Consider the following 55,621-nt stretch of genomic DNA (forward strand, 5'->3'; position numbering starts at 1 on the left):
GAGCTTTCTGATGGACTGCTTCTACGACGCCGTGCCCTATCGTCGCAAGAAGCGCGTGCATTTCCACGCCTTCATGCAGCAGATCCACGAGGCGCTGAAAAAGCACAAGAACGAAGCCGATCCGCTGGCGCAGGTGGCCGACGAGATCGCGCGGGCGACCCGCCTGCTGTGCTTCGACGAGTTCCACGTATCCGACATCGCCGACGCGATGATTCTCGGCCGTCTGGTCGAGGCGCTGTTCGAGCGCGGCGTCGTGTTCGTCGCGACCTCCAACTATCCACCGGACGGGCTGTACCCGAACGGCCTGCAGCGGCAGAACTTCCTGCCCACCATCGAACTGCTGAAGAAGCGGCTAGAAGTGTTCGAGCTCGACGCCGGTATCGACTACCGCCTGCGCTCGCTCGAACGGATGGACATCTTCATGGTGCCGGGAGGCCAGGACGCCGATGCCAAGCTGGCCGATGACTTCCGCCAGATCTGCGGTGAACCCTGCCCGCCGGGGCCGCTCGAAATCCTCGGCCGCACGCTGAAGACGCGCGACCGCTCGCTCGGCGCCGCCTGGTTCGACTTCGACGACATCTGTGGCGGTCCGCGTTCGCAGAACGACTACCTCGAACTGGCGCGCCGCTATCACTCCATCCTGATTTCCAACGTGCCGAAGATGGGCCGCGACCAAGCCAACGAGGCACGCCGCTTCACCTGGCTGGTGGACGTGCTGTACGACTTCCGCGTGAAGCTCATCGTGTCGGCCGAGGTCGAGGCGCAGGATCTCTACACCGACGGCCCGCACGCCAACGAATTCACCCGCACGGTGAGCCGCCTGATCGAAATGCGCACGCGCGAGTACCTGGCGTCGGCGCACCGCGTCGACTTCGCCGGCAGCATGTCCACCGTCGCCGCCTGATTCGCTGTCGCGGTCCTGGTCGCAAGGCCGACAGACCGCGTCACCCCCTGTAGGAGCGGTCTTCTGACCGCGACAGGGCCTGCGACCGAACACCGTCTCTCGCCAAGCTGCCCAGTCCCCGCCTTGTCCTCATGACCGGAGCTTTCCCGGCCGGCGGACGTCTACACTTGCATACAGATTCCTTGCCGCAGGTGCCCGATGTTCATTCCCGCCTTGTTTCGCCCGCTGTGCCGGCCTCTTCTTCTGCTTTGCCTGCTGTGGCCGCTGACCGCCGCGGCCCAGGTCAAGCTCGACATCATTCCGCTGAAGCACCGCACACCCGACCAGGTGATGCCGGCGCTGCGCCCTCTGGTTGGTGACGAGGCCGCACTGTCCGGCGCCAACAACCGCATCTTCATCCGCGCAGATGCAGCAACGCGCGCGGCGGTGAAGCAGGCCATCGACGCTCTCGACACGCCTCTGCGCAGCCTGATGATTTCGGTACGACAGGACAACGATGATTCAATCGGCCGCGACGGCGTTGCCATATCCGGCGACATCCGCGCTGGCAACGCCGGTGTCCGCGCGCCCGATGGTGGCCGAGAGGGAACCGTGATCGAGGGCCGTAGCGGCGACAGCCGGGTGCAGACGCGGGTGTGGTCCACTCGTGGCGACGCGGCAGACCGCCTGTCGCAGCGCGTGCAGGTGGTCGAAGGCGGCGCCGCCTTCATCCAGGCCGGCAGTTCGACGCCGATTCCTTTCACGCAGATGGTGGTGGGGCCACGCGGCGCGGTGGTCAGCCAGGGCACGCAGTACCGCGACATTTCGAGCGGCTTCTACGCGATGCCCCGCGTCAATGGCGAGCAGGTGACGCTCGACATCTCGCCGCAGAAGGAATCGTTGTCCGAAACCCAGTACGGCGAGGTGCGCTCGGCGCGGCTGGTGAGCACGGTGCGCGGCCGGCTCGGCGAATGGATGGAACTGGGCAGTTCCGGCCACGACGAACAGGTGAGCGAGCGCGGCGTGACCCGCTACGGCACACGCGACGCGCAGTCGCAGCGGCGCATCTGGGTGAAGGTCGATGTCGTGCAATGACCTTCATGAATTTCCCTAGCCGCGCTTCAATCCGCCGGCGACGCGGGCGGCGGGGCGGGTGGTGATACTGGAGGTGCGTTGGATGACGACGCACATTCTTAAACCGACTGTCAGGAGAAAACCATGAGCTGGGAAACCCCGAAGGCAACCGACCTGCGTTTTGGCTTTGAAATCACGATGTACGTCGCCAACCGCTAAGGTTGCGATCGCCCGGCAGGTTCGCCCTGCCGGGCATCCCGTCTTTCCGGCCCCGCTGCGGCGTGGGCCCTGAATCAACCGACGCCCGGCACGGCCGTCGGCACAAGAAATCAGGCCCTCGATGGCCTCTGGAGGAGAAGCATGCGACTGCACGTACTCGGTTCCGGCGCGGGCGGCGGTTTTCCGCAGTGGAACTGCAACTGCCCCAACTGCGACGGTCTGCGCCGCGGCACCATCAAGGCGCGCGCACGCACCCAGTCGTCGATCACGGTCAGTGGCGACAACGAGAACTGGGTGCTGTTCAACGCTTCGCCCGACATCCTGACCCAGTTCCAGCAGTTTCCCGAGCTGCAGCCGGCGCGCGCGCTGCGCGACACGGCAGTCAGGGCCATCGTGCTGATCGACGGCCAGATCGACCACACGACCGGCCTCTACATGCTGCGCGAGCATCGCCAGCCGCACCAGATCTGGTCGACGGCGCCGGTGCGTCAGGACCTGACCGAAGGCAATCCGCTGTTCAAGCTGCTCGGCCACTACTGCGGCATCGAGTGGAACGAGCTCGGCATCGACGACACCGAATTCACCATCGCTGGCGCGCCTGGCCTGAAGTTTCGCGCGCACGCGCTGCGCAGCAATGCACCGCCTTACTCGCCGCGCCGTGACAAGCCGGTGCCCGGCGACAACGTCGGCGTCACCATCGAGGACGCGAAGAGCGGGAAGAAGATCTACTACGCCCCCGGCCTGGTCGAGATCGAACCGCAGGTGTGGGCGGCGATGCAGGCGGCCGACGTGGTGCTGGTCGATGGCACCTGCTGGAGCGACGACGAAATGATCGCGCTCGGCGCGTCGAAGAAGCGCTCGCGCGACATGGGCCATCTGGCGCAGAGCGGCCCGGGCGGCATGATCGAGTGGCTGGACAAGCTGCCGGCTACGACACGCAAGATCCTCATCCACATCAACAACACCAACCCGATCCTGAACGAGGACAGCCCGCAGCGCCGCGAGCTGGACGCACACGGCATCGAAGTTTCGTACGACGGAATGGACATCACGCTATGAGCACGCAACAGCCCTGGAACCACGAGGAATTCGAAGCCAAGCTGCGCGACAAGGGCGCCGCCTATCACATCTTCCATCCGTTCAACGTGATGCTCAATTCCGGCAAGGCGACGCCGGAACAGATCCGCGGCTGGGTGGCCAACCGCTTCTACTACCAGATCGCGATCCCGGTGAAGGACGCGGCCATCATGTCGAACACGCCGGACCGCGAAATCCGTCGTCAGTGGATACAGCGCATCCTCGATCACGACGGCTACGAGATCACCGGGCCGGACGGCGCGGTGGTGCGCGACGAGGGTGGCATCGAGGCGTGGATCAAGCTGGGCATCGCCACCGGCCTGACGCGCGAGGAAATCGTCGACCTGCGCCACGTCGTGCCCGGCGTGCGCTTCGCGGTCGACGCCTACATCAATTTCGCCCGTCAGCGCCCGTGGCAGGAAGCAGTGTGTTCGTCGCTGACCGAACTGTTCGCGCCGAAGATCCACAAGGAGCGCCTCGCCAACTGGCCCGAGCACTACCCGTGGATCGAGTCGACCGGTCTGCAGTACTTCCGCAACCGCGTGTCGCAGGCACGCCGCGACGTCGAGCAGGGTCTGGCGGTGACGCTGAACTACTTCAACACGCGCGAAATGCAGGAACGCGCGCTGAACATCCTGCAGTTCAAGCTCGACGTGCTGTGGGCGATGAACGACGCGATGGCCAACGCCTACGGCGTGAACAAGTGAGTGCCGCGATGACCGTGACGACCGCGTCGGTACCGAAGATAGGCCGCCACTTCCGCATCCAGTGGGAAGAGGCGCAGAAGGCCTACGTGCTGCTGTATCCGGAGGGCATGGTGAAGCTGAACCAGAGCGCGGGCGAAATCCTCAAGCGCTGTTCCGGCGAGGCCAGCGTGGCCGACATCACCGCCGATCTGGAGAAGACCTTCAATGCGCAGGGCCTGCAACAGGACGTGATCAACTTCGTCGAGCTGGCGCTGCAACAGAAGTGGGTGGAAACGACATGACCGATCTCGCCGAAGCGAAAGCCGCTCAGGAAGCGGCGACGATAGGCCCGCCGCTGTGGCTGCTGGCCGAGGTGACCTATCGTTGCCCGCTGCACTGCGTCTACTGCTACAACCCGGTCGACTTCGCCAAGCATGAAGACGAACTGACGACCGAGGAGTGGTTCAAGGTGCTGCGCGAAGCGCGCGCGCTCGGTTCGGTGCAGTGCGGCTTCTCCGGCGGCGAGCCCATGCTGCGTGACGACCTCGAACTGCTGGTGGCCGAGGCGCACCGGCTGGGCTACTACACCAACCTGCTCACCTCGGGCGTGGGCCTGAACGAGAAGCGCATCGACGCGCTGAAGGAAGCGGGGCTGGACCACATCCAGCTGTCCTTCCAGGATTCGACCCGCGAAATGAACGACTTCCTGTCGTCAACCCGCACCTTCGACCTGAAGCGCCGGGCTGCCGATTTGATCAAGTCGCGCGGCTACCCGATGGTGATGAACTGCACCATCCACCGCCACAACATCGACCACATCGAAGCCATCCTGCAGCTCGCGGACGACATCGACGCCGAGTACGTCGAACTGGCCAACACGCAGTACTACGGCTGGGCGCAGGTAAACCGCGACCAGCTGCTGCCGTCGCGCGAACAGCTGGAGCGCGCGGAGCGCATCACCAACGAATGGCGCGAGAAGCACGGCAACAAGATGAAGCTGTTCTTCGTCGTGCCCGACTACTACGAGAACCGCCCGAAGAAGTGCATGAACGGCTGGGGCAACATCTTCCTGACCATCACGCCGGACGGTAAGGCGCTGCCCTGTCACACTGCGCGCATGCTGCCGGGGCTGGAATTTCCGGACGTGCGCGAGATGGGCATCCGCGAGGTGTGGTACGAGTCGGAAGGATTCAACCGCTACCGCGGTACCGGCTGGATGAAGGAGCCCTGTTCCAGCTGCCCGGAAAAGGAAAAGGATTACGGCGGCTGCCGCTGCCAGGCCTACATGATCGCCAACGACCCGGCCGCTGCCGACCCGGTGTGCGACAAGTCGCCCTTCCACCACAAGATCGTCGCCGCGGTGGAGCAGGCGCAGATTCCGGGCAATCCGCAGCAGGTGAAGCCGCTGATCTACCGCGGCCCGAAGGAATCGCTGCAGCTCGACAGACCGTTCTGATCCCGCGCCGACGCAGGTCGCCGCTCTGGGCGCATCCATCCGGATGCGCCTTTTTTCATTCCGGCGCCCGGGCGGCGTCGCGTCAGTCGCGGGACAGGCGGTAGGGCTGGAAGCGGAAGGGGGCGGGCGCAGCGCTGTCCACGTCCACCCGTGTCCAGCCCAGCCACGGCGATCCGTGCGATTCAAGCCGCGTCACGTGCTCGAAGCGCTCGCCGGTGGCCGGATCGACCAGGGGTTTATCGACCCGGTAGGTATGCGTATCGCCGTGTATCAGCAGCAGCGGTCGCCGGTCATGTTTCGCCCAGGCCACCAGCCGGTCGAGGAACCAGGCGTGGCGCACTGACATCCCGCCGCGCCCGTGCGCAGCAAAACCCGGATGGGCGTGGAAGGCGATCACCGTCGCACGAACGGTCTGCGGATCGGCCAGCGCCGCGGCCTCGTCCAGCCAGTCGAGTACATGGCGGCGCAGCGCCTGCGCGGCGGCGTTGTCGGGCAGGGGGCTGCCCGGCAGGTTCACTCCGACGAACAGCACGCCGTGACCTATCCAGCGGGTGTTCTCCGGTGCCGCGGCCTGTCGCTGCAGCGGAAACGGGGTAGGTGCGGTGAAGAAGCGCTGGCGCAGCGCTGCCAGCCGCTCGAACGGATCATGGCCGCCGGCCGACGCGCGGGCGCAGTCCAGCCAGTCGTTGTCGCCGGGCAGCAGCACCAAGGGGTGGCGCGAATGCGCCAGCAGCGCCTGCCGGTCGGCGTAGAGCGCGTCGTCGCAGGGCTGGTTGCCGCTCTTCAGGTCACCGATGTGCAAGGAGAAGGCGAGCGGCTGACGTGACTGCTCGGCCAGCAGGTCAACCGCCAGTTCGCGCTCGACCCGGCTGTACGGCATGTCGCCCCAGACGGCGAAGGACAGCCGGTCGTCCGCCTGCGCAACAAGCGTCACTGCCGCGAGCAGCAGCAGAGAACGCTTCAGCCGCCTGAACACGCGCTGGACGGCGCGCCCTCCGGGCAAACGGTGACGATCTTCCTCGGAGTGCGGAAAAAAAGCGGGTCGGAACATCAAGGCGTGAGGCGAAACCGCCGTAAGTGACAGAGATGCCGTACTGAGCGGCAATGCCCACCATACGTCACTTTCGGCACGATGCAGAACTTCTTCACCTCCGGCACCGACGACGCTGCGCTGATCCTGCCGATGACGCACGATCCGGCGCTGGTTGCGCTGTCGCTGCTGGTGGCAGTCCTCACCTCGCTCGTTGCCCTTCATACGGTCAGTCAATCGGAGCAGACACCTGATCAGCGCATGGCGTGGCTGATCAAGCTCGGCTGCAGCCTGGCGCTGGGCGGCGGCGTGTGGGCCATGCATTTCATCGGGATGCTGGCGCTGGACCTGTGCGTGACCGTGCGCTACGACCCGTGGATCACGCTCGCCTCCATGCTGCCCAGCCTGCTCGCCGCGCTGGCAACCATACAGCTGATGACGCGCCCCTCGCTGACGCCGCGCGAACTGCTGGCGGGCGGCGTGCTGATGGGCGGTGGCATCGGCCTGATGCACTACACCGGAATGCAGGCCATGCACATGGAAGCACAGCTTCGCTACGACCCCTTCATGTTCGGGGTGTCGATCGCGGTGGCGGTGGTGCTGGCGACGCTGGCGCTGTGGGTGAAGTTCTTCGTGCCCATTTCCGATCGCCGGCTTCGCCTGGCGGTCAGTGGAACGGTGATGGGACTGGCGATCGCCGGCATGCACTACGCAGGCATGGCGGCCGCCCGCTTCACCGGCGTCGCCGAAAGTGCGCCGCATGTCGACACCCTGGTGCTCAGCATTCTCGTCGTGATCGGCACCATCGGTCTGACCGGTTTCGCGATGGGCACCAATGCGCTGCTGCGCTACCGGCAGCTGGTCGATCAGCTCAGCGCGAGCGAGGCGCGCATGCGCGCGCTGCTCGCCACGCCGGTCGACGGCGTCGTCATGCTCGACGCGGAAGGCATCGTGAAGACGATGAACCCCACCGCCGAACAGATGTTCGGCTGGCGCGAGTCGGAAATGCGCGGGCGCGACTTCGGTCTGCTGCTGGCGCCTGACGAGAGTGCAACGTACGCGGCCTATCTGGCCGAGTTCAGGCGCACGAGAGTGCCTGCGCTCGCCGGACGCAGGCGTGAAATCACTGGCCGTCGTCGCGACGGCAGCGAACTGCCGATGCACGTTTCAATCGGCCACGCCAGCCTGCGTGAGGGCGACGTGTTCGTCTGCTACATCGCCGACATTTCCAGCTTCAAGGAAATGGCTCGTGCGGTGCGCGAAAGCGAAGCACAGTTGCGCTCGCTGATCGGCAACATTCCGGGCGTGGCCTATCGCTGCCTGATGGATGCGCAATGGACCATGCTCTTCATGAGCGACGCTACGCAAACCCTGACCGGCTATCCGAGCACCGATTTTGTCGGCGAGAACGCCATCCGCAACTTCAACGACATCACGCATCCGGACGACGTCGCACACACCTGGAAGGTGGTCGAGGCGTCGATCCGCGAACACCGGCCCTTCATCGTCGAGTACCGTATCGCCCACGCCGACGGGTCCATCCGCTGGATGTGGGAGCACGGCTCCGCGGTGCGCAACGAGGACGGCGACATCAAGTGGATAGATGGCGTCATTCTTGACATCACCGAGCGGCGCGAGATCGAGCAGGAATTGCGCGCGGCGAAGGAGCGCGCCGAACAGGCCGCCGCCTCCAAGTCGGCCTTCCTCGCCAACATGAGCCACGAAATACGCACGCCGATGAACGCCATCATCGGCTTCACCGACGTGCTGCTCGGCAGGGAACTGCCGGCCGAGCACCGGCGTCCGCTGGAAATCGTCGGCAACTCCGCGCGGTCGCTGCTGCGCCTGCTGAACGACATCCTCGATACCGCCCGGCTCGAACGAGGTGCCGTCGAACTCGAAGTGCTCGATTTCGACCTGCCCGAACTGCTGAGCCAGCTGGTGATGACGCTGAACGTGCAGGCGGCCGACAAGGGGTTGGCGCTGCGCGTCGATATCGACCGTGCGGTCGGTCGCTACTACCGCGGCGACTCGCTGCGCATCCGCCAGGTACTGACCAATCTGATCGGCAACGCGGTGAAGTTCACCGAGCGCGGCGAAGTCGTGGTGACCGTGCGGGCGCATCCGGACGGCGTGCATTTCGCGGTCAGCGATACCGGCATCGGTATCGCGCCGGAACGGCTCGATGCCATCTTCGAACCCTTCACCCAGGCCGATGCGTCGATGAGCCGCCGCTTCGGCGGTACCGGTCTCGGTACGTCGATCTGCAGGCAGCTGGTCGAACTGATGGGTGGCCGGATCGGCGCCCGCAGCACGCCGGGAGAGGGCAGCACCTTCCACTTCACGCTGCCGTTGGGGCCCGGCAGCGCGCCGGTCGTCGCGTTGCCGTCGCCGATGGCACTGCCGCCGATGCGGGTGCTGGTGGTCGATGACGTCGACCAGAACGTCGAACTGCTGGCGTCCCTGCTGGCGCGCGACGGACACGAGGTGACGCCATGCACCGAGGCGACCGAATCGGTGGTTCGGGCCGGCGCCGAACGTTTCGATCTCGTCCTGATGGACCTCCACATGCCCGGCATGAGCGGCCTCGACGCCACGCGTGCCATCCGCGCCGCCGAGCTGCGTACCGGCCGACCGCCGGTGCCGGTGATCGCGCTGACCGCCAGCGTGCTCGACGAGGATCGCGAGGCTGCGCGCGCGGCAGGCATGAACGGGTTCGCGACCAAGCCGATCGATCTCGAAGCACTGCTGGTCGAGATCGCACGCGTGCTCGGCATACAGACCGCAAGCACGAAGGCCGGCGCCGATGACCGCGCCGATGACCCGGTGATCGACATGAAGCGCGCGCTTGCGCTGTGGCGAACCCGTGAGCGTGTCGAACGGGGCATGCAGCGGCTGCTCGACGAGAACGCCGGACTGACGCAGGAACTGGATCGTCTCGCCGCGCTGTCGGCGCGTGACGGGCTGCGTGCGCTGGCGCACCGCGTGCGGGGCGTGGCGGCCAATCTGGGGGCCGTGCAACTGGCTGCCACGCTGGCCGGCCTGGAAGACGCCGCGACAACGGAAGCGCCGCTGGCACTGACGGCGCGCATCGCCGAAGTCGGGGGCGCGCTGTCGGCCTTGCGCAGCGAAGTCGCCGGTTGGCAGGGTTCGGTCGAGCGGCCGGTGGCGAAAGAGGCGGCAGCACGTTGCGACACGCAGGCCGTCCTGCATCACGCCGACATGCTGCTGAAGGCGCTGGAGCGGGGCGAGTTCGACGACCTCACGCTGGCGCGCCTGCTGGCCGCGGTCGGCGGCCATTCCGCAAGCACGCTGCTCGGTCCGCTTGCCGAAGCGATCGAGAACTTCGACGGAGCGCTCGCCATGACGCATCTGCGCACCTTGATCGCCCGCATGCAGGCGATGGACGCCACTCGGCTGCTCGAGGCGGAGGCGTGAATGGACAGGCTTGAACAACTGATGAACGACGCACCCAGCGACGCTGGCGACGCACGCAAGACCGTGCTCTGCGTCGACGACGAGCCATCGAATCTGCAGGTTCTAAAACAGATACTGCAGGGTGATTACCGTCTGCTGTTCGCGCGCGACGGCCGGCGGGCGATCGAACTGGCGCAGATCGAGCGGCCCGACCTCATCCTGCTCGACGTGATGATGCCGGACATGGACGGTTACGAGGTCTGCCGCACGCTGAAGGCGGACGAGCGACTGGCGCGCATGCCGGTCATCTTCGTCACCGCGCTGAGCGATGTCGAGGACGAGGCGCGCGGCCTGGAGCTCGGCGCCGTCGACTACATCTGCAAGCCGGTCAGTCCTGCCATCGTGCGTGCACGCGTACGCACCCATCTGTCGCTGGTCAGCGTGAGCGAACTGATCGAGACACGCCTGCAGGTGATACAGCGTCTGGGACTGGCCGCCGAGTACAAGGACAACGAGACCGGTCTGCACGTCATCAGGATGAGCCATTACGCATGCATTCTTGCGCGCGCCGCCGGCTGGAGCGAGCAGCGCGCTCAGGAACTGCTGCATGCGGCACCGATGCACGACATCGGCAAGATCGGCATTCCCGACCACATTCTGCGCAAGCCGGGCAAGTTCGACGACGCCGAGTGGGAAATCATGAAGAGCCACGTCGATATCGGCGTGCGCATCATCGGCGAGCACGACAGCGGCCTGCTCGCCGTGGCCCGGCGCATCGTCAGCGGGCACCACGAGAAATGGGACGGTTCGGGCTATCCGCAGGGCCTGCGCGAGACCGCGATCCCGATCGAGGCGCGCATCGTTGCGGTCGCCGACGTGTTCGATGCGCTGACCTCGGAGCGGCCCTACAAGAAGGCATGGTCGGTCGAGGATGCCTGTGCGCTGCTGATCGAACAGAAGGGGCGTCACTTCGAGCCGCTGCTGGTCGATCTCTTCCTTGATTGCCTGCCGCAGGTGCTGGAAATCAAGCAGCGCTGGCCCGAACGAGTAGCGGACGCCGCTTGAGCGCGTTCAGCGCCTGAAGCGCCGCTTCACGTCGAGCACGCAGCCCGATCTGTCCTTGTTGCCGAGCGTGCTGCAGGCCGCCAGTTCCGCCTCGTAGGCCGCCGCCTCGTCAGGCTGCAGTGGCGTCATCGCCTCGCCCGGGAAAAGCTTGCGCGCCTGATCGAGCGTCGCTTCGTACTGCATCCTGCTGCGCGCAAGACAGTCGTCCCTGAGTTCGGCTACGACGCGCTCGCACTCGTGGTCAGTGCGTGAGCGCTCGATGTCGGCGCGCCGCAGTGCGTCCGCATAGCCCCGGCGATCGGCGGCCAAGGCACTTGTGGAAAAGCCGGCGAGCAGCGAGCACAGCAGTAGCGGCAGAGCGTGGCGGAAGCAGGACACGAACATCGTCCGTCAGAAGGTCGGATGACGGATTCTATTCATCCCGCGCGCGCTTACCGTGGCGGAATGCTCTCTGCCGATGTCTGATTTGTGTCCATGCGTTAAGTCGCGGCACAGCTGCCGGACCCTAGCTGCGCAGCATTACCTCGCCGAACAGCCGCACCCGGTCGCCGACGCGCAGATTGCCCAGGTTCGGACGTACGACGGTACGCAGTTCGCCGCTCTCCAGCATGATGCTGATGCTGTAGCGCCCGGGCGGTGCTGCGCCATCCTGCTTCGGCGTATCGGCCGAGTGCGGCTCCAGCGGCTGCTCGACCAACGGCCACAACATGTCGATACGGACGATCTCGCCATACGGGCTTTCGACGCCGTAGGACCATGGCGTGGCCGCCGCGATCATCGCCGCCTCGGCGGTACGGCTGTCGGCGACCGCGGCGGTGTCGGACGGGCGCGTGCACGCTCCGAGCAGCAGTCCCGACAGCACGGCGAGGGTGATCTGCGCGGCGTGCATGGCGCTGTGCGTCTTACTTGCGCGCTTCGTCCAGCGTGTCCTTGGCCTTGTCGCCGGCGTTCTCGATCTTGTCGCCAGCCTGCTCGACCGCGTTGTCGAGTGCCTTGCCGGCGCGTTCGGCCGGTCCTTCCTGCTCGCAGGCGGCCAGCGCAACTGCAAAGACGGCGACGAGGGTGGCAGCTACGGTGCGATGGATGTTCATGTCGGGCTCCCTGTTGTGATGGTCGGCGCACGTGCGCCGCCCCAGCATCTTCTGCATCCGGCACTGAAAGTTCCGTCGGTGCGCCGCGCTGCAGCGTGTCGGGGCTGTCCTACATGCTGTCTGCCGGCGGCCGCGCGAACAGCGCCTGACCCATCCGGATACGCTCGCCGTTGCGGACCTGCGGCGCCAGCGCTGCGTGCGCCGGCAGCAGCACGATGATGGTCGAACCGTGCTCGAACCAGCCCATTTCCTCGCCCCGGCTGACGGTCGAATCGCAGCGCAGCCGGTGCGGCCCGGCGTAGCGTGCGTGCAGCGTCAGGTCGATGCAGTGCAGGCGCAGGCTGGCGACCAGGATGGCGGCCACCGGCACCATGACCAGCGGCGTGCCGTCGCGCATCCGTGCCGTCAGCACTCCCCGCTCGTTGCGGCAGTAGAGCCGCTCGACGCGATCGAGCGCCGGCGGATTCACGTTCCAGGTATCGCCCGGAAAGTAGTGCACCTGCTCGACGCGGCAATCCGTCGGCGCGTGGAAGCGGTGGTACATCGAAGCCGTGATGCGCAGTGTCACGTAGTGCCCGTTGTGCAGCTGCGCCGCCAGTGATTCGTCGCCCAGCAGCTCGCCCAGCGAGTAGCGCATGCCCTTGGCCTGCAGCAGCGTGTCGCCGTCGATGCGACCGAGCGCGCCGACGATGGCGTCGCAGGGACTTACCAGCACTTCGGGCCGTGGGTCGATCGGCCGGGCGCCGTCGCGCAGTTCGCGGACGAAGGCGTCGTGCAGGCTGGCGAAGCGCGTCTTCTTCGCCTCCGACAGATCGACGTCGCCGAAGGCCTTCCACAGCGCAATCGACGCGTCGCGCACCAGCGGCTGTTCGATCCGACTGAAACGCCCGAACCATCGCGTCAGTGCCGCGCGCGGGATGCGGTTGGTCAGCGCGAAGTTCAGTGCGTCGTTGGCCAGCAGGCGCTGGAACAGGGTGCGCGCAGTCACGGTTGCGTAACCTCGCGCTGATACATGTGCAACATATGAACGAGTCCCTTCCTCTCTATGTGGCCGGCGCTGCAGCGCTGGCGGCGCTGTTGCCGCGGCTGCACCGCCGGCTCCAGCTTTCGCGGGCCAAGCACCGCTCGCTCGCCGGACATTCGAAAATGTCGCGGCGGGTGGCGAAGCTGCTGCCCTTCTATGAATTCGACGAAACGGGTTTCTACGTCGCTGACGGCGCGCCGGACGACGTGGCGGCCCGCCGTCGCAACGGCTTCGAGGCACTGGCCGCGCTGTACGCGCAGCGTTTCGCGCGTACCCGGGCGCTGACCGACGACACGCAGTCCATGGTGTCGGACATGCAGTTCACCGGCAGCTACCGCGTGCCCTTCCAGTTCAGCCGCCATGTGCGCAGCCATCTGAAGGCCGGTTCCTTCGTCCAGTCGTCGGCCGGCGTCACGCTGACCGACCTCGACGGCAATGTGTTCTACGACCTCGCCGGTTCCTACGGCGTGAACGTGTTCGGCTACGACCTCTACAAGGGCTGCATGGCACGCGGCGCGGCGGCGGTCGAGGCGCTCGGTCCGGTACTCGGCGCCTACCATCCGCTGCTGACCGACAACGTGCGGCGCCTGTGCGCGATCTCGGGCATGGAAGAGGTGTCCTTTCACATGTCCGGTACCGAGGCCGTGATGCAGGCGGTACGGCTGGCGCGCTATCACACCGGCCGCAGCCACCTCGTGCGCTTCTGTGGCGCCTACCACGGCTGGTGGGGCGACGTGCAGCCGGGCGTCGGCAATCCGACCGCGGCCGAGCACACCTATACGCTGAAGGACATGCACGAGGACACGCTGCGCGTGCTGCGCAGCCGGCGCGACATCGCCTGCGTGCTGGTCAATCCGCTGCAGGCGCTGCACCCGAACGCCGGCGCGCCGGGCGACTCGTCGCTGGTCGATGGCGGCCGTCGCGCCGGCTACGACCGTGCGGCTTATACCGCCTGGCTGCAGCAGTTGCGCGAGGTGTGCACGGCGCGCGGCATCGTGCTCATTTTCGACGAGGTTTTCCTCGGCTTCAGGCTGGCCAAAGGCGGTGCGCAGGAGTACTTCGGCGTACGCGCCGATCTGGTCACCTACGGCAAGACGCTGGGCGGCGGCTATCCGGTCGGCGTCGTCTGCGGCCCGCACCGGTTGATGAAGCGCTACCGCGACGACCGGCCGGCCGACATCTGCTTCGCGCGGGGCACCTTCAATTCGCATCCGCACGTGATGGCGGCGATGAACGAATTCCTGAAGCTGCTCGACACACCCGGGATCGAGGCGATCTACCGCGATGCCGAGGCGGTCTGGAGCGCGCGCGCCGAGCGACTGAACGAGCGCCTGCGCAGCGAAGGACTGCCGGTGCGTGTAGTGCACATGCAGTCGATCTGGACGGTGACCTACACCGTGCCGTCGCGCTACAACTGGATGCTGCAGTACTACCTGCGCGCCGAGGGCCTGGCGCTGAGCTGGGTCGGCACCGGCCGCTTCATTTTCAGCCTGAACTACGGCGAGGCCGACTTCGACGCGGTCTGCGAGCGCTTCGTCGCGGCGGCGAAAAAGATGGAAGCCGACGGCTGGTGGTGGACGCCGCCCGGCGCCAGCAACAAGGGCATACGCCGGCGCATCCTGCGTGAAATGCTGACGCGGAAGCGCTGAACCGTCCCGGGACCGGCTCGCTCCCGGTCCGGTGCAACCTTGCAGGGCGCACGCGCTCCTGACCGCGCAGATGAAAACGGGGAAGAGCGTCGCCCTTCCCCGTATCCGATCGAACAGAACCTCCGCGCGCAATTCAGGCCTTCGCTGCGTGCTGCGCGTGCATCGGATCGATCAGTTCGCCGCGCAGCAGCGCAAGCGGTGCGCGGTGGTAGAGCTTCACGTCGTGGAAGGGATCGGTGGCGATCTTGGTCGCCCACACCAGACCGGTCTGCACGCCCTGCAGGTGGAACAGGTGCAGCGTGCGGAAGATGAGGCCGCCGATGCCGATGGCGATCCAGGTGACCGACATGTTGTACAGGAAGCCGCGCGCGTCGGTATGCGCCTCGAACAGCCCGAACAGCGTCGGGTCGATGTAGAGGGCCAGCGGCGACGACGCCCAGATTGCCATCAGCACCACCTTGCGACGCAGGTTGTAGCCGACCTTGATGTCTTCCTTGTGCTCGTGCGTCGCCTGATTGACGTGGTCGTAGCCCTTGGGCTCGAAGAAGAAGTGGCCGGCCTGGCGCGACACCATGGCCACGCCCCAGCTCAGCAGTGCGGCGATCACCGGGTCGACGAAGAGCATCACGTAGGCGCACAGGAAGCTCAGCGCGCTGAGCAGATGCAATGCCTGGTTGATGCGGCTGTGGTGGTAGTAGCGATGATCGTCCCAGCGCTGGGTGCGCAGTTCTTCGAAAAAGGAATGCATGTAAGTCCTCCTGTGAGTGTGGCAAGACTAGGAAGACAGGGTTACGGCCGGAATGCAGTTCGTCTAAGAATTGGTGACAGATTCGCAGTGCGTTGCGGAGGCATGGCGCGTAGTGAAAGCTTCACCGAAGCTTCACGAAAGCTGGCGGCGTCGCTGCCGATAGGCACTCGGGTCCATGAATACAACAGACAGACATGCACACCTCTTCCGACAAGCTGAACCAGACCGCGCTGCGCGCACTGATCGATGGCCGCGCGCTGGGCATGGTATTCCAGCCCATCGTCCGCCTCGATGACGCCGCAGTGGTGGCGCACGAAGCGCTGGTGCGCGGCCCCGAGGGCGGCGCGCTGCACCTGCCGGCGGTGCTGTTCGCCACGGCGCGTTCCATCGGCCTTGAAGCCGAACTCGAGATCGCCTGCGTCGAAGCGGCGGTACGCCAGTTCGATCCGGCGACGCCGGGCCAGCTCTATGTCAATTGCAGCGCCGGCACCATCCGTCATCTCGGCTCGGAGGGCTGCGTCGGGCTGCTGTCGCTGCTGGCCGGGCACGCGCTGTCGCCGTCGCGCCTGGTGCTGGAACTGACCGAGCACGAACGGGTGACCGACGTCGATTCGCTGCGCAGCAGCCAGGCGCGGCTGTCGGCGCTGGGCATCGTCGTTGCGCTGGACGACTTCGGCGACGGTCGTTCCAGCCTGCGTCTGTGGGCCGAACTGGCACCGCCACGGGTGAAGCTGGACCGCTATTTCACGCACGGCATCCATACCGACAGCCGGCGCGTCGAGGCGGTGCGAGCCGCCGTGCAGCTGGCGCGCTCCTTCGGTGCCGAACTGGTGGCCGAGGGCATCGAACACGAAGCCGAACTGGCGGTGCTGCGCGATCTCGGTGTGCATTTCGGCCAGGGCTATCTGCTCGGGCGGCCGCAGGGGCAGACGGTCAGTCACATGCAACCGGCGGTGATCGCGCTGATGCGGTCGCGGCAGATCGCGGTGCTGCCCGATACGCCGCATCGCGACATGAGCACCGGCACGGTGAGCCGGCTGGCGATCTCGGCGCCTGCGGTCGAGCCGGATACGCCCAATCTGACGGTGGTGCAGGTGTTTGCCGATCACCCCGAACTGCTGGCGCTGCCGGTGCTGGAGCAGGGCATCCCGGTCGGGCTGATCAACCGGCGCAGTTTCATGGACCTGTACACCCAGCCCTATCACAAGGAGGTGTACGGCAAGCGGCCCTGCGCACTGTTCATGAATCCGAATCCGCTACGGGTCGAGCGCAGCACGCCGCTGGAATCGATGAGCACCGTGCTGGCCGGCGAGGATCAGCGCTATCTGTACGACGGCTTCGTCGTCACCGAGCATGGCCGCTACGTCGGCGTGGCGACCGGCGAAAGCCTGGTGCGCGCGGTGACCGAAATGCGCATCGAAGCGGCGCGGCACGCCAATCCGCTCACCTTCCTGCCGGGCAACATTCCGATCACCGAGCATCTGCAAAGGCTGATGGCGGGCCGGGCGAATTACGCGGCGTCCTACTTCGACCTGAACAACTTCAAGCCTTTCAACGACCTCTACGGCTATTACCGCGGCGACGAAATGATCAAGCTCGCGGCGCGCAGCATCCAGCATGAGGCGGATCCGCTGCGCGATTTCGTCGGCCACGTCGGTGGCGACGACTTCATCGTGCTGTTCCAGAGCGAGGACTGGCAGGCGCGCTGCGAGCGCATCATCGCCCGCTTCAATGCAGAGGCGCGCGGCCTGTTCAATGCAGAGGAACTGGCCAGCGGTCACATGGAGGGTGAGGATCGCAAGGGCAACCGCACGCGCTTTCCGCTCACCACGCTATGTGCCGGCGTGGTGCTGGGGCAGGGCGGCGGCTTCCGTACTGCCGAGGAGGTCGCTTCGGCCGCAGCCAGCGCCAAACGGCAGGCCAAGGCCAGCGGCGGCGGCCTGCACGTGCAGACCGCCGGTTGCAGCGCCAATGACGCGGCGCCGGAGGAGTCTGTGCTCGACGTGGCGTGAAACCGTCAGGCGCTCAGAACAGCTCGTCCTTGCGCAGGTAACGCCACTTGCCGACCGGCAGGTCGGCCAGCGGGATGCGGCCGATGCGCACGCGCTTGAGCGCGACGACTTCGAGGCCGACCAGTTCGCACATGCGGCGGATCTGGCGCTTCTTGCCCTCGCGCAGCACGAAGCGCAGCTGTTCCTCGTTCTGCCAGCTTACCTTGGCCGGCTTCAGTGCCTCGCCGTCCAGCTCCAGCCCATGGTTCAGCAGCTTCAGCGATTCCTCGGGGAAATCCTCGGACAGCGCACCGCGACCGAAGGGCTTGGTCGCCCTGACGCGGACCAGGTACTCCTTCTCTATGGTCGAGTCCTCGCCGATCAGCTGGCGCGCGACGCGACCGTCCTGGGTCAGCACCAGAAGACCGTGCGAATCGATGTCGAGACGACCGGCCGGCGCCAGGCCACGCAGATGATTGCGATTGAACTTCAGACCGGAGCGGTCGCCGGCCCACTGGTTCTCGGGCAGGAAGAGCACGCTGGCCGGCTCGTGGCCGTCCTCGGCCTGACCGCTCACATAGCCGACCGGCTTGTGCATCAGCACGGTCACGCGCAGTGCCTGATCGGCGCGCGCCTGCTTGTGCACCTCGACCTTCTGATGCGGCAGCACGCGTTGGCCCAGCAGCGCCACCTCGCCATCGACGGTGACCCAGCCGCGGGCGATCCAGTCGTCCGCCTCGCGGCGCGACGCGGCACCACGGTCGGCCAGCCAGCGCGACACGCGGATGCCGTCCTTCGCGTCGTCGCCGTCCTCGCCCTTTTCGGCCTGCACGCGGCCCAACTTGTCGGTTTCACGTTCGTCCCAGGCCTTGGCCGGACGCACCGGCGCCGCCTTCGGCGGGCGCGGCTTGAAATCGGCGCCGGCGCGCGCGGGGCGGCTGTCGCCCTCACTGCGACGCGGCGGGCGGTCACCGAATTCCTTGCGCGGCGGACGGTCGCCGGAACTTCCGCCTGATTCGCTGCGCGCCGGGCGTTCGCGGTTTTCCCAAGGCTTGCGCTCGCCGGATTCGGCGCGTGGCGGGCGCGCGTCGCGATCCGGGCGGGGTGTCCATTCGCGCTTTTCGCCGGCCGGGCGCGGCGGGCGGTCACCGAATTCCTTGCGCGGAGGACGTTCGCCGACATTCCCACCCGACTCGCTGCGGGCGGGGCGTTCGCGGTTCTCCCAGGGCTTGCGCTCGCCGGATTCGGCGCGCGGCGGGCGCGCGTCGCGATCCGGGCGGGGTGTCCATTCGCGCTTTTCGCCGGCCGGGCGCGGCGGGCGGTCACCAAATTCCTTGCGCGGCGGACGGTCGCCGGAATTTCCGCCCGACTCGCTGCGGGCGGGGCGTTCGCGCTTCTCCCACGGCTTGCGCTCACCGGAATCGGCGCGCGGCGGACGGGCTTCGCGGTCCGGCCGAGGCGTCCATTCGCGCTTTTCGCCGGTCGGGCGCGGCGGGCGGTCACCGTACTCCTTGCGCGGCGGGCGGTCGCCATCCGGACGCGCGGCGCGCGGCTTGCGCGCTGCAGCGTCCTTGGCGGCGGGTTTGGCATAGGATTTTGCGGCCGGTGCGACCTGCGTCGTGTTGCGGCTCAGCGTGCGCGACTTGGCCGTGCTGTTACGCACCGGCTTGCGGGCCGGATCGCGGTCGGTCGGCGTGTTGTCGTCGGATTTGCGCGGCAAACCCAGTTTGGTGCGGGTGGTCATCGGCATGAAAACATTCTGTGGACCCGACAGCATAGCGGGGTCTTGAAATGCCGGGGGGAAGTCTCCATATCCCGCCGTTGTCATTCCACCCCACGTCTACTGATTCGGAGTTGTCATGTCGGACACCGCAACCGCCCAGACCATGAATTTCCAGGCCGAGGTGAAGCAGCTGCTGCACCTGATGATCCACTCGCTGTACAGCAATCGCGACATCTTCCTGCGCGAACTGGTGAGCAACGCGTCGGACGCCTGCGACAAGCTGCGCTTCGAAGCCATCGCCAACCCGGCATTGTTCGAATCCGATGCCGACCTGAAGATCCGCGTCGCCTACGACAAGGCGGCGCGCACGATCACCATCACCGACAACGGTATCGGCATGTCGCGCGAGGATGCGATTTCGCATCTGGGTACCATCGCCCGCAGTGGCACCAAGGAGTTCTTCTCCAGCCTGACCGGCGACCAGAAGAAGGACGCCAACCTGATCGGTCAGTTCGGCGTCGGTTTCTACTCCGCCTTCATCGTCGCCGACACCGTCACCGTGAACACCCGCCGCGCCGGTCTGCCGGCAGACCAGGGCGTACGCTGGTCCTGCTCGATGACCGGCGATACCGCTGGCGAGTATTCGGTGGAATCCATCACCAAGGCCGACCGTGGCACCGAAATCGTGCTGCACCTGCGCGAGGACCAGGACGAACTGCTGTCCGGCTTCAAACTGCGCTCCATCATCCGCGAGTATTCCGACCACATCATGCAGCCGGTGGTGATGAAGAAGGAGGAGTGGAAGGACGTCGATGGCGAACACAAGCAGGTCGTGACCGACGAGGACGAAACGGTGAACCAGGCCAGCGCGCTGTGGACCCGCTCGAAGTCGGACATCAGCGACGAGCAGTACGTCGAGTTCTACAAGCATGTCGCCCATGACTTCAGCGATCCGCTGGCGTGGACCCACACCCGCGTCGAGGGCCGTCACGAGTACACACAGCTGCTCTACATCCCGTCGCGCGCGCCCTTCGACATGTGGGACCGCAACGCCAGCCACGGCCTGAAGCTCTACGTGCGCCGCGTGTTCATCATGGACGACGCCGAGAAGCTGCTGCCGGCCTATCTGCGCTTCGTGCGTGGCGTGGTGGATTCGGCCGATCTGCCGCTCAACGTGTCGCGCGAAATCCTGCAGGAAAGCCGCGACATCGACACCATCCGCTCCGGCTGCACGAAAAAGATCCTGTCGGTGCTGGAAGACCTCGCCGAGAACCAGAAGGACAAGTACACCACCTTCTGGAAGGAGTTCGGTCGCGCACTGAAGGAAGGCGTGGGCGAAGATCAGGCCAACCGCGAAAAGGTGGCCGGACTGCTGCGCTTCGCCTCGACCCATCTCGATACCGAGGAACAGTCGGTGTCCTTCGCCGACTACATCGGCCGCATGAAAGAGGGCCAGGACAAGATCTATTACGTCACCGCCGAAACCTTCAAGGCGGCCAAGAACAGCCCCCACCTCGAGGTATTCCGGAAGAAGGGCATCGAGGTGCTGCTGCTGTCCGACCGCATCGACGAGTGGGTGGTCGGCAACATGACCGACTTCGACGGCAAGCAGCTGGTGTCGGTCGCCAAGGGCGGCCTCGACCTCGGTGCGCTGGCCGACGAGGAGGAGAAGAAGGCGCTGGAGCGCGACGAAGGCGAATTCAAGCCGCTGGTCGACAAGTTGCTGGCCAGTCTGGTCGAGCGGGTGAAGGAAGTGCGCATCACGCACCGCCTGACCGAGTCGCCGGCCTGCCTGGTGTCGGACGAATTCGACATCGGCGGCAACCTGGCCCGCATCCTGAAGTCGGCCGGGCAGGAAGCACCGCTGGCAAAGCCCATCCTCGAAATCAACCCGCAGCACCCGGTGGTGCAGCGGCTGCGCGGTGAAGAAGCGCACTTCGACGACTGGGCCGGCGTGCTGTTCGACCAGGCCCTGCTCGCCGAAGGTGGCGCGCTCGAAGATCCGGCCAGCTTCGTGCGCCGGATGAACCAGCTCATGCTGGCAATGAGCGGCAGCGCAGCGGCTGCCTGATCGACCCCGGGCCGGCGCGCTCGCGCCGGCCTTCTTCAGCTCACGCCCATCATCTGCGCGAAGCTGTGTGGCGAGGCCTGCTGTACCCGCAGCAGCGCCTCGAATTCCGCAGCTGGCAGCGGCTTCGCGAACAGGTAACCCTGCGCGTAATCGCAGCCCAGCGCGTCCAAAATGTCACGCTGCGTCACCGTTTCCACACCTTCTGCCACCACCTTGATGCCCAGCTTGTGCGCCAGCAGCACGATGGCCTCCGGCAGAGCCGTGCCGGACGGATCCACAGTCATGTTGCGGACGAAGGACTGGTCGAGCTTCAGGTAGTCCATGTCGAACTTGCTCAGGTATGACAGCGCCGAATAGCCGGTGCCGAAGTCGTCGATCGAAATCTGCATGCCCGCCTCGCGGAATTTCTGCAGCTGTCGCGACACGCTGCTGCTGGCGTCGAGCAGCAGGCTTTCGGTGATTTCGATCACCACGCTGTCGCCCGGCAGGCCGAGCGCTTCGATGTGGGCCACCCAGTTGGCGTGGCCCTCGCTGCGTGCGAACTGGGCCGGCGACATGTTCACGCCCATCTGCAGTTCCGGCGCGTAGTGCGCACGCCAGTGCAGCAGCTGGCGGGTCGCGTCGCGGAACACCCGGTCGCCGATCGGCACGATGAGGCCGGTTTCCTCGGCCAGCGGGATGAAGTCGGCCGGGCTGACCAGGCCGCGCTCCGGATGCATCCAGCGCAACAGCGCCTCGGCCTTGTGGATGCGCCCGCTGCTCAGGCTGATGATGGGCTGGTAGTGCAGCACGAACTGGTCGTTGTCGACCGCGGTGCGCAGGTCCTGCACCAGTTGCTGGCGCCTGAGCGCCGCCTCCTGCATCGAACTGACGAAGTAGTTGAAGCGGTCGCGCCCGGCATCCTTGGCGCCGTACATCGCCTGATCTGCGTTGCGGATCAGGCTGTCGGCGTCGGTGCCGTCCTGCGGGTAGACGGTAATGCCGATGCTGGCCGACAGATGGGCGTGGGCGTGGCCGAGTTCGAACGGCGCCTGCAGCGCCCGCAGCACCTCGCCAGCGATGCGTTCGGTTCCGGCGGGGTCGTCCTGCTCCGACAGGATGACGGTGAACTCGTCGCCGCCCAGCCGCGCCACCGTGTCGGACTCGCGCACGCAACTCGTGATGCGACGCGCGGCCTCGATCAGCACGAGGTCACCGGTCTGGTGGCCGAAGGCGTCATTCACGTCCTTGAAGCGGTCGAGGTCGATGAACATCAGCACCATCGGGTGGCCGCTGCGATGCGACTTGCGCAGTTCCTGCTCCAGCCGGTCGCGGAACATGCGGCGGTTCGGCAGCTGGGTCAGCACGTCGTAGTTCGCCTGCGTCCAGATCAGCTCCTCGGTGCGCTTCTGTTCGGTGATGTCGCGGATGAAGGCGCTGAACTCGTAGGTGCCGCGATGTATGTTGGCGGAGATGGTCAGTTCGATCGGCAGATCGTGTCCATGACGATGACGGCCGCTGATCTTGACGCGCGTGTTCAGTACCGGGCCCACACCCGACGCGATGAAGTGTTTCAGGCCGCGCACGTGAGCGTCGCGGAATTCCGGCGGAATGATCACGTCGTGCATCGGCCGGCCCAGCACCTCGGTGCGCGACCAGCCGAATATCCGCTCGGCCTGCGGGTTCCAGCCGGTGATCAGGCCGTCGGCGTTCATCTGCACCACGGCATCAAGGGCCGACTCGATGATGGCGCGCATGCGCGCCTCGTCCTCCTCGCGCGCCGCCATCAATCCGGTGAGGCCGTCGGCCATTTCGTTGAAGCTGGCGGCGACCTGCGCCAGTTCGTCCTGGCTGTCCGGGCGGATGCGCACCTTCAGGTCGCCACCAGCCAGTGCGTGTGCCGACGCCGCAAGGCCGGCTACGGTGCGGGTGATCGCGAAATAGCCGCCGATGGTGCAGTAGGCGGCTGCGGCCAGCAGCGCGAAGGCTACGCCGAGTATCGTGTAGAGCGCGCGGTCGAGCCGGTCGATACGCTGGCGGATCAGATCTTCGGCGGTCGGCAGCAGCGACTGCTCGATCTGCCGATAGATGCGGTCGATGGCCGCCGTCGTGCCGTCGTAGAACACCTGCGGTGACAGCGCGGTCTGTCCGGAGGACGCCAGCAACTGCGTCTCGACCTGACGCACGATGCTGCCCAGCGAGTCGGCGATATCCACCGCCGACCTCGATACCGTCTCTTGCAGCGACGGGTTGTAGCGGCCGGTCTTCTCGATGTTGTAACTGGCGCTCTTGCGCGCGGCATCGAGTTCGGCGACCAGCGCCGACATTTCGATCACCTGTTGCGTCGTGGCCGACCCGGCAGCGAGGATGACGGTGCCGAATGCACGTACCCTGCCCAGTCGCTCTATGGTCGCCGGCAGCTTGTTCACGCTGCTGTCGATCAGATAATAGGAGGCCGCTTCCGGGTCCAGCGTGAGCAGATACCGGTCGGCGACGTCGGCCTCGAAGTTCAGCAGGTGCTCGATCAGGCGGGTGTGCACCTCGAAATTGATCTCAGGTGACCAGCCCCGTCCCTGGATGCGCAGACGTTCCCACTCGGTGCGGATTTCGAAGAAATCGCGGCTGGTGATCAGATCGCGCGGCAGTTCCTGCACCAGCGCGTCGAAGGCGGCGGTGACCTGCGCCTCGCGTGCCTCGCGCTCCGGCTGCATCGCGACGACGCCTCCCAGTTCGCCGGCGGCCAGGCCGCGATGCTTCTGCAGCACCTGCACAGCGTGAGTCAGCGTGCGGATGCGCGCGATGCCTTCCAGTTCATGCCGGGCCGCGCGGATGTCGGCGCTCAGACTGGTGTAGAGGTTGTAGACGACGACCACGAAGGCGAACAGCACCATGGACCCCAGCACCGCGAACTTGCGGGGGTAGTTCAGCCTGTTCATCAACCGGATGGCGGGACTGAAAAGTGTGCGGATGCCGCTTGCCATTGTTCTCTGATGCCTGCCTTGCTGCGTACTTGGGGTGGGGTTTGCCGACGGGTGCAGGCGACGCCGTCCGCAGGGTGCAGGGTGTGATCAGGTCTTGAAGGCCTGTACCGCGGCTTGCAGCGTCTGTGCCGCGCTGGCCACTTCGTTGCCCTGCCGGGCGGTTTCCTGCGCGCCGTGTGCGCTTTCTTCCGACAGTGCGAACAGCACGTCGTTGTTGCGCACGATTTCGCTCACCGCCGCGTTCTGCACGCTGAGGCTGCTGCTGATCGTGGTCGACTTGCCCGACAGTTCGAGCAGACGCTGCAGGATGTCATCGAACTCGCTGACCGCGGCGGCCGTGTTCTGCGTGGCGCCATTCACTTCCTCGCTCGAACTGCGGACCAGCGCGATCGTCTGTTCGGCGTCGTCGCGGATGCGCACCACCAGCTGGCTGATGTCGTTTGCCGACGCCTGGCTGCGCTGCGCAAGCTTGCGCACCTCGTCGGCCACGACCGCAAAGCCGCGACCCTGTTCGCCGGCGCGGGCGGCCTCGATGGCGGCGTTCAGCGCCAGCAGGTTGGTCTGGTCGGACAGTTCCTTGATCAGTTCGTTGATGCGGTTGATCGCACGCGAGTCCTCGACCAATTGCTCGATCACGGTGAGCGAGCTGGCCATCTTGTCGGAGGCGGCATGGACGCTGGTCAACGACGCCTGCAGCGTGGTCTTGCCCGCCTGCGATGCTTCGCCGGCACTGCGCGCCAGTTCGCTCGCCTCATGCGACAGCGACTCGACCTCGCGGATATTGCCGCTCATCTGTTCGATCGCGCTGCCGACAGCGCGGATCGAATCGAGCTGACGCGTACCGTTCTCGCGTGCGGCACCGGAGAAGGTGGACAGGTCCACCGCGGCACTGGTCAGCGTGCCCGACAGCCCTTGCACGCGCTCGACCAGTTGCTTCACCGCCTTGCGGGCAGCGTTGTACTCGTAGCACAGCCAGGCGAAATCGTCCTTGCCGTCTAGACTCAGCTTGCAGTCGAGGTGGCCCTTGGCCAGCGCATTGAGGCCGCCGACGATCACTTCGGCGCGCTGGCCGTAGAAGCGACCGATCATCGCACCGGTCACTGCGCCGCCGATCAGCAGCAGCAGCGAAGCACCGATCTGCAGCGGCCAGTTCTCCCAGCCAGAGGCGACGTTCAGCACGACGCAGCAGACCAGTGCCGACGAGGCGCCGAACAGTGCAAAGGCTTTGCGCACACTCAGATTCTTCAACATGGCTCCTCCGGCGGGCGTGTGTGTTGTGTGTTGCCCGGGTGCCGCGGCTACCCGTCTTGCAGGGTAACGGGTGCATTTCCCGGTTTCTTGAGCCGGCGCGGTCGCGTTGCGGGACGAAAAAAAGTCCGCGGGCGGCGGGCGCCGCGCGCGGACAACCGGGATCGCACCGGAGGAGTGTCAGTCGTTGCTGCTGCCCATGAAGCCGAACAACTGCAGCAGCGAAGTGAAGAGGTTGAAGATCGACACGAACAGGCCAGTGGTGGCCATCACGTAGTTCGTTTCGCCGCCGCGCACGATGCGCTGCGTCTCGAAGGCGATCATGCCGGCCATCAGCAGCACCACTGCAGCGGACACGGTCAGCGACAGCGCCGGGATCTGGAAGAACATGGCGCCCAGACCGGCCAGCACCGCCACCACCATGCCGATGAACAGGAAGCTGCCCATGCCCGACAGGTCGCGCTTCGTCACCGTCGCCCAGCCGGACATCGCGAGGAAGACGCCCGCGGTGGCGCCGAGCGCCAGCGTGATGGTCTGGCTGCCGCCGGGCAGGCTCATCACTGCATTCAGCAGCGGGCCGATGGTGTAGCCCATGAAGCCGGTCAGCGCGAAGGTGAGCAGCACGCCTGCGCCGCTGTCGCGGAACTTGTTGACTGCGAACAGCAGGCCGAAGTAGCCGGCCAGCGTCAGCAGAATGCCCGGTGCAGGCCAGCGCGCCGCCATGGCGACGTAGGCGATCAGGGCGCTGAACGCCAGATTCATGCCAAGCAGCATATAGGTATTGCGCAGCACCTTGCGGCCGGCGCCGTCGATGACGACTGCGTCGGCGACCTCGGCGCGCAGGCCGAGCGGGGTGGTACGGGGATATCGATGTTCCATGTCTGTATTACTCCATTCGTTGAAAGCGTTGAAACGGATGCGCCTGATCGTGCGGGCTCATTCGGTCTGGAAATTCAGTGTCCGGGCGGATGGCTGCTGCCGGGCGCGGCGCACGGTGCGCAGCAGGCGCTGCGCAGCGCGGGCGAGGGCGGCGTCGAGCGCACCTCGCCAGTCGCGTGACCGGGCGCTGACCACCACCGGTTCGCTGCCTATCATCTGCAGTTCGACGCGCACCTCCTTGTCGACGCCACCGCGCGGACCATTGGTGTCGTCGAGCTTCACCTTCGCTCTCGGCACGCGCCAGGCGAGTCGCCGCAGCACGAAGCGCAGCCGGTTCTCGGCCACGCTGCGCAGGGCACTGACTTCCGGATTCCGTGATTCGACGATGACTTCCATGGCGGACCTCCTGTGTGGGATGGAAGCGCCACCTTACGCGCGTGTGCGTTTCCTAAAAATAGATGTTTGTAGTAGCTTTACTTCGTAAATTACGAAGTCAAAGGCATCCATGCTGAACTACCGCCACCTCTATTACTTCTGGGTTGCCACCAAGGAGGGCGGCATCGCCCGTGCAGCCGAGCGGCTGGACATGGCGGTGCAGACGGTGAGCACACAGATCCGCGAACTGGAGCGCGCGCTCGGTCACGCGCTGTTCAAGCCGTCCGGCCGCACCGTGGAGCTGACCCCGGCCGGCAGCGCAGCGCTGCGTCTGGCGGAACAGATCTTCCAGCTCGGCGAGCAACTGCCGCTGGCGGTGCGCGAAGCGGCTCAGGCGCAGGGCGTGCGTCTGTCGGTGGGCATTTCCGACGGCCTGCCAAAACCGGCGGCGCGCCATCTGCTGGCGCCTGCTACCGATACGCCGGGTCTGCACCTGATCTGCGTCGAGGGCAAGTTCGATGAGTTGCTGGCCGATCTCGCCCTGCACAAGCTCGACGTCGTTCTCGCCGACCGCCCGGCACCGGTCAATCCGAATCTGCGCGTCTACAGTCACGCGGTCGGTGACGCGGCGCTCGCCTGGTACGCGCCGGCCGCACTAGCGACACAGTCCGGAGAGGGCTTTCCGGCCTGCCTCGACCGCATGCCGCTGCTGCTGCCGACGCGTCACTCGGCAGTGCGCGCGCGCATCGACGACTGGTTCGAACGCAAGGGGCTGCATCCGCACGTCGCCGGCGAATTCGAGGACAGTGCGTTGCTCGCCACCTTCGGCGAAAGCGGGCTCGGCGCCTTTCCGGCGACCGAGTGGTCACACGAGGAATTCACGCACCACCGCCAGTTGCAGCTGCTCGGCCGCTGTACCGAAGTGGTCGAACACTTCTACGCGATCTCCGCCGAACGGCGTGTACAGCATCCGCTGGTGCAGAAGCTGCTGGCGGGGCACTGACGCGACCCGATAGACCGGCTCAGTGCGTCGTCACGGCGACCCGTTCGGACGCGGTTACGCCGACGATCCAGCCCTCGACCGGATCGATGTGCAGCGGCAGGCCGTAGCCGGCATCGCGTCGCATCCACGCCCACGCGGCCTCGACCAGACAGAGCACGCAATCGAGCGTATCGCCGGTACCGTCGGTGGTCATCGCCTCGAGCAGCGGCGCATCGTCACAGCAGAGCGGCACGCCCAGCGGATGCTGACCACGCAGCAGCGCCTCGACCAGAAGCATGCGGTTAGCCAGGCGCTCGCGTGTCTGGCCGGTAGCGGCCTCGCTCTTGTACGAGCCGGCGACGATGCTGCGCGCCAGCCAGCCCGGATAGGCCTCCAGTGCGATGCGACGGGCGTCGCCACCGTGCATGCCCGGGATGTGGACACCGGCGGCGAGCAGTCGGCGCGCGCCCTCCTGGAACATCCATCCGACCGGTGGATTGACGAACTTGAGCGGGCTGTGCGATCCGGCTGGACGGTCGGTCACGCGGTGCGGATACTTCTGGCCCGCCGGACGCTGCGCACGTTCGGCGTCGGCCAGGTTCTTGAATTCGCTGCGCGAGAGCGCCGTGACGGCCTGCACCATGCCGGCCCAGTCGGTCGGCCAGCCGTGCTCGAGCACCGATTCGCGCGGCAGGCCGAAAGGAAAGTCGAAAGCCCCGAGCCACGGGCCCGGGCGATTCAGGAACGCCTCGAATCCGTCCCAGGACGGAAAGCGCTCGATGCCCTCGAGGACCAGCCCGCGATCTGCCACCACCGTGCCGCGGGCGACGGTGATCGGCTTGCGGGCCGAGGGCGACGACGTGAAATCGATGCCGTACAGCGTGCTCATGGGCGCAGCATACGCCCGAAGGGCGAAATTCTGACTATCGGCGGCAGGTGCTCATGTTGCGCCGCAACGCGATAAGCCCCAGGCCTGCGGTCAGCAGCAAGGCGGCTGACGGCTCCGGCACGGTGCTCGCGATCAACAGCGGAGGCACGGCAGCACCGCTGGAATTCTGGCTGATGGCGACCGATGCGTCGCCGTCCCCGCCCAGCTGCAGGGAGCCCCCCTGATAAGACACGCCGGGGTCCGGCAGGCTGCCGCCGACGGACAGCGTCAGCGTTGCGCCACCCGCTCCATTGAGCGGAAGGATGGGCAGTGGGCCATTTCCGGTCAGTGAGGACGGGGGGGCAGGTGACACGGGTCGCGGCGTCACGGCGATGCTACCGAGTGGGCCGCCTGGGCGCAGTGTCGAATCCGAGTCGATGTCGATCTGCGGCGCGACGAACACGATTTCGGGGGCATCCAGGGTAGAGCGCAGCAGCGTAAGGCTGCCGGATGCTTCGAGCACGAGTTTGATCGGGTCCGTGACCACCGCGTCGCTGAGGGAAAGGTTGCCGGCACACGACAGGTGACCGAAAGTGGCGGACAGGCTGCTCAGCTCGCCGCTGCAGGACACGTTTCCCGCGATGGACGTGGCGTGTGCGGCCGGGTTGAGCAGAACGGCGCCAGTCAGCAGGGCAGTGGCAAACGGCGTGCGCATCGGATGAGCTCCTCGGGACGTCTGTCGGCAGGCGACGGTATGTGTGCCGTCATCTTTACGCATATGTCCTGCCCGCTGCCATCGTCCGAAGGGACGATCATGCAGATCGGGTGACCTTCCCGATCTGTTCTCTGTTTTCCACTCTGCGGGTGAGCCACGCAGCCCGTCGGGCCTGCGTGGCGTCAAGCAATGTCGATCAGGCGCGACGGCGGGCGGCGAAGCCGATCATGCCCAGGCCGGCCAGCAGCAGGGCGTAGGTTTCGGGTTCCGGTACGGCGGCGGCGAAGGCGGTGACGCCCGGGCTGGCCACGGCACCGCTGAGCGACACGTAGGAACCTTCGGCGTCGCCGACCGACGACAGCACCCACTGTGTTGCGTCGTTCGCGCCGAGCGCAGCAGCCGATGTGGCACGGCCGCTGACGCCTTGGGTGCGCGGGCCACCGGCCGCGCTGTTGTCGCCGTAAGTCAGGCGGTCGACCAGCGAACCGGAGGCGTCGAACAGGTTCAGCTCGTCGGCGCGGCCGATGTTGTTGGTGTAGCCGCCCAGCACCTTGACGCCAGCGCCGAGGTTCCAGTCGAGGCGGAAGGTGTCGGCATCGATTTCCGTGATGACCACCGATTCGCCGGCGCCGACCAGACCGAAGCCGCTCAGGTCGAACACGCCCGGCAGACGGCTGTCGTCGTCGTAGCTCCAGCCGGTGAAATCGATGGCGCTGCCGCCCAGGTTGGTGAATTCGATGAACTCGCCGCTGCCACCCGAGTACATCCACTCGGTGATGCGGACTTCGGCATGGGCCAGTTGAGGGGCGAGGCCAGCTGCGAACAGCAGAGCGATGAGCTTGTTCATGATTGTTGTCTCCGTGTGAATGAGAGGGATCAGAAAGACATGCGACGACGCGCGGTGGCACCGATCAGGCTGAGGCCCGCCAGCATCAGCGCGGCCATCCCGGGTTCCGGCACCGGCGGAGTGGGCGCCAGCACATACAGACGCGGCGTTTCGCCGACGATGTAGATGACGCCGTTGCCGTCGATGGTGACGCCTTCGGCATCGCCGGCGATGGCCGAGAAGTCGAAGCTGCTCAGGATCTGTCCGCCGCGGCTCACTTCCATCAGACGCGGCGTTTCCTGGCTGAACACCAGCAGATTGTCCTGGTCGGTCGTGCCGCGCAGCGACTGCACCGTGTTCAGCACCTGCACGCCGGACAGGTCCAGCGTGCCGAAGATCTGGGCGAACGGATTGGCCGGCGGCACCAGTTCGGTGACCGCTGCGGAACCGTTGGCGAAGTCGAGGGCCGCGTCATAGACGGCCTGCGGCACTTTCTCCTTCACCAGCACGAAGCGGCCGCTCAGCGGATCGTAGGAAATGTCTTCCAGACCGATGTTGCCGACGGTGGGACCGACCGACACGGAAGGCAGGTTGTTGCGGCCGATCGCGCCGCCGGCCTGGTAGCTGAACAGGTAGACGTCCTGCAGGCGTTCCTCGACGATGGCGAACTGACCATTGCCGACATAGGTGAGGCCTTCGGTGTCGTCGAAGCCGAACAGGTTCATCGAACTGATCATCTGGCCCTGCTTGTTCACCTCGACCACGTAGTCGCCTTCGTCGCCGACGACGAACAGCGTGTCGCTGTCCCAGTTCCAGGTGACGGCCGAGGCTTCGGACGCGCGTGCAGCGGGCAGGTCGTAGGTGGCGACCAGGCTGTAGTTCGCCAGATCCAGGCTCGTGATCTGCGCCTGCACCGGGGCGATGAAGGCGAGGGCCAGCGCTGCTGCGCCCAATGTGAATTTCATGTTGCGGCTCCGTGAAGGTCGTTTCAGCCGCAACCATGCGTGGCGCGCGTTGCGCGCGCATGACGAACGATAGTCCGTCCGGACTACGCGCACCGAAGGCTGCCGAACGGGGTATCGCCTCCCGGCGGCGCCGGCCGCGTGGCGGAACCGGCCCGGCTCGTCGGCGAGCGATGGTATCTTTGGGCCATGAGTGCACCGCCCGACGACACCTTCCTGCGCGAGCACAGCGCATTGCTGGCCGACAGCTTTCACCGTGTGACCGGACAATTGCTGCCGTCCGATCCGCACACGCTGTATCACGCGCCGTTCGCGCTGGTGTCGCACGGCACGGAAGCCGACCCGGTGTTCAACTACGCCAATGCGTTCGCGCAGCAACTGTTCGGCTACGATTGGGCCACCTTCGTTACGCTGCCGTCGCGTCTGTCTGCACGCGCGCCGGAGCGCGACGAACGTGCCCGCCTGCTCGATCTGGTGACACGACAGGGCTATATCGCAGACTACTGCGGCATCCGCGTGCGCAGCGACGGCACGCTGTTCCGCATCAGTCGTGCCACGGTGTGGAACGTGATCGACGCCGACGGCGTGCTGCGCGGTCAGGCGGCGATGTTTTCCGATATCGAGGAATTGCAATGAGCAGCACGCACCCGCTGATCGAGGCGCTGGACGCGCGTGTCGAGCGCTGGACACAGACCCGGCGCGATCTGCACGCCCATCCGGAACTGGCCTTCGAGGAAAATCGCACCGCCGAAGTGGTGGCGCGGACGCTGCGCGCGGCGGGCATCGAGGTGCACGAAGGCATCGGTCGCACCGGTGTGGTCGGTGTGCTGCGCAACGGTTCGGGCCGCGGCGCGATCGGCCTGCGTGCCGACATGGACGCGCTGCCGATGACCGAGCAGAACACCTTCGCTCATCGCTCGACGCATCCGGGATGCATGCACGGCTGCGGCCACGACGGGCATACCGTGATGCTGCTGGCGGCGGCCGAGTACCTGGCCGAGACGCGGGGCTTCGACGGCACCGTGTACTTCATCTTCCAGCCGGCGGAGGAGGGCATGGGCGGCGCGCCGGCGATGATCGCAGACGGCTTGTTCGAGCGCTTCCCGATGCAGGCGGTGTTCGGCCTGCACAACTGGCCCGGCCTGCCGGTCGGCCAGATGGCGGTGCATACCGGCCCGGCGATGGCCTGCAGCGATTCGATCGACATCACGATAGACGGACGCGGCGCGCACGCGGCCATGCCGCACCTGGGCGCCGACCCGGTGCTGGCCGGCGCGGCCATCGTGCAGTCGTTGCAGTCCATCGTGTCGCGCAACGTGCCGCCGGTCGAATGCGGCGTGGTCAGCATTACCCAGTTCAACGCCGGCGAGGCCTACAACGTGATTCCGCAGTCGGCGACGCTGCGCGGTACGGCGCGCGCCTTCACGCCCGAAGTGCGCGACCAGCTTGAAGCCGGCATCGCGCGCGTGGTGCAGGGCGTGGCGTCCGCCCACGGCGTCGCCGCCTCGTCGACCTACCGGCGGGGTTATCCGCCGACCATCAACAGCGAAAGCGAAGCCGCCTTCTGCGCGACGGTCGCGCGGGAAGTGTTCGGCGACGGCTCAGTGCATACGAACTACCCGCCCAGCATGGGTGCCGAGGACTTCGCCTACATGCTGCAGGAGAAGCCCGGCTGCTACGTCTGGCTGGGTAACGGCGGCGGACCGGACGCGGCGTCCGACCCGGCGCACGCCGAAGGCGGCGGCTGCATGCTGCACAACCCGCGCTACGACTTCAACGATCGCATCATTCCGCTGGGCGTTGCCTACTGGACGCGGCTGGTCGAGCGCTGGCTGGAGGGCTGACCGCCCTGTGGGGGCGGCCTTCCAACCACGGCTGGGCGATCGTTGACCGCCGGCTTCGATTCTGGCGGCAATCGCGAGCAAGCTCGCTCCACGGAACGCTGGCTCCGTCGGCAGATCAGGCACTGCGCAAACCAAGCCAGCGCGCTACCAGGATGGCGCTGACCGGCATGATGACGGCGATGGCCACCACGGTCAGCAGCAGCGGGGTCAGGTCACCGTAGTTCGCGGCGGTCATGACCGCGCCGGTGGCCGGATCCTTCACTTCGCGCGACAGCACGTAGATCTGGTTCAGGTACTTGGTGCCAAGCTGGCTGGCCGACAGCGCCAGATTGGTGAAGGACGCCATCACCGCGAAGAAGGTGGCCTTCAGGTGGGCGGGCGCCGAGTTGGCGATCCAGGCCAGCATCGGGATCATCGAAATCTGCCCCAGCGGCGATTCCAGCGCCGTATCAATCACCGCGATGAAGCGTGCGTCCACGACACCGCCGGTCACGCGGGCGGTCCATTCGTGCAGGCCCAGGCTCATGCCCAGCGTCGGCATCGACAGGATGAAGCCAGCCGCGGTCAGCCAGCCGACTACATAGGTGATCGAGCGCTCGGCCATGAAGCGGCGGAACATGAACATGCCGATCAGCGTCAGCGTCGAGCCGATCAGTGACAGCACCGAAAAGAAGGCCTGGTCGAAACCGAGCACGTCTATGGTCCACCAGGACACGCCGGGGCCGGTGCCGGGCGTCGCGCGGAACATGAAGATGACCAGCGCAGTACCGATCAGCGTGTTGCGTGCGCTGGCGTCCAGCTCGCGGGTGAGCCGGGTCATCAGGAAGGCGATGATGGTGAAGGAGCCGACGAAGATGATTTCCTGGTTCCACTTCAGGTTGGAAAGGCCCATACCCAGCGTGAACACGACGAACACCAGGCTGCCGCCGAGGATCCACCAGTTCGGTTCGGTGTGGCTGTCGGGGTCGCGCAGCAGCGCGGCAGCCTCGGCGCGCGACAGTCCGCGCGCCATGTGGGCCGCGATAGCACCGCGCTTGAGCCAGGCGGCGAAGGCGACACCGGCGACCGAAATGGCGGGAATGGCCAGCGCCATCAGGTAGATGTCGCGGTAGATCAGCACCTTTTCCGCCTCCGGCAGTTTTTCGGTGCCGGCGAACACGTAGAGGTTGATCAGCGCCACCAGCACGCTGCCGCCGATGATGGCGACACGGCCAAGCGTCTGCATCGTCGTGTGCATCAGCTTGAGCTGATGCGGCGGTACTTGACGCCCCTGCTCATCGACGTGCGGCACCGCCTCCACCGTCATCGCGTCGGCCACCGCGTCCTGCAGTACATAGCCGATGGGGCTCAGCAGCGTGCTGATGACGAACCAGGTATTGACCGGCAGCACCGCCGCCATCGCGTCGCGCTCGGCGATCAGGCCGGCCATGATGAGCAGGCTGGCAGCGATCAGGCCGGCGCCGAGGTAGATGAGCAGACTCTTGAACCGCCACAGCAGATCGACCAGATGGCCCATCGGCATCTTCAGCGCCCATGGGATGCCCACCCAGAAGCCCAGCATCGCCAGGAATTCGGCCGACAGCCCGAGGTAGTCCTTGACGAAGAAGGTGCCGACGATGCCGGTCAGGCCCTGGATGCCGGCGGCCATGTAGACCATCAGCGGCGGCAGGTAGGAAAGGCGCATTTCGCGCCCGAGGGACAGGATGTTCAGATCGATCCAGCGCAGCAGTCGGGATGTCATGGTCTGTTCTTGTTGTGGCGATCGCGCCTGTGACCGGCAAGCATAGGGGGAATTCCGTGTGCCGTGGCGAAAGCGCCGGCGGAAAGCCGGTATGCTTGCGCGCTGACCGCCCACCTACGCCAGGAGCCCAGAAGTGCGTCTTTTCGGCCGCGACGACGACCGCGCAGCGCTGCAGCCGCTGCGCCAGATCAAGCTCTTTTCGTCGCTGACCGCGCGCGAGCTCAAGGTGGTTCAGGCACTCCGCCACGAACGCCAGTATCTGGCCGGCGAAATCGTGTTCGACGAGGGCGACGAAGGGCAGGCCATCTATGCCGTGGTCGAGGGCGAGGTCGAAATACTGCGCGCCGACGGCAATCGCCAGCTGCGGCTGGCGCTGCTCGGCAGCGGTGAGGTGTTCGGTGAACTGGCGCTGCTCGATCAGGCGCCGCGGGCGGCGCAGGCGAGGGCATACAGCGACTGCCGGCTCGTGGTCTTCTTCCGCGCCGACTTCATGAGCCTGCTGGAAACCCATCCGAAGATCGCGTCCAAGATCGCACTGGCGCTGGCCCGTCATCTGGGCGGCCGGCTACGCCAGGCCAATGCCGGCGCCCGCCAGGAAGGGCATCTGTGAGGCGGCTGCAGCCCTCGGGCGCCGGTCCCGTCGCCTGGTGCGGCATCTTGCTGGCGACCACACTTGCGCTCTATCTGTTCCAGCACGTGCTGTGGCTGGTGCTGCCCTTCCTGTTCGGGCTGATCGCCTACTACTTTCTCTACCCGCCGATGCAGCGGCTGATGTTCGCCGGCTTTTCGCAGGCGGCGGCGGCCAACATCACGGTCGGCGTGTTCGCCGTGCTGCTGGTCATCTGTTTCGTGCTGGTGCTGCCCTGGTTTGCCGCGCACGCGGTCAGCGTGCAGGACACCGGCCAGCGCTATCTGCAGGGCGGCCTGGCCTTGCTCGACGATACGCTGCGCGCGCTCGAAGCCCGTTCGCGCTTCATGCGCGACGCGCACGTGGCGGATGCCGTGTCGTCGCACATCGCCGCGGCAGGGGAGGGCTTTGCCCAGGAACGCCTGCCGGCGCTGATGCTGGGCATCGCCGCCTGGCTGCCGTCCTTCCTGCTGGCACCTTTCCTCGCCTACTTCTTCCTGCGCGACGGCCGGCGCTTCCAGCGCTTCCTCGCGCGCGCCGTGCCGAATGCCTTCTTCGAGCGCACCTTGCACCTGCTGTACGAGGTCGATCGCACGACGCGCGCCTACTTCCAGGGGCTGATCAAGCTCACCGTGCTCGACGCCGCCTGTCTGGCCGCCGGCCTGTGGCTGATCGGACTGTCGTCGCCGCTGATGCTGGGGCTGATCACCGCAGTGCTGGCCTGGGTGCCTTACGTTGGTTCGATACTGGGTTGCGCGGTGGTGGTGATGGTGGCGGCGACCGACTTTCCGGGGTCGCCGTCGGTCGCCTATGCGGCGGTCGGGCTGTTCGTCTGCGTCCGTCTGCTCGACGATTTCGTGTTCATGCCGCTGACCATAGGACGCAGCCTGAAGATGCATCCGCTGGTGACCGTGCTGATGATTTTCGTCGGTGGCGCGGTCGCCGGCGTGGCTGGCCTGCTGCTGGTGCTGCCGGTGCTGGGCGTCGTGATGGTGATCGGCGAAACGGTGAGCATCGTCGCCTCCGATCCGCGACTGCACGCACGGCACGCCCACGCGCGCCGGTTGCGCCTGCAATCGGTCACGCGCGACCTGGGCTGACGAGATCAGCCCTCGCGATTGCGCATGTGGTCGGCGAGGTCCTCGATGGCGCTCAACAACTGCGCGTTGGCTTCGTCCGGCGGCAGCACTTCGTCCATCGCCATACGCATGCACATGAGCCACTGGTCGCGCTCGGCTTCGCCGATGGTGAAGGGCAGATGACGCGCGCGCAGGCGCGGGTGGCCATAGGCCTGCACGAACAGCTGCGGGCCGCCGAGCCAGCCCGACAGATACATGAACAGTTTCTGGTTGGAGCCCGACAGGTCGGCCGGATGCAGCTTGCGGATGCCGTAGGCCTCCGGCAGCGTGTCCATCAGTTCGTAGAAGCGGTCAACCAGGCGGCGTATGGTCGGCTCGCCGCCGATGTGTTCGTAGAAGGTGGTGGCAGTCTGGGTCATGGCGTGGTGATTCTGCGTCGAGGCGTGATTTTATCGCGTTGCGGGACGGCTACATCGCGTGGACGGCGGTCGTTTTTCGCATGGACGTCATCGCTGCCGGCATAGAATCGCGGCGCTGCGCGTCGCTTACATGACCCGAGCCGAACCGAGGACTGCCATGAAGACCCTGCTTTTCTACGACAACGTGGTCGTGCTGAACCGCGACACCCACCGCGACCTGCGCCTGAAGCCGCAGGACAACCTGAAGTTCGCGGCGGAAACCAATTGCGTACCGCTGGCCCTGGTCGAGTTCGGCGACGTCGCCCGCGAGTACCCCATCGTGTTCGCCCGCCTGCCCGGCGGTCTGGTGCCGGTCGCGCTGCTTGGCCTGCGCGACGCCGAAAACCTTTATGTCACGCCGGAAGGCAAATGGGACGCGCGTTACGTACCGGCCTTCGTGCGCCGCTACCCCTTCGTCGCGGTGCAGGACAACAATGCGCCGGACAAGCTGCTGGTGTGCATGGACGACAAGTTCCGCGGCTTCAACACGGAAGAGGGCGAACGCCTGTTCGACGAGAACGGTGCGGAAACCGACTTCCTGAAGAATGCGCTCGCCTTCGTGCAGGGTTATCAGAACGAGGCGCAGCGTACCGCCGAGTTCTGCCGCGAGGTCGAGCAGCTCGGCCTGCTCAACGAGATGAGCGCGATGGCGGAGCTCAACGACGGTCGCAAGTTCCGCCTCGACGGCCTGTGGGTGATCGACGAAGCCAAGCTGCAGGCGCTGTCGGCGGCAGCGGCCGTCGATCTGTTCCGTCGCGGCTGGATGGGTCTGGTCTATGCGCAACTGCTGTCACTCGGCCACCTGCGCATCCTGCTCGACCGCACCGCAGCGCGCGGCGCGGCCGACGCGCCGGCGACCGCCGAGGCGGCAGAAGCGACCAAGCACTAACTTTTCACGCTTGCCGCGTTTGCCGTCACCGGCAGGGTCAGGCGGGCGATGAGCCCGCCGCCCTCGCGTGGCAGCAGGTCGAAGCGCCCGCCGTGCGCGCGCATCGTGCGCTCGACGATGGCCAGCCCCAGTCCGGCGCCGCTCTGGCCGGTGCGAGAGTTGTCCAGCCGGGTGAACGGGCGCTTCAGCCGCTCCACCTGTTCCGGCGGAATACCCGGGCCACGGTCGCTCACGTCTATCCGGACCTCGTTGCCATCCAGACTGCAGTTCAGCTCAATCGGCTGGTCCTCGCCAGCGTGGCGCAGCGCATTGTCGATCAGGTTGTTCAGGCAGCGGCGGATGGCCAGCGGGCGAAAGCGCATTGCCGGCAGTGGATCGATATGACCGGTACTGACCGGCTTGTCGTGGCGCGCGTAGGCTTGCGCCGCTTCGAGCACCAGACTGGCCAGATCGCCGTCTATCGGCTCCTCGCCGGTAGTGATGCGCGCGAAATCGAGGAACTGGCCGATGATCTTGTCCATGTCGTCGATGTCGGCGCTCATGTCGCGCACCGTTTCAGGGTCCAGCCCCGCAAGTTCCATGTCGAGCCGCAGACGGGTCAGCGGCGTGCGCAGATCGTGCGAGATGCCGGCCAGGATCAGCGCGCGCTCGTCCTCGTTGCGGGCGATGTCGTCCGCCATCTGGTTGAAGGCATGCGCCACTTCGGCCAGTTCCTCGGCGCCGCATTCGGCCAGCGGGGCAGGGCGCTCGCCGCGCCCGATGGCCCGCGCGGCGCGCTTCATCGCCGCCAGCGGCCGTGTCACCCGCTGCACGATCAGATAGGCGCCGCCGAGCGCGAGCAGCAGGGCAGCCGTGCCCCAGCCGATCACCTCCAGTGCCAGCGGGCGTTCGATGCGATTGCGCGGCAGCATGAGCCAGTAGTCGTCCACGCCCTCTTCGTCGGCAATGCTGAAGCTGACGAACAGTCCGCTCTGCAGCCCCTTGGTGACGACGATGCGTGTACGCGGATCGAGCCGTTTGCGCAGTTCCTGTTCGATGGCGAGCAGTGTGCTGTCACCCTTGACCGGCTGGAAGCCGGGAATGTCACCGTCGGGATAGATGCGCAGGCCCTCGCGCATCGACAGCTCGGTGAGCAGTTCGAGCCGGCGCTGCGGATCGGCACTGACCAGCGAGGCGCGGGTGAGGTTGATCACGCTGATGACGATCTGCGCCGCCTGCTGGGCGCGCGGCCCCTGTTCGAGCCAGCTGTAGATGCCGGACCAGGCCAGCACCGACGCGGTGAGCAGGCCGGCCAGCAGCAGGAAGGTGCGCGCGAGCAGCGAACGCGGCAGCAGCGTGAAGCGACGCAGCGGACGACCGAGATTCTGTCCGGTCCAGCGCGTCAGGCTGCCGCGCCGACGTGCCCGCTTCACCACTTCGGCGCGTGCCCGGGGCGGGCGTCAGCCATGACGGGTGCCGTCAGGCACGAACACGTAACCGAAGCCCCAGACAGTCTGCAGATAGCGCGGCTTGGCCGGGTCGTCCTCGACCAGCTTGCGCAGACGCGACATCTGCACGTCGATCGAGCGGTCGAAGGCGTCGTACTCGCGGCCGCGCGCCAGTTCCATCAGCTTGTCGCGCGACAGCGGCACGCGCGGCGATTCGAGCAGTACGCGCAGCAGCGAGAACTCGCCGGTGGTCAGCACCTGCTCCTGCCCGTTGCGGGTGAGCGTGCGCGCCGCCAGATTGACCTCGACCTGGCCGAAGCGCACCACGCGCTCGTCCAGGGTTGGCGCCCCCGGCGGCGGTTTCGGCGCCTGGCGGCGCAGTACCGCGTTGATGCGGGCAACCAGTTCCCGCGGGTTGAAAGGCTTCGGCAGGTAGTCGTCGGCGCCCATTTCGAGACCGACGATGCGGTCGACCTCGTCACCCTTGGCGGTCAGCATGACCACCGGAATCGTGTTGTCCTGAGCACGTAGTCGCCGGCAGATGGCCAGCCCGTCCTCGCCCGGCAGCATCAGGTCGAGCACCATCAGGTCGTACAGTTCGCGAGCCAGCGCGCGATCCATCTGCGTGCTGTCGGCTACCGCCTTGACGGTGAAACCCTGTTCGCCGAGGTAACGTTCGAGCAGCGCGCGCAGGCGGGCATCGTCATCGACGACGAGTATCTTGCGTTTTTTTTCTTCCATGGACCGATGCTACCCGAGCGCATCGGCGCAATTCAATTGTGCCGTGAGCGGATGTAACGCATTTAGAAGGTAGTTACCCGCGCTTACAAAGCGCCGCCGCCCCCACACACAAGGCTTACAGCCGTTGCACAGCATGGACACCAAGGTAATCGACGCTGAGTTTCAGGGGGACGACAGGGTGAGCAAACGCAGACTGATGAGCATGGCAGTGCTTTGCGCTGCCCCGACTTTCGTCATGGCAGCGGTTCTGCCAGCTGTAGAAGCGCCGTCGGAAGGCGGGCGGCCGGCCGTGCAGGCCAACGCACCCGCGATCGACGGACCGGCGGCGGCTGGCGACAGTGTTGCGGATTCGCACCTGCTGCTGCAGTACGCGCTACACCGCTCCAGTCGCTACCTCTACAATCCGGGCGACGGTGCGCAGCTGGCTGGCGCGGCCGGTCTCCTGGAGACTGTTGAACACTAGCGATTTGAGGAGCGTAATCGGATGAAGTGTGCTGACCTTGCCGGCTCGCGACTGTACGGCATCCTTGCCGGGTCCTGTGTGGGTGCGGTGTTGTTCGCATCGACGCCGGCATTGGCAGGCCCCGGTGAAGCGGGCGGGCGTCGGGAGTTCGTCGAGCCGCAGCGCTTCGAGCGCGTGATTCCGGCCGGGGCGACGCTGCAGCCGATGCGCCGTTTCGATGAGGAAGCCGGCCCGGTCCGGCGACTCGACTTCGGAGACCAGCGCGGGAACCGGATGACGCCTGAAGAACGTCGCCAGTTGCGACGCGACATCCGCGATGCGGCGCGCGAGCTCTACCGCGACGCACCTCGACCGTGACCGGCTTCGGCCACCCACTTCGCTTTCCCCAGTTTCGCCCGTTGTCCGCTACAGCAGTTTTCGGCCCACACCTCCTCTCCGTGGGTTGCCGCGCAGCGGCATTGCGACCTGCCCTCAGGGGCAGGTCTTTTGTTTTCGGGAGCCTGAATGGACCGTAGGCATTTTCTGCTGACCGCCGGAAGCGCCTCGCTGGCGCTGGCCAGCGAACTTCGCGCAAGCGAACCGGCGCCGGCTCCACGACTTCTGTTCCTGATCGACCTGGTCGGCGGCAACGACGCGCTGAATACGCTGGCTCCGCACACTGACCCCGCCTACTATCGCGCCCGTCCGACCATCGCGCTCGACCGCCGCACGGTCTTGCCGATCGCACCGGGCCAGGCCCTGCATCCGTCACTGCGTCCGCTGATGCCGATGTGGGAAGCCGGCGAGCTGGCGCTGGTGCAGGGTGTGGGGTGTACCGGGGGCAGCGTTTCGCATCACCGTGCAACCGAAATTCTCGACAGTGCCCTGCTCGAAGACGCGCCGCTGCAGACCGGTTGGCTGGCACGCTGCCTGTCACTGCACGACGGCGTACGGCACGCGGCGACGCAGGCCTTGACGGTGTCGTCCGACCTGCCGGGGCCCGTTCACGGCTTGCCGCGCTGCCGCCGACTGGCCGACGAGTATCCGGAGAACATCGCCGGGCGCTTCGGCTTTCCGCCGGACGTGCTCGGATGCGCGCTGGCGCAGGCCTGTGCCGAACTGCTGACCGGCTCAGATGCCGCGGTCGTGCGGGTGGCGCTCGATGGCTTCGATACGCACGAGAACCAGCCTTCGGCCCACGCTCCTTTGCTGGCTTCGCTCGCGGCGTCGATGTCGGCGCTGCGCAGTGCGCTGAGCGCGATGGGTCGCTGGCGCGATACGCTGGTCCTCACGCGCAGCGAGTTCGGACGACTGGCGCACGAAAATCTGAGCGCCGGCACCGACCATGGCAACGCCGGCATCCAGCTGCTCACCGGCGGCCGCGTCGTCGGCGGGCTGCACGGCCGGACCTTGAGCTTCGATGCGCTCGATGCTCGCGGCGCCTTCGTGCCGGCGGTCGACTTCCGGTCGGTCTATGCATCGATCTCGCGTGACTGGCTCGGCGTCAGTCCGATTGCCGCCTTGGCGGCAACGCCGCCGCTACCGGGATTGCTGCACGCCTGAGGCGCGGTCAGACGGCGCGGGCAGTGGGCTTGTGCCGGTCGTAGCCGTGCTTCTGCGCAACGCGGTTGTACTGGATGTGCGCGTCGATCACGCGGCGCTCGCGCGGTGCGAGCGTGAACACGTCGATCAGGATGTTGCGCGCGTCGTCGGCCAAGGCGTCGTCCCAGTGCGGGTCGAGCTGCCTGATCAGTTCGGCCAGTCGAGCCAGTTCGGCGTCGACGCGGTCGAGATCAGGGCCGGCTGCGCTTTCCTCGGCCAGATTTGCCGCAGCCGCCTGCGCCCGCTCGCGGGCCGAGCGGGCGTTCTGGCGCTTCAGACGGTTCGACACCGTGCCGCCGGCGGATTCGATCTTGTCGACCAGACCGGCTGCAGCTTCTTCGTTATTGGTGGCGAAACAGGCCTCGGCTAGTTCGCTGGTCGCCAGCGTGTCCGGCTTGCTGAGCCGTGCGTGCGCCTGCAGTGCACGGTTGATCGCTTCGCGCGCGCCGCCCTCGTCGCCGCGCTGCGACAGCATGCGCGCCTCGACCACGTCCGACAGCACTGCCGCCGTATCGCTGCCGCCGAGCAGACCGCGCATCGCTTCGAAGCGGGCATTCAGTTCCTCAGCCGCTTCGGGCAGTTCGATCAGGCTCTTGATCAGCGTCAGATGATCTTCTGCGCTGGCCAGTGACGTCCCTTCGGTACGGTCGACGACGCGGCGCATCACGCTGGCCGCGCGCTCGACGTCGCCCGATTCGAGACAGATCTCGCCGATGCTGCGAAGCCGGCGCAGATTGTCCGGCGCGATCGAATCGGCGCGTTCGTAATAGGTACGCGCCTGTTCGAGTTCGCCATTGCGTTCGTGCAGTTCGCCGAGGAAGTCGTACACGCCCATGAATTCCGGAAATTCCTCGTTGATCTCGGCCGCGTGGCGCGCGGCTTCCGCGACGTCGCCGCGTTCGCGCAGCACCATCGCATAACCGATGCGCGCCCAGGGGACGGTGTTGCGGGCCATCACCGCCTTGTAGATCTCGGTGGCTTCATCAAGGCGACCCAGGGCGATCAGGGCTTCGGCCCGGATGCGCAGCGCATCCATCGAGTAGCGTGGCAGGCTGGCGAGCACCTTGTCGCACTCTTCTATCAGCGCTTCGAGATTGCGCGCCGCCATCTGTTCGTAGATCGCCTTCAGCGCATGCTTCTTTTCGACTGCCTTGACCAGGCGTTCGCCGAGCTGACCGGACGTGAAGGGCTTGAGCAGGTAGTCGTCGGGCGCGAATTCGGCGGCTGCGACGACGCGCTTGCGGACACGCTCTCCGGTCACGATCATGAAGACCGAGGACAGCGGCAGGATGTCGTTCAGGCGCAGCTCTTCGAGCACCCGCAGTCCGTCCTGCTTCTCGCCGAAGTTGTAGTCGCACAGCACGACGTCAGGCGTAGCTGCCGCGCATTGCCGCAGCAGGTCAGCCGAGCTGCCAGCCATGCCCACGTGCTTGACACCCGCCTGCGACAGCTGTGTGCGCACCCAGGTACGCACGACCTGATTCGCGTCGGCGATGACCACGCGCATCTTGTCGAGGACTTCGGTCGGCAGGAACATGAGCTGTGATGGACTCCGGACTCTGGGGCACAGTCAGGTGTAACGGCGGTACCCGCGTCGAACTTGAAGTATCCGCCCGCGCGGCGGGCAACAGAAGCCCCTACAATTCGCCTTTGCCATCTGTTGCTGCACTGCATGAAGCTGCTTGCTCTCGAAACGTCCGCCGAAATCGCCTCCGTCGCGCTGCGCCTCGATGACCGCGTGTTGTCGAGGGAGGGCGGAACACCGGGCACGCACGCGCAGTTCATCCTCGGCTGGGTGGGCGAATTGCTGGACGAGGCGGGCTTGACGCTGGGCCTGCTCGACGCGATCGCATTCAGCGCCGGCCCGGGCAGCTTCACCGGCCTGCGGCTGGCCGTGTCGGTGGCGCAGGGACTGGCGCTCGGCGCCGGGCTGCCGCTGGTGCCCGTGCCGACGCTGGATGCGCTCGCGCTGGGACGGGGTGACGGGCTGCATCTGTGTTGCGTCGATGCGCGCATGAGCGAGGTCTATAGCGTGGCCTGCGAGGTACGGGGCGAGCAGGTCGACGCGCGCACCGACATCCGGGTCGGACCGCCCGACAGCCTGCCGCCGCCGCCGGACGACCCGGCGCACTGGCACGGTTGCGGCAGCGGTTTCGGACTGGCGCCGCTTGCGCAACTGGCGTGGACGGCGGATCTCGCTTCGATCGATGCCGCCGCTGCGGTGCATGCGCGCGATATCGCCCGGCTCGGTGCGATCCGTCTCGCCGCGGGCCTGACGGTCGATGCTGCGCTGGCAGCCCCACTGTACGTGCGCGACAAGGTGGCGCAGACCACGGCCGAACGCCTGGCCGCGGGAGGTCGCGCTTGATGGCGGCTGCTGGCGTCAGCTTCGGCACGGTCACCTCGTTCGCGCCGATGCGCTACGAGGACCTCGACGAGGTGGCGCGCATCGAGCGCACGCTGTTCGATTTCCCATGGACCCGCGTCAATTTCGCGGACTCCCTGAGTGCCGGCTACTGCTGCCGTGTCATGTGGCAGGGGCGCTCGATGGCGGGTTACGCGGTCATGATGTGCGTGCTCGACGAGGCTCACCTGCTGAATCTCAGCGTAGCGCGCGAATATCAGTGCCACGGGCTCGGTCGGCGATTGCTCGCCCACCTCGGCCGCGAGGCGATGAACCATGGCGCGGCCCGCATGTTTCTCGAAGTCCGGCCGTCCAACGTGGCCGCGCGTGCGTTGTACGAGCGCACCGGCTTTCAGCCGATAGGGCGGCGTCCGCGCTATTACCCGGCGCTGGACGGCCGCGAGGATGCCATCGTGATGAGCGCAGAACTGGACGACACATGGATGCTATGAGGTCACCGCGATGAGCCGCCGCGATTCGATGCTGCGCGAAATGGGCATCGCACCGCTGTGGCGCGATCGCGCCTCGCCGTCGCCGCAGCAGGCCGTGGCGGAGGCCCTGCCGGAGACACAAGTGCCGGCAGAGGCGTCGCGTCCGGCCGCTCCGGAGCGTGTCGAAGTCGCACCTGCGCGACCGGTTGCGCCCGTGGTGGCGCCGGTCGCTGCGCCATCCGCAACCGTGTCGGCCGAGGGGCTGGGTTGGGACGAACTGGAACAGCGCATCCGCGCCTGCCACGCCTGCCGCCTAAGCGAACGTCGCACGCAGGCGGTGCCCGGCGTGGGCGACCGCGAAGCGGACTGGCTGTTCGTTGGCGAAGGGCCTGGTGCGGAAGAGGACGCACGCGGCGAGCCCTTCGTCGGCCAGGCCGGCAAGCTGCTCGATGCGATGCTGGCCTCACTCGGGCTGGCGCGCGGCCACAACGTCTACATCGCCAACGCGGTGAAATGCCGGCCGCCGGGCAATCGCACGCCCGAGGCCGACGAGATCGCAACCTGTCACCCCTATCTGGATCGCCAGATCGAACTGATCCGGCCGCGCATCATCGTCGCGCTCGGCCGGCCGGCGGCACAGACGCTGCTCGGCGGCGAGATCAAGATTGCCGCTGCGCGCGGCCGTCTGTTCCAGCGCAAGGGCGTTCCGGTGGTGGTGACCTATCATCCTGCCTATCTGCTGCGTAACCCGCAGGACAAGGCGCGGGCCTGGGAAGATCTTTGCTTCGCGCGTGCCAGCGTCGTCTGACAGCGTCGGTGCCTGGCCGGCGCTAGCATCGCGCCACTTTCATCCGGAGTCCCCACGTGCCCACCCTCAGAAACCTCGCGATCGCCCTCAGTCTGACTGCGTTTGCAGCGCCGATTCTTGCCCAGCCACCGGCCCATGCGCCGGCGCACGGCTGGCGCAAGAAGAACGATCCGCACTACGTCGGCTACACCGGCTACAAGTGGAACGACGACTACGGCATCCGCTCGGGCCGCTGCAATCGCGAAGCGGTCGGCGCAGCACTGGGCGGGACGGTGGGCGGTCTGGTCGGCTCGACAGTGTCGGATCGCGACAGCCGCCTCGTTGCCATCGTGCTCGGTACCACGATAGGCGCGCTGATCGGTGCCCGCATCGGCCGTGACCTCGATGAGGCGGACCGCGCCTGCATCGGTCACGCACTGGAACTGGCCGACAACGGCAAGCCGGTACGCTGGATGTCGGAAGGCGTCAGCTACATGCTGACGCCGGGCAAGGCGAGCGGGGATGGCTGTCGCAGCTACACGCTGCGTGGCGAGGCGAACGGCCGCAGCGACACGTCGAAGGGAACGGCCTGTCGTCGTGACGACGGCGCCTGGGTGCCGCGCGGCTAGGGTCTGTGGACATAGAATCGCGCTGCAAACGCGGTTCGCGATTCAACGGAAACGGACCCTAGACTCCGATCCGACGGCGACGCGGTCAGTGGATCGCGCCGTCGTCCAGCTGCGCGACGTCGTCGTGCCTGCGTTGATTCGCGTGGTGCCATTTGCGCACCGCGTACATGGTCGCCGCGACGAAAGCGCCGAACAGGATCATGACCACGTAGACCGACAGGCCGGCCGCCAGCAGGGCGGCATAGAGCCCGGTCATGATCAGGATGGACAGGTTTTCGTTGAAGTTCTGCACGGCGATCGAATTGCCGGCACCCATCAGCATGTGACCGCGATGCTGCAGCAGCGCATTCATCGGCACCACGAAGAAACCCGCACAGGCGCCGATCAGCACCAGCAGCGGCACCGCCAGCCACAGATTGCTCACCAGCACCATCAGCGGCACCAGTACGCCCATCGCGATGCCGAGCGGGATCACCCGCACCGAGGCGCGCAAGGAGATACGCCGCGCGGCCATCACCGCGCCGATGGCAATGCCCACCGCCACCACACCCTGCAGCTTGGACGCCTGAGACAGACCCATGCCGAGCGCGCGGTCGGCCCAGTCGATCACGATGAACTGCAGCGTGGCGCCCGCTCCCCAGAACAGCGTGGTGACCGCCAGCGAAATCTGCCCCAGCTTGTCCCGCCACAGACCGGTGAAACAGCGGCTGAAGTCGACGAGCAGTGCGACCGGGCTGGCGTGCAGCGGCTTCATCGGCACGCCGGTATCCGGAATATAGAGGTTGAAGAATGCTGCAAGTGCGTACAGTCCGCCGACGATGATCAGACTGACCTCGACCGTGGTGTCCAGGCCGGTGTCGATCAGTGGCAGGTCGATGGCAAGCAGGCGCGCGCTCAGCGACGGATCGATCAGCAGTCCGCCCATCAGCACGCCGAGGATGATGGCGCCGACCGTCAGGCCTTCGATCCAGCCATTGGCGACGACCAGCAGACGGTGCGGCAGGTACTCGGTCAGGATGCCGTACTTGGCCGGCGAATAGGCGGCCGCGCCAAGACCGACGACGGCGTAGGCGAACAGCGGGTGCACCCAGCCGAACATCAGCACACAGCCGCCCACCTTGATCATGTTGCTGATGAACATGACCCGCCGCTTCGGCATCGAGTCGGCGAAGGCGCCGACGAAAGCGGCCAGCGCCACATAGGAAATTGTGAAGAACAGCTTGAGCAGCGGAATCTGCCAACCCGGCGCCTGCATGTCCTTCAGCAGATAGATGGCAACGACCAGCAGGGCATTGTCGGCGAGCGCGGAGAAGAACTGCGCCGCCATGATGATGTAGAAGCCAAAAGGCATCGAACGTCTGCAGCCGGATCTGGCCGCCGGCCGGGCGAAAAAAGTGCGCCTTTATACCATGAACCCCCTGACGCCCTTGCCACCCCCGCGCTTCGTGTCACAAAGCGTATCCTGTCGCGCCGCAACACGATTTCGGCATCCGCAGCGCTGCTGTCGCATCGCGTCCACTGACGCATTTTGGTTTACCCGCCAACCCCGACTTGGTCTATAACCACGAGGGCAGGCGTCACTTATATAGAGGGAAAAATGCCCGATAGAAGGCTGGAAGTCTTTCACGCAGCAGCGAGCCAGATGTCGTTCACGCGCGCGGCGGAACTGCTGCAGATGACCCAGCCTGCGGTCACTTTCCAGATCAAGCAGCTGGAAGAGCATTTCGGCACCCGGCTGTTCGAGCGCGCCCACGGCCGCGTGTCGCTGACGCCCGAAGGCGTCAAGGTGAAGGACTACGCGGACCGCATCCTCGACCTGTTCGCCAGTCTCGAAAACGAGCTGCAGGCGATGGCCACCGACCTGCGCGGCCATCTGCTGATCGGCGCCACGCCCACCGTCGCCGAGTACCACCTGCCGCCGGTGCTGGCCGAATTCCGTATCGCCCATCCGAACGTGGTGCCGCGCTTGACCGTCGACAACCCTGACGTGATCGAGGACATGGTGGATCAGCGCGTGCTCGACATCGGCATCGTCGAAGGCCTCGGGCGCGGCGGCTCGCAGGTGATGGTCGAACCCTGTGCAGAGGACGAACTGGTGGTCGTCTGTTCGCCCGATTTCCCGCTCGCCAAGCTGAAGGAAGTGACGCCCGAACATCTGCTGCTGCATCCCTGCGCCGGGCGCGACGCGGGCAGTGTACGCGCGCTGCTCGAGAACTACCTGTCGCGCGGCGGCGTCGATCCGGCCAAGCTGCCACTGGCGTTCGAGCTCGATCGACTGTCCTCGGTCAAGGGTGTGCTCGAGCGCGGCCTGGCCTACGCCATCCTGTCGCAGGCGGCCATCCGCCATGAAACCAGTCTCGGTCTTCTGGTGGCGATACCGCTGCGGCCGCGGCTGGTGCGGCACATGACGCTGCTGTACCCGTCGGAACGCTTCCGTACTTATATGGCGAAACAGTTCGGCGAGTTCGCAGCAGCCCGGCTGTCGCAGCGCCGATAGTACAATCCGGGGCTTCGCCGCTCGCAGTTCCCGCCGAACGCCCCTCATGTCGCGCCCGCACTACACCGAACCCTTTCCGCTTTTCCGTCCCATCCACGCCTGCATCGATTTCGATGCGCTGCGCCACAACTATCTGCGCACGCGCGAGCTCGCCGGCGGCGTCAAGATGTGGGCCGTGATCAAGGCCAACGCCTACGGTCACGGCATCATGCGCATCGCGCGCGGCCTGGCGACGCTGGCCGACGGCTTCGCGCTGCTCGACCTGGAAGACGCCGTCCGCCTGCGCGAAGCCGGCATCACGCAGCCCATCCTGCTGCTCGAAGGTTTCTTCGGCGCCAAGGACCTGCCGGAAATCGCCGCGCGCAGGCTGTCCACCGTGGTGCACACGCTGGAGCAGCTCGACTGGCTCGAATCGGCGCAACTGCCGGCCGGCGCGCGCATTCCGCTCTTCCTGAAGGTGAATACCGGCATGAACCGGCTTGGCATTACGCCGGCCCAGGTGCCGGCCGCACTGGCGCGCCTGCGCGCCTGGCCGCACGCCGGTCAGATCGGCCTGATGACCCATTTTGCCGACGCCGACGGCGAGCGCGGTGTCGATGCCCAGTTCGCGCGTTTCGCGCCGCTGGCCGCCCAGTTCGACGGCCCGGTGTCGATGGCGAATTCCGCCGCCTTGCTGCGCTTCCCGCAGACGCACGCCGACTGGGTACGCCCCGGCATCCTGCTGTATGGCGCCAGCCCGGCCACGGCCCACGCGACGGCTGCCGACATCGGCCTGAAGCCGGTCATGCGCTTCGAGGCGCGGGTCATCGCGGTGCAACACCTGCAACCGGGCGACCGCGTCGGCTACGGCGGCATGTTCACCGCCGAGCGTTCGATGCGCGTCGGCACCGTGGCCTGCGGCTACGCTGACGGCTACCCCCGTCACGCGCCAAGCGGCACCCCGGTGGCGGTCGATGGTGTGCGCAGCCGGCTGGTCGGCCGGGTGTCGATGGACATGATCGCCGTCGACCTGACGGATATTCCGCAAGCCGGCCTCGGCAGCGTGGTCGAACTGTGGGGCGAACACGTGTCGCTGGACGAAGTGGCGATGCGTGCCGGTACGGTCAATTACGAGCTGGTCTGTGCATTGGCCCTGCGCGTGCCGGCGGTCGAGATCGGCGCGGCCGAACTGCCTGAAACGCAACTGGCCGTCGCACTCGCCCGCTGAACAAGATGGCGAAGCCGAAAACCAGTTACGTCTGCAACGAATGTGGCGCGGTCAGCCCGAAGTGGGCCGGCCAGTGCGCCGACTGCAAAGCCTGGAATTCACTGGTCGAAACGGTGCCGGAGCAGGGCTCCGGCGCGCACCGCTTCGCCTCGCTCGCCGGCACCGCGAAAGTGCAGGCGCTGGCCGACATCCGGCCGCGCGAGGAGCCGCGGCTGCCCACCGGTCTGGATGAATTCGACCGTGTGCTGGGGGGCGGCCTGGTGCCGGGCGGCGTGGTGCTGATCGGTGGCGACCCGGGTATCGGAAAGTCGACACTGCTGCTGCAGGCGCTGGCCCAGCTCGCGCCGCGCGTACCGGCGCTCTACGTGACCGGCGAGGAATCGGGCGAGCAGGTTGCGCTGCGCGCGCAGCGGCTGGCGCTCGACCCGGCCGGCATGCAGCTGCTGGCCGAAATCAATCTGGAGAAGATCGGCGCCGCGCTGAACGATACGCGACCGCGCGTCGTGGTGATCGACTCCATCCAGACCGTCTATTCCGAACAGCTCACGTCGGCGCCCGGTTCGGTCGCCCAGGTGCGCGAATGCGCGGCCCAGCTCACGCGCGCGGCCAAACAGGCCGGGCACAGTCTCATCCTGGTCGGCCACGTGACCAAGGAAGGCACGCTGGCGGGGCCGCGCGTGCTCGAACACATCGTCGATACGGTGCTCTATTTCGAAGGCGAGACCGGATCGAGCTTCCGCCTGGTCCGCGCCTTCAAGAACCGCTACGGCGCGGTCAATGAACTGGGCGTTTTCGCGATGACCGAGCGCGGACTGCGTGGCGTATCGAATCCGTCGGCGCTGTTCCTGTCGCAGCACGCCCAGCCGGTGCCCGGTTCCTGCGTGCTGGTGACGCAGGAAGGTACGCGACCGCTGCTGGTCGAGATACAGGCGCTGGTAGACAGCGCGCACGGCAATCCGCGCCGGCTCACCGTCGGGCTCGACAGCGCGCGCCTGGCGATGCTGCTGGCGGTGCTGCACCGGCACGCCGGCGTCACTTGCGCCGACCAGGACGTGTTCGTCAATGCGGTGGGCGGCGTCAAGATCGGCGAGCCGGCCGGCGATCTGGCTGTGCTGCTGGCCATCGTGTCGTCTCTGAAGAACCGGCCGCTGCCAGCCAAGCTGATCGCCTTCGGCGAAGTCGGTCTTGCCGGCGAGATCCGGCCAGCCCCGCGTGGTCAGGAACGTCTGCGCGAGGCGGCCAAGCTTGGCTTCACCCATGCCCTTATCCCACGCGCGAACGCACCGAAGCAGGCGATCGACGGGCTGACCGTCATACCCGTGGAACGGCTGGAGGAAGCATTCGCGCGGCTGCGCGAGCTGGATTGACGAAGGTTGCGGAAGCGGTCTCCTGACCGCGACTGATACCTGAAGCGAAACCGGCGGCCTGCATACGCCGCGTCGCGGCCAAGGCCGCTCTCACAGGGAGGGCGCAAGACTCGCAGCAGGAGGCTTTGCAAGGGTTCTGTGGGAGGGGTCTTGACCCCGACGGCAGCCTGCATCGAAGCCTGCGGCCGACGGCAGCCAAGTCGCGGCCAAGGCCGCTCCCACAATAATCGCGCCTGATCTAGCTGCCGAGGGACGACTTCGAGCACATCCGCGGCCTGTCCCCGCGCACGAACGCTCAGTGCGCAGCCATGGCGGGCTGCAGCAGCGCAGTCGGCGCCTGCAGTTCCCGTCGCAGTTCGACACCGCATTCATCGACCCACGCATACACGCTGTCGATGGCGCGGGTCGCTTCGGCGAACCAGGCCTGGGCAGTGATACCGCCTGTCTCGCCCAGCAGATTGCGGCGCAGCGTCGTCATCATGCCGCCGACATTGCGTCCAGCCTCGATCGCGGCGCGGCTGCCGTCGGCCGCAGCCAGTGCCTGCCGGACCAGCGCATCGATGCGTGCGGCGAGGAACATCAGGCGTACGCGCGCCACCGGTGCGCACTGACCACGCGATGCGACGCCGGTGCCGATGGCGCGGGCCTGACCGAGGTATTCGGCCAGTGCCGGCAGACTGGCGACGTGGTTGCGTACGCGGCCCGCATCGACGCGACCGGCCGCGCCCAGTTCGACCCGACTTTCGCCCAGCGCGTCCAGCCACTCAAGCGCACGCGACACCAGTTGGCCGTGGCGGCTCAGGCTCTGTTCGGGCAACAGTCCACCATTGCCGAGCAGCTCGATCAGCTCGCGCCACTGGAAGCGGAACACCATCAGTTCGTTGTGAGTGAGGCAGGCACGCGGCATCGCCTCCTCGGCGCGCACGGTGCCGTCGAGTGTCGCGATGCAGCGATCGATCTCCAGCTGCCGTTGCCGCATCTGCGGGGCGAAGCTGGCATCGCCCGCCAGCCATGCGACGCTCATGCCGCGGTGCTGTTGCAGCGTGCGCACCAGCTGCAGCAGCAGCGCACAGTCGTCGAGCGCGCGCAGTGCCGTGTGCGCAGTCTGCGAGGCCGTTCTGCGCCGGTGCCAGGACAGCAGCGCCAGGGCCACTATCAGCGCGGTGGAGATGAAAATTGCATTCAGCATGTCGGTTCGAAGCGGTAGGTTTTGAGCGTGTCGCCGAGCTGTCCGGCCATCTGTTCGAGATAGCCCGACAGTTCCTGGTTGTCATGCACCAGGTGCTCGTTCCGTTCGGCAAGGCCGGCGACCTGTTCGACGTCGCGCGCCAAGGCTTCGGCGGCGCGGCTCTGTTCGATGCTGGCCTGGGCGATTTCGGTCACCGCGTGCAGCGTGGTGTCGATCTGTGCCGCGATATGCTGCAGGCCGGCGAGCACCGTGGCCGTCTCAGCGGAGCCCAGCGCGACTTCGTCGCCGGCAGCGCGCAATGCCTGGCTGGCGGCCGACACTTCACCCTGCAGGCGCTCGATCAGCGCCTGAACCTCGTCAGTGGCCTGCCGGGTCAGGCCGGCCAGCTTGCCCACTTCGTCGGCGACCACGGCGAAGCCACGCCCGGCCTCACCGGCGCGCGCCGCCTCGATCGCTGCGTTGAGTGCCAGCAGATTGGTCTTCTCGGCGATCGAGGCGATGGTGCCGACGATGCCGCCGATGTCGATCGAACAGGTATCAAGCTGGGCCATGCGTTCACCGGCTGTCTGCATGTCGGCGGCGATGTCGTCCATGCGCAGGCCCAGCTGTCTGCCTGTGCGCATGCCGTCGCCAGCTGCCTCGTGCGCGGCGCGCGCCATTGCGGCGGCGTCGCCGGCCTGTTCGGAACTGAGCGCGAGACTGGTCGACAGCTGTTCGAGCGTCGCGGCCGACCCGACGGTCACTTCGCGCTGCGAGCGCACGCCGCTGTCGCCGGCCTGCGCGTTGGCGCTGCTCTCGCGCGCCGAGTGCTCCAGCTCGCGTACCGCGCGCGACAGTCGAGTCATCAGCCGGACGAATGAGCGCGCCATGCTGTTCATGCTCTCCAGCAGCGCCGGGGCATCGATGCTGCCGGGCTGCAGTCGGACGGTCAGGTCACCGCTTTCGAGCGCCATGGCGAAGCGGGTCAGCGCCTGTTGCGCGCGCGCCTCGCGTCGTCGCTGCAGCGACAGGCAGAACAGGCTTGCAGCGAGCGGCAGCAGCGCAGTGGTCGCCACCCAGCCCGACAGGCTGGCAAGCCAGCCGGCGGCAAAGGCGAGCACGATGGCAAGCGCGCCGTGCAGCGAAGTCGAGAGCGGGAGACGCAGACGGATGCTTGCCTGCGAGGTCGGATCTGGGAGCGTGAGCGTATTCATGCCTGCGCTCATGCAAGAGGCAGGCCACCCGTCGCCTTCCGCATTCCTGCGTGGCAAAGGTCGCGCCGAGCGCGGTGCGATGCACACCACCGGTGCGCGCGCGCACCGATGCCGAGCGCATCGTCGGCAGTAGTTGCCGCGACCGGCGTGTTACGGCGCCCCCATCCGGGAGCGGTTGATCAGTGCGCGCCTTCTTCCGCCGCGAGCTTGCGGCGCATGCGTCGCAGGCCGAGCGCGACAAGACCGGCGATGAGCGGAATCGAGATCGCGGTGATCGCCTCCGGGCTCAACGGCAGCAGGTGCTTCACGCCCTTCGCGAGGTACTGCACCAGTTGCGAGGCGTAATAGGTGATGGCGACGATGGACAGCCCTTCGACTGTTTCCTGCAGACGCAATTGCAGACGCGCGCGCCTGTTCATCTGCGCCAGCAGTTCCTGGTTCTGCCGCTGCAGTTCGATGTCGACCCGGGTGCGCAGCAGTTGCGAATTGCGTGCGACGCGGCCGGACAGATCGTCCTGACGGCGGGCGATCGCTTCACAGGTGGAGATCGCCGGCGCGAGCCGGCGGTCCATGAATTCGCCTATGGTCGGAAAGCCTTCGATGCGCTGTTCGCGCAGTTCGGCGATGCGGCTGCGCACCAGTCGGTAATAGGCCTGGGCGGCACCGAAGCGGAAGGTGGTGCGGGCGACCGAGTGCTCGACTTCTGCCGCGAGGCGCGTCAGGTGCGACAGCACGCTGCGTTCGTCCTCGGCGCTGGATGCGCTCCCCATGCCATCCATCAGATTGGCCAGTTCCCCCTCTGCACGACCAAGCAGGCGGCCGACGTCCTTCGCCACCGGAAAAGCGAGCAGGGCGATGATGCGGTAGGTCTCGATTTCCAGCAGTCGCTGCACCGTGCGCCCGGCCTGGCGCGGCGTCAGCCGCTCGTCGAGCACGGTGTAGCGCGACCAGCCATCGGTCAGCATGAAGTCGGTGAATACCCAGGCGGCGCCATCCGACACCTGGGCGCCGACCGCCTGCCGGCCGCTGGCGATCAGCCGGTCCATCACGCTGCGCGGCGGCAGTTCGGCGGTCGAGCGCAATTCGATATGGGTAGCCACCATCAGCGATCCGGGCAGGCCCTCGAACCAGTGCGCGGGTACGGACGCCAGGGCGCCGCGGCTGCAATCCTCGCTGGCCTCCGGCGTGCGGAAGAAGGCATAGCTGGAGAACTCGTTGTGGCGCTCCCACTTCAGCTTGAAGTCGCCGAGGTCGAGCTGCAGGTGACCGCCCTCGGCCAGCGGCAGCGGGCGGGCGTAGGCGTCGGCCAGTAACTGCAAGTGGCGCAGTTCGTCGTCTTCGCGCACGCCGTCGTGCATCAGCGCCACGTAGGACACCAGCTGCGGATGCGCGACCGGCACCGGCGGTCGGGCGTGCAGTTCGTTGTTCAGCTTGTAGCGCAGCGGATGCTCGGTCAGCTTGCCGGCGGTGGCGTGTTCGGGCGTCGTCATGAAGAGAGGGCGTGTGATGTCCGGTGCGCATTGTGCAGCAGAGCAGGGCGGCGCGGGCGCGTGACGCATTTCACGCGAGCGGTCGGCGCGGCGCCGTTCGGGCGATGACTTCTGCCGTTCGTCATCGTCGGGTCGAGATTGACGCTGCGCTGATTTAACCTCAAGTCACAAATTCTCCGCATGGACTTGCAGCTCATGATTCCTGCCAGGTCAGCCCAGCACGGCTTCACCTTGATCGAACTGATGATCGTGGTGGCGCTGCTCGCCATCATTTCAGCCTTTGCGCTGCCTGCGTTCCAGAGCTTCATCGCGTCAAACCGACTGACGTCGGAGGCGAACGAACTGCTCGCCGGGCTCAATTTGGCGCGCTCCGAGGCGGTGCGCTCGCAGCGCCGCGTCGTGCTTTGCCGTGCCTCGGCCACCGGCTGCGTCACGACAGCCGACGGTGAGCGGTGGCAGAGGTGGGTGGTCTTCGTCGATAACGACGCCGATGGTGTGTTCGACGCGAGTGAGCTGCTGCGTGAGCAGGTGATCACCGGCACGACGCTCAATCTGGT

53 protein-coding genes and 1 pseudogene (2 of these 54 only partly in view) are annotated in these 55,621 nt (G+C 66.6%); 29 read left to right on the forward strand and 25 right to left on the reverse strand.

Annotated elements, in window-relative coordinates:
* The 7 genes from zapE to pqqE form a co-directional block, all read left to right on the forward strand.
* A protein-coding gene (gene zapE, locus METRZ18153_RS0109795; protein WP_029143678.1) for a cell division protein ZapE crosses the window boundary here: on the forward strand, positions 1 to 904 show its 3' portion. 242 nt of this gene lie to the left of the window's left edge; 904 of the gene's 1,146 nt are visible here — the last part of the coding sequence; its start codon lies off the left edge, out of view; the stop codon is at positions 902 to 904.
* A 198-nt stretch (positions 905 to 1,102) separates the two neighbouring features.
* Positions 1,103 to 1,978 (forward strand): hypothetical protein, encoded by an 876-nt coding sequence (locus tag METRZ18153_RS0109800; protein WP_020164573.1) that lies wholly within the window; start codon positions 1,103 to 1,105, stop codon positions 1,976 to 1,978.
* Positions 1,979 to 2,101: 123 nt separating this feature from the next.
* Positions 2,102 to 2,176 carry a pyrroloquinoline quinone precursor peptide PqqA gene (gene pqqA / locus METRZ18153_RS20615; protein WP_008060142.1) on the forward strand — a complete coding sequence of 25 codons (75 nt, stop codon included), beginning with the start codon at positions 2,102 to 2,104 and terminating at the stop codon, positions 2,174 to 2,176.
* 141 nt (positions 2,177 to 2,317) lie between these two features.
* Positions 2,318 to 3,235: a pyrroloquinoline quinone biosynthesis protein PqqB gene (gene pqqB / locus METRZ18153_RS0109805; RefSeq protein ID WP_020164574.1), complete on the forward strand. Its 918-nt coding sequence runs from the start codon at positions 2,318 to 2,320 to the stop codon at positions 3,233 to 3,235.
* On the forward strand, positions 3,232 to 3,960 hold the full coding sequence (pqqC, locus tag METRZ18153_RS0109810; protein WP_020164575.1) for a pyrroloquinoline-quinone synthase PqqC: 729 nt from the start codon (positions 3,232 to 3,234) through the stop codon (positions 3,958 to 3,960). Before pqqB ends, pqqC begins: the two co-directional genes overlap by 4 nt.
* A gap of 8 nt (positions 3,961 to 3,968) precedes the next feature.
* On the forward strand, positions 3,969 to 4,241 hold the full coding sequence (gene pqqD / locus METRZ18153_RS0109815; RefSeq protein ID WP_020164576.1) for a pyrroloquinoline quinone biosynthesis peptide chaperone PqqD: 273 nt from the start codon (positions 3,969 to 3,971) through the stop codon (positions 4,239 to 4,241).
* Positions 4,238 to 5,395, forward strand: coding sequence for a pyrroloquinoline quinone biosynthesis protein PqqE (gene pqqE / locus METRZ18153_RS0109820; RefSeq protein ID WP_020164577.1), 1,158 nt, complete (start codon positions 4,238 to 4,240; stop codon positions 5,393 to 5,395). The genes pqqD and pqqE overlap by 4 nt, the downstream gene beginning before the upstream one ends.
* 82 nt (positions 5,396 to 5,477) lie before the next feature.
* Here pqqE and METRZ18153_RS0109825 read toward each other — a convergent pair whose 3' ends face one another.
* Positions 5,478 to 6,371: a hypothetical protein gene (locus METRZ18153_RS0109825; RefSeq protein ID WP_020164578.1), complete on the reverse strand. Its 894-nt coding sequence runs from the start codon at positions 6,369 to 6,371 to the stop codon at positions 5,478 to 5,480.
* Positions 6,372 to 6,527: 156 nt separating this feature from the next.
* On the opposite strand from METRZ18153_RS0109825, the gene METRZ18153_RS20095 reads away from it, so the two are divergent.
* Complete coding sequence (locus METRZ18153_RS20095; protein WP_020164579.1) at positions 6,528 to 9,863, forward strand: MHYT domain-containing protein; 3,336 nt, start codon at positions 6,528 to 6,530, stop codon at positions 9,861 to 9,863.
* Positions 9,864 to 10,907, forward strand: coding sequence for a response regulator (locus METRZ18153_RS0109835; RefSeq protein ID WP_020164580.1), 1,044 nt, complete (start codon positions 9,864 to 9,866; stop codon positions 10,905 to 10,907).
* 6 nt (positions 10,908 to 10,913) lie between these two features.
* On the opposite strand, the gene METRZ18153_RS0109840 is transcribed toward METRZ18153_RS0109835, so the two are convergent.
* The 4 genes from METRZ18153_RS0109840 to asd all read right to left on the reverse strand — a co-directional run bounded on the left by METRZ18153_RS0109840 (position 10,914) and on the right by asd (position 12,986).
* A complete protein-coding gene (locus tag METRZ18153_RS0109840; protein WP_020164581.1) occupies positions 10,914 to 11,291 on the reverse strand; it encodes a hypothetical protein in 378 nt (125 codons plus the stop codon).
* 121 nt (positions 11,292 to 11,412) lie between these two features.
* Positions 11,413 to 11,796, reverse strand: coding sequence for a hypothetical protein (locus tag METRZ18153_RS0109845; protein WP_020164582.1), 384 nt, complete (start codon positions 11,794 to 11,796; stop codon positions 11,413 to 11,415).
* Between the two features lie 13 nt (positions 11,797 to 11,809).
* Positions 11,810 to 11,998 carry a hypothetical protein gene (locus METRZ18153_RS0109850; RefSeq protein WP_029143680.1) on the reverse strand — a complete coding sequence of 63 codons (189 nt, stop codon included), beginning with the start codon at positions 11,996 to 11,998 and terminating at the stop codon, positions 11,810 to 11,812.
* Between the two features lie 109 nt (positions 11,999 to 12,107).
* Positions 12,108 to 12,986, reverse strand: a complete 879-nt coding sequence (asd, locus tag METRZ18153_RS0109855) for an archaetidylserine decarboxylase (RefSeq protein WP_020164584.1) — start codon at positions 12,984 to 12,986, stop codon at positions 12,108 to 12,110.
* Positions 12,987 to 13,021: 35 nt separating this feature from the next.
* On the opposite strand from asd, the gene METRZ18153_RS0109860 reads away from it, so the two are divergent.
* Positions 13,022 to 14,671: an aminotransferase class III-fold pyridoxal phosphate-dependent enzyme gene (locus tag METRZ18153_RS0109860; RefSeq protein ID WP_029143681.1), complete on the forward strand. Its 1,650-nt coding sequence runs from the start codon at positions 13,022 to 13,024 to the stop codon at positions 14,669 to 14,671.
* 133 nt (positions 14,672 to 14,804) lie between these two features.
* Here the strand turns inward: METRZ18153_RS0109860 and METRZ18153_RS0109865 are convergent, their stop codons facing one another.
* Positions 14,805 to 15,419, reverse strand: coding sequence for a hypothetical protein (locus METRZ18153_RS0109865; RefSeq protein ID WP_020164586.1), 615 nt, complete (start codon positions 15,417 to 15,419; stop codon positions 14,805 to 14,807).
* Between the two features lie 194 nt (positions 15,420 to 15,613).
* Here METRZ18153_RS0109865 and METRZ18153_RS0109870 point away from each other — a divergent pair, with 194 nt between their 5' ends.
* Positions 15,614 to 17,431: an EAL domain-containing protein gene (locus METRZ18153_RS0109870; RefSeq protein ID WP_020164587.1), complete on the forward strand. Its 1,818-nt coding sequence runs from the start codon at positions 15,614 to 15,616 to the stop codon at positions 17,429 to 17,431.
* 13 nt (positions 17,432 to 17,444) lie between these two features.
* On the opposite strand, the gene METRZ18153_RS20620 is transcribed toward METRZ18153_RS0109870, so the two are convergent.
* Positions 17,445 to 19,160, reverse strand: a complete 1,716-nt coding sequence (locus METRZ18153_RS20620) for a pseudouridine synthase (RefSeq protein ID WP_232416015.1) — start codon at positions 19,158 to 19,160, stop codon at positions 17,445 to 17,447.
* Positions 19,161 to 19,269: 109 nt separating this feature from the next.
* Here METRZ18153_RS20620 and htpG point away from each other — a divergent pair, with 109 nt between their 5' ends.
* Positions 19,270 to 21,204 (forward strand): molecular chaperone HtpG, encoded by a 1,935-nt coding sequence (gene htpG / locus METRZ18153_RS0109880; protein ID WP_020164589.1) that lies wholly within the window; start codon positions 19,270 to 19,272, stop codon positions 21,202 to 21,204.
* A 35-nt stretch (positions 21,205 to 21,239) separates the two neighbouring features.
* Here htpG and METRZ18153_RS21285 read toward each other — a convergent pair whose 3' ends face one another.
* The 5 genes and pseudogenes from METRZ18153_RS21285 to METRZ18153_RS0109900 form a co-directional block, all read right to left on the reverse strand.
* Complete coding sequence (locus tag METRZ18153_RS21285) at positions 21,240 to 23,075, reverse strand: putative bifunctional diguanylate cyclase/phosphodiesterase (RefSeq protein ID WP_415857703.1); 1,836 nt, start codon at positions 23,073 to 23,075, stop codon at positions 21,240 to 21,242.
* Between the two features lie 180 nt (positions 23,076 to 23,255).
* Positions 23,256 to 24,164: pseudogene (locus METRZ18153_RS21290) on the reverse strand (nitrate- and nitrite sensing domain-containing protein); the annotation flags it as partial.
* An 87-nt stretch (positions 24,165 to 24,251) separates the two neighbouring features.
* Entirely contained in the window at positions 24,252 to 25,415 is a 1,164-nt protein-coding gene (locus METRZ18153_RS0109890) for a methyl-accepting chemotaxis protein (protein WP_020164591.1), read from the reverse strand.
* Positions 25,416 to 25,592: 177 nt separating this feature from the next.
* Positions 25,593 to 26,291 (reverse strand): Bax inhibitor-1/YccA family protein, encoded by a 699-nt coding sequence (locus METRZ18153_RS0109895; RefSeq protein ID WP_020164592.1) that lies wholly within the window; start codon positions 26,289 to 26,291, stop codon positions 25,593 to 25,595.
* 57 nt (positions 26,292 to 26,348) lie between these two features.
* Positions 26,349 to 26,687: a hypothetical protein gene (locus METRZ18153_RS0109900; protein ID WP_020164593.1), complete on the reverse strand. Its 339-nt coding sequence runs from the start codon at positions 26,685 to 26,687 to the stop codon at positions 26,349 to 26,351.
* Positions 26,688 to 26,796: 109 nt separating this feature from the next.
* Here METRZ18153_RS0109900 and METRZ18153_RS0109905 point away from each other — a divergent pair, with 109 nt between their 5' ends.
* Entirely contained in the window at positions 26,797 to 27,669 is an 873-nt protein-coding gene (locus METRZ18153_RS0109905) for a LysR family transcriptional regulator (protein WP_020164594.1), read from the forward strand.
* A gap of 19 nt (positions 27,670 to 27,688) precedes the next feature.
* Here the strand turns inward: METRZ18153_RS0109905 and METRZ18153_RS0109910 are convergent, their stop codons facing one another.
* From METRZ18153_RS0109910 to METRZ18153_RS0109925, 4 genes are all read right to left on the reverse strand, one after another.
* Positions 27,689 to 28,537, reverse strand: a complete 849-nt coding sequence (locus METRZ18153_RS0109910) for a hypothetical protein (protein WP_020164595.1) — start codon at positions 28,535 to 28,537, stop codon at positions 27,689 to 27,691.
* A gap of 34 nt (positions 28,538 to 28,571) precedes the next feature.
* Entirely contained in the window at positions 28,572 to 29,231 is a 660-nt protein-coding gene (locus tag METRZ18153_RS0109915) for a PEP-CTERM sorting domain-containing protein (RefSeq protein WP_020164596.1), read from the reverse strand.
* Between the two features lie 196 nt (positions 29,232 to 29,427).
* Positions 29,428 to 30,078 carry a lamin tail domain-containing protein gene (locus tag METRZ18153_RS0109920; protein ID WP_020164597.1) on the reverse strand — a complete coding sequence of 217 codons (651 nt, stop codon included), beginning with the start codon at positions 30,076 to 30,078 and terminating at the stop codon, positions 29,428 to 29,430.
* A 29-nt stretch (positions 30,079 to 30,107) separates the two neighbouring features.
* The gene (locus METRZ18153_RS0109925) at positions 30,108 to 31,022 is read right to left on the reverse strand and encodes an SdiA-regulated domain-containing protein (protein WP_020164598.1); all 915 of its coding nucleotides are present in this window, start codon (positions 31,020 to 31,022) and stop codon (positions 30,108 to 30,110) included.
* 186 nt (positions 31,023 to 31,208) lie between these two features.
* Between METRZ18153_RS0109925 and METRZ18153_RS0109930 the strand changes: the two genes are divergently transcribed.
* A complete protein-coding gene (locus tag METRZ18153_RS0109930) occupies positions 31,209 to 31,655 on the forward strand; it encodes an MEKHLA domain-containing protein (protein ID WP_019918315.1) in 447 nt (148 codons plus the stop codon).
* Positions 31,652 to 32,863 carry a M20 aminoacylase family protein gene (locus tag METRZ18153_RS0109935; protein WP_020164599.1) on the forward strand — a complete coding sequence of 404 codons (1,212 nt, stop codon included), beginning with the start codon at positions 31,652 to 31,654 and terminating at the stop codon, positions 32,861 to 32,863. Before METRZ18153_RS0109930 ends, METRZ18153_RS0109935 begins: the two co-directional genes overlap by 4 nt.
* A 115-nt stretch (positions 32,864 to 32,978) precedes the next feature.
* Here METRZ18153_RS0109935 and METRZ18153_RS0109940 read toward each other — a convergent pair whose 3' ends face one another.
* Entirely contained in the window at positions 32,979 to 34,604 is a 1,626-nt protein-coding gene (locus tag METRZ18153_RS0109940; protein WP_020164600.1) for an MFS transporter, read from the reverse strand.
* A 133-nt stretch (positions 34,605 to 34,737) separates the two neighbouring features.
* Here METRZ18153_RS0109940 and METRZ18153_RS0109945 point away from each other — a divergent pair, with 133 nt between their 5' ends.
* Positions 34,738 to 35,214, forward strand: a complete 477-nt coding sequence (locus METRZ18153_RS0109945; RefSeq protein WP_020164601.1) for a Crp/Fnr family transcriptional regulator — start codon at positions 34,738 to 34,740, stop codon at positions 35,212 to 35,214.
* A gap of 47 nt (positions 35,215 to 35,261) precedes the next feature.
* The gene (locus METRZ18153_RS0109950) at positions 35,262 to 36,332 is read left to right on the forward strand and encodes an AI-2E family transporter (protein WP_232416017.1); all 1,071 of its coding nucleotides are present in this window, start codon (positions 35,262 to 35,264) and stop codon (positions 36,330 to 36,332) included.
* Between the two features lie 5 nt (positions 36,333 to 36,337).
* Here the strand turns inward: METRZ18153_RS0109950 and METRZ18153_RS0109955 are convergent, their stop codons facing one another.
* Positions 36,338 to 36,730, reverse strand: coding sequence for a group II truncated hemoglobin (locus tag METRZ18153_RS0109955; protein ID WP_019918310.1), 393 nt, complete (start codon positions 36,728 to 36,730; stop codon positions 36,338 to 36,340).
* A 157-nt stretch (positions 36,731 to 36,887) separates the two neighbouring features.
* On the opposite strand from METRZ18153_RS0109955, the gene METRZ18153_RS0109960 reads away from it, so the two are divergent.
* Complete coding sequence (locus METRZ18153_RS0109960; RefSeq protein WP_020164603.1) at positions 36,888 to 37,658, forward strand: SapC family protein; 771 nt, start codon at positions 36,888 to 36,890, stop codon at positions 37,656 to 37,658.
* Here the strand turns inward: METRZ18153_RS0109960 and METRZ18153_RS0109965 are convergent.
* Together METRZ18153_RS0109965 and ompR are read right to left on the reverse strand one after the other, a co-directional pair.
* Complete coding sequence (locus METRZ18153_RS0109965; RefSeq protein WP_232416018.1) at positions 37,655 to 39,070, reverse strand: ATP-binding protein; 1,416 nt, start codon at positions 39,068 to 39,070, stop codon at positions 37,655 to 37,657. The genes METRZ18153_RS0109960 and METRZ18153_RS0109965 overlap by 4 nt on opposite strands.
* Before the next feature lie 27 nt (positions 39,071 to 39,097).
* Complete coding sequence (gene ompR / locus METRZ18153_RS0109970; protein ID WP_019918306.1) at positions 39,098 to 39,826, reverse strand: osmolarity response regulator transcription factor OmpR; 729 nt, start codon at positions 39,824 to 39,826, stop codon at positions 39,098 to 39,100.
* A 133-nt stretch (positions 39,827 to 39,959) separates the two neighbouring features.
* On the opposite strand from ompR, the gene METRZ18153_RS0109975 reads away from it, so the two are divergent.
* From METRZ18153_RS0109975 to METRZ18153_RS0109985, 3 genes are all read left to right on the forward strand, one after another.
* The gene (locus METRZ18153_RS0109975) at positions 39,960 to 40,289 is read left to right on the forward strand and encodes a hypothetical protein (RefSeq protein ID WP_043364151.1); all 330 of its coding nucleotides are present in this window, start codon (positions 39,960 to 39,962) and stop codon (positions 40,287 to 40,289) included.
* 21 nt (positions 40,290 to 40,310) lie between these two features.
* Entirely contained in the window at positions 40,311 to 40,646 is a 336-nt protein-coding gene (locus METRZ18153_RS0109980) for a hypothetical protein (protein WP_020164606.1), read from the forward strand.
* A gap of 147 nt (positions 40,647 to 40,793) precedes the next feature.
* Positions 40,794 to 41,831: a DUF1501 domain-containing protein gene (locus tag METRZ18153_RS0109985; RefSeq protein WP_020164607.1), complete on the forward strand. Its 1,038-nt coding sequence runs from the start codon at positions 40,794 to 40,796 to the stop codon at positions 41,829 to 41,831.
* Positions 41,832 to 41,838: 7 nt separating this feature from the next.
* Here the strand turns inward: METRZ18153_RS0109985 and METRZ18153_RS0109990 are convergent, their stop codons facing one another.
* Complete coding sequence (locus METRZ18153_RS0109990) at positions 41,839 to 43,407, reverse strand: response regulator (RefSeq protein ID WP_020164608.1); 1,569 nt, start codon at positions 43,405 to 43,407, stop codon at positions 41,839 to 41,841.
* A gap of 135 nt (positions 43,408 to 43,542) precedes the next feature.
* Here METRZ18153_RS0109990 and tsaB point away from each other — a divergent pair, with 135 nt between their 5' ends.
* From tsaB to METRZ18153_RS0110010, 4 genes are read left to right on the forward strand one after another with little or no spacing between them, the layout of a single operon-like run.
* Positions 43,543 to 44,238: a tRNA (adenosine(37)-N6)-threonylcarbamoyltransferase complex dimerization subunit type 1 TsaB gene (gene tsaB / locus METRZ18153_RS0109995; protein WP_029143682.1), complete on the forward strand. Its 696-nt coding sequence runs from the start codon at positions 43,543 to 43,545 to the stop codon at positions 44,236 to 44,238.
* A complete protein-coding gene (gene rimI, locus METRZ18153_RS0110000) occupies positions 44,238 to 44,726 on the forward strand; it encodes a ribosomal protein S18-alanine N-acetyltransferase (RefSeq protein WP_020164610.1) in 489 nt (162 codons plus the stop codon). Before tsaB ends, rimI begins: the two co-directional genes overlap by 1 nt.
* 10 nt (positions 44,727 to 44,736) lie before the next feature.
* The gene (locus METRZ18153_RS0110005) at positions 44,737 to 45,513 is read left to right on the forward strand and encodes a uracil-DNA glycosylase (protein ID WP_020164611.1); all 777 of its coding nucleotides are present in this window, start codon (positions 44,737 to 44,739) and stop codon (positions 45,511 to 45,513) included.
* 56 nt (positions 45,514 to 45,569) lie between these two features.
* A complete protein-coding gene (locus METRZ18153_RS0110010) occupies positions 45,570 to 46,121 on the forward strand; it encodes a glycine zipper domain-containing protein (RefSeq protein WP_020164612.1) in 552 nt (183 codons plus the stop codon).
* A gap of 85 nt (positions 46,122 to 46,206) precedes the next feature.
* Here the strand turns inward: METRZ18153_RS0110010 and lplT are convergent, their stop codons facing one another.
* Positions 46,207 to 47,472, reverse strand: a complete 1,266-nt coding sequence (lplT, locus tag METRZ18153_RS0110015) for a lysophospholipid transporter LplT (protein WP_020164613.1) — start codon at positions 47,470 to 47,472, stop codon at positions 46,207 to 46,209.
* A 246-nt stretch (positions 47,473 to 47,718) separates the two neighbouring features.
* On the opposite strand from lplT, the gene METRZ18153_RS0110020 reads away from it, so the two are divergent.
* The 3 genes from METRZ18153_RS0110020 to radA are packed head-to-tail and all read left to right on the forward strand — an operon-like array spanning position 47,719 to position 51,192.
* Complete coding sequence (locus METRZ18153_RS0110020; protein WP_029143684.1) at positions 47,719 to 48,618, forward strand: LysR family transcriptional regulator; 900 nt, start codon at positions 47,719 to 47,721, stop codon at positions 48,616 to 48,618.
* Positions 48,619 to 48,664: 46 nt separating this feature from the next.
* Positions 48,665 to 49,825 (forward strand): alanine racemase, encoded by a 1,161-nt coding sequence (gene alr, locus METRZ18153_RS0110025; protein WP_020164615.1) that lies wholly within the window; start codon positions 48,665 to 48,667, stop codon positions 49,823 to 49,825.
* A 5-nt stretch (positions 49,826 to 49,830) separates the two neighbouring features.
* A complete protein-coding gene (radA, locus tag METRZ18153_RS0110030) occupies positions 49,831 to 51,192 on the forward strand; it encodes a DNA repair protein RadA (protein ID WP_020164616.1) in 1,362 nt (453 codons plus the stop codon).
* Between the two features lie 295 nt (positions 51,193 to 51,487).
* On the opposite strand, the gene METRZ18153_RS0110035 is transcribed toward radA, so the two are convergent.
* From METRZ18153_RS0110035 to METRZ18153_RS0110045, 3 genes are all read right to left on the reverse strand, one after another.
* The gene (locus METRZ18153_RS0110035) at positions 51,488 to 52,381 is read right to left on the reverse strand and encodes a nitrate- and nitrite sensing domain-containing protein (protein WP_020164617.1); all 894 of its coding nucleotides are present in this window, start codon (positions 52,379 to 52,381) and stop codon (positions 51,488 to 51,490) included.
* Positions 52,375 to 53,574: a methyl-accepting chemotaxis protein gene (locus METRZ18153_RS0110040; RefSeq protein WP_020164618.1), complete on the reverse strand. Its 1,200-nt coding sequence runs from the start codon at positions 53,572 to 53,574 to the stop codon at positions 52,375 to 52,377. The genes METRZ18153_RS0110035 and METRZ18153_RS0110040 overlap by 7 nt, the downstream gene beginning before the upstream one ends.
* Positions 53,575 to 53,753: 179 nt before the next feature.
* Complete coding sequence (locus METRZ18153_RS0110045; protein WP_020164619.1) at positions 53,754 to 55,064, reverse strand: DUF3422 family protein; 1,311 nt, start codon at positions 55,062 to 55,064, stop codon at positions 53,754 to 53,756.
* Between the two features lie 180 nt (positions 55,065 to 55,244).
* Between METRZ18153_RS0110045 and METRZ18153_RS0110050 the strand changes: the two genes are divergently transcribed.
* Positions 55,245 to 55,621, forward strand: partial view of a GspH/FimT family pseudopilin gene (locus METRZ18153_RS0110050; RefSeq protein WP_020164620.1) — the 5' portion only. Its footprint extends 262 nt past the window's final position; 377 of the gene's 639 nt are visible here — the first part of the coding sequence; it begins with the start codon at positions 55,245 to 55,247; the stop codon falls past the right edge of the window.

The sequence above is a fragment of the Methyloversatilis discipulorum genome, from assembly GCF_000385375.1.
GTDB lineage: Bacteria > Pseudomonadota > Gammaproteobacteria > Burkholderiales > Rhodocyclaceae > Methyloversatilis > Methyloversatilis discipulorum_A.

Bases quoted from the DNA above. Each gene is read 5' to 3' on its own strand.
- METRZ18153_RS0109800 (WP_020164573.1), top strand. From the start codon at position 1,103: ATGTTCATTCCCGCCTTGTTTCGCCCGCTGTGCCGGCCTCTTCTTCTG.
- pqqB (WP_020164574.1), top strand. From the start codon at position 2,318: ATGCGACTGCACGTACTCGGTTCCGGCGCGGGCGGCGGTTTTCCGCAG.
- pqqC (WP_020164575.1), top strand. From the start codon at position 3,232: ATGAGCACGCAACAGCCCTGGAACCACGAGGAATTCGAAGCCAAGCTG.
- pqqD (WP_020164576.1), top strand. From the start codon at position 3,969: ATGACCGTGACGACCGCGTCGGTACCGAAGATAGGCCGCCACTTCCGC.
- pqqE (WP_020164577.1), top strand. From the start codon at position 4,238: ATGACCGATCTCGCCGAAGCGAAAGCCGCTCAGGAAGCGGCGACGATA.
- METRZ18153_RS20095 (WP_020164579.1), top strand. From the start codon at position 6,528: ATGCAGAACTTCTTCACCTCCGGCACCGACGACGCTGCGCTGATCCTG.
- METRZ18153_RS0109835 (WP_020164580.1), top strand. From the start codon at position 9,864: ATGGACAGGCTTGAACAACTGATGAACGACGCACCCAGCGACGCTGGC.
- METRZ18153_RS0109840 (WP_020164581.1), bottom strand. From the start codon at position 11,291: ATGTTCGTGTCCTGCTTCCGCCACGCTCTGCCGCTACTGCTGTGCTCG.
- METRZ18153_RS0109845 (WP_020164582.1), bottom strand. From the start codon at position 11,796: ATGCACGCCGCGCAGATCACCCTCGCCGTGCTGTCGGGACTGCTGCTC.
- METRZ18153_RS0109850 (WP_029143680.1), bottom strand. From the start codon at position 11,998: ATGAACATCCATCGCACCGTAGCTGCCACCCTCGTCGCCGTCTTTGCA.
- METRZ18153_RS0109860 (WP_029143681.1), top strand. From the start codon at position 13,022: ATGAACGAGTCCCTTCCTCTCTATGTGGCCGGCGCTGCAGCGCTGGCG.
- METRZ18153_RS0109865 (WP_020164586.1), bottom strand. From the start codon at position 15,419: ATGCATTCCTTTTTCGAAGAACTGCGCACCCAGCGCTGGGACGATCAT.
- METRZ18153_RS0109870 (WP_020164587.1), top strand. From the start codon at position 15,614: ATGCACACCTCTTCCGACAAGCTGAACCAGACCGCGCTGCGCGCACTG.
- METRZ18153_RS20620 (WP_232416015.1), bottom strand. From the start codon at position 19,160: ATGCCGATGACCACCCGCACCAAACTGGGTTTGCCGCGCAAATCCGAC.
- htpG (WP_020164589.1), top strand. From the start codon at position 19,270: ATGTCGGACACCGCAACCGCCCAGACCATGAATTTCCAGGCCGAGGTG.
- METRZ18153_RS0109890 (WP_020164591.1), bottom strand. From the start codon at position 25,415: ATGTTGAAGAATCTGAGTGTGCGCAAAGCCTTTGCACTGTTCGGCGCC.
- METRZ18153_RS0109895 (WP_020164592.1), bottom strand. From the start codon at position 26,291: ATGGAACATCGATATCCCCGTACCACCCCGCTCGGCCTGCGCGCCGAG.
- METRZ18153_RS0109900 (WP_020164593.1), bottom strand. From the start codon at position 26,687: ATGGAAGTCATCGTCGAATCACGGAATCCGGAAGTCAGTGCCCTGCGC.
- METRZ18153_RS0109905 (WP_020164594.1), top strand. From the start codon at position 26,797: ATGCTGAACTACCGCCACCTCTATTACTTCTGGGTTGCCACCAAGGAG.
- METRZ18153_RS0109910 (WP_020164595.1), bottom strand. From the start codon at position 28,537: ATGAGCACGCTGTACGGCATCGATTTCACGTCGTCGCCCTCGGCCCGC.
- METRZ18153_RS0109915 (WP_020164596.1), bottom strand. From the start codon at position 29,231: ATGCGCACGCCGTTTGCCACTGCCCTGCTGACTGGCGCCGTTCTGCTC.
- METRZ18153_RS0109920 (WP_020164597.1), bottom strand. From the start codon at position 30,078: ATGAACAAGCTCATCGCTCTGCTGTTCGCAGCTGGCCTCGCCCCTCAA.
- METRZ18153_RS0109925 (WP_020164598.1), bottom strand. From the start codon at position 31,022: ATGAAATTCACATTGGGCGCAGCAGCGCTGGCCCTCGCCTTCATCGCC.
- METRZ18153_RS0109930 (WP_019918315.1), top strand. From the start codon at position 31,209: ATGAGTGCACCGCCCGACGACACCTTCCTGCGCGAGCACAGCGCATTG.
- METRZ18153_RS0109935 (WP_020164599.1), top strand. From the start codon at position 31,652: ATGAGCAGCACGCACCCGCTGATCGAGGCGCTGGACGCGCGTGTCGAG.
- METRZ18153_RS0109940 (WP_020164600.1), bottom strand. From the start codon at position 34,604: ATGACATCCCGACTGCTGCGCTGGATCGATCTGAACATCCTGTCCCTC.
- METRZ18153_RS0109955 (WP_019918310.1), bottom strand. From the start codon at position 36,730: ATGACCCAGACTGCCACCACCTTCTACGAACACATCGGCGGCGAGCCG.
- METRZ18153_RS0109960 (WP_020164603.1), top strand. From the start codon at position 36,888: ATGAAGACCCTGCTTTTCTACGACAACGTGGTCGTGCTGAACCGCGAC.
- ompR (WP_019918306.1), bottom strand. From the start codon at position 39,826: ATGGAAGAAAAAAAACGCAAGATACTCGTCGTCGATGACGATGCCCGC.
- METRZ18153_RS0109975 (WP_043364151.1), top strand. From the start codon at position 39,960: ATGGACACCAAGGTAATCGACGCTGAGTTTCAGGGGGACGACAGGGTG.
- METRZ18153_RS0109980 (WP_020164606.1), top strand. From the start codon at position 40,311: ATGAAGTGTGCTGACCTTGCCGGCTCGCGACTGTACGGCATCCTTGCC.
- METRZ18153_RS0109985 (WP_020164607.1), top strand. From the start codon at position 40,794: ATGGACCGTAGGCATTTTCTGCTGACCGCCGGAAGCGCCTCGCTGGCG.
- METRZ18153_RS0109990 (WP_020164608.1), bottom strand. From the start codon at position 43,407: ATGTTCCTGCCGACCGAAGTCCTCGACAAGATGCGCGTGGTCATCGCC.
- tsaB (WP_029143682.1), top strand. From the start codon at position 43,543: ATGAAGCTGCTTGCTCTCGAAACGTCCGCCGAAATCGCCTCCGTCGCG.
- rimI (WP_020164610.1), top strand. From the start codon at position 44,238: ATGGCGGCTGCTGGCGTCAGCTTCGGCACGGTCACCTCGTTCGCGCCG.
- METRZ18153_RS0110005 (WP_020164611.1), top strand. From the start codon at position 44,737: ATGAGCCGCCGCGATTCGATGCTGCGCGAAATGGGCATCGCACCGCTG.
- lplT (WP_020164613.1), bottom strand. From the start codon at position 47,472: ATGCCTTTTGGCTTCTACATCATCATGGCGGCGCAGTTCTTCTCCGCG.
- METRZ18153_RS0110020 (WP_029143684.1), top strand. From the start codon at position 47,719: ATGCCCGATAGAAGGCTGGAAGTCTTTCACGCAGCAGCGAGCCAGATG.
- alr (WP_020164615.1), top strand. From the start codon at position 48,665: ATGTCGCGCCCGCACTACACCGAACCCTTTCCGCTTTTCCGTCCCATC.
- radA (WP_020164616.1), top strand. From the start codon at position 49,831: ATGGCGAAGCCGAAAACCAGTTACGTCTGCAACGAATGTGGCGCGGTC.
- METRZ18153_RS0110035 (WP_020164617.1), bottom strand. From the start codon at position 52,381: ATGCTGAATGCAATTTTCATCTCCACCGCGCTGATAGTGGCCCTGGCG.
- METRZ18153_RS0110040 (WP_020164618.1), bottom strand. From the start codon at position 53,574: ATGAATACGCTCACGCTCCCAGATCCGACCTCGCAGGCAAGCATCCGT.
- METRZ18153_RS0110045 (WP_020164619.1), bottom strand. From the start codon at position 55,064: ATGACGACGCCCGAACACGCCACCGCCGGCAAGCTGACCGAGCATCCG.